Source organism: Serratia marcescens (assembly GCF_006715005.1).
Taxonomy (GTDB): domain Bacteria; phylum Pseudomonadota; class Gammaproteobacteria; order Enterobacterales; family Enterobacteriaceae; genus Serratia; species Serratia montpellierensis.
In genome coordinates this window covers 169,896-227,246 of record NZ_VFMJ01000001.1, presented here as the reverse complement: position 1 = coordinate 227,246, position 57,351 = coordinate 169,896, and the positions used below count along the sequence as shown (strand labels likewise).

The following is a 57,351-nucleotide window of genomic DNA, read 5'->3' as shown; positions in this document are numbered from 1 at the left end:
ACCGAGCAGCAACAGATCGTCGATAACCCCGATCAGCGTATCGCGGAAGATCTCAACGTGCTGACCCAATATACCCTGTCGCTGTCGCTCGGGCTGCTCTCCAGCCTGGTGACGCTGTTTTCCTTTATCGACATTTTATGGCACGTCAGCGGGCCGATGACCTTCGCGCTCGGTCAGCACGCCATCACGCTGCCCGGCTATATGGTGTGGTTCGCGCTGCTGTATGCGGTGCTGGGATCGCTGCTGATCTGGTGGGTCGGCAAACCGCTGGTCATGCTGGGCTTCAACCAGGAACGATACGAGGCGAACTTCCGTTTCGGCCTGATCCGCATCCGCGAAAACAACGACGCCATCGCGCTGTACCACGGCGAACCGCGCGAGGCACAGCAGCTGGGCGACCGTTTTGACACCATTCGCAGCAACTGGTGGGCAATTATGCGCATCACCCGGCGGCTGAACATCGCCACCAACTTCTACAGCCAGTTCGCCATCGTGTTTCCCATGTTGGTGGCCGCGCCGCGCTATTTCTCCGGCGCCATTCAGATGGGTGGCCTGATGCAAATCTCCTCGGCCTTCGGTCAGGTGCAGGGGGCGCTGTCGTGGTTTATCGACGCCTTCAGCGATCTGGCGACCTGGAAAGCCTGCGTCAACCGTTTGGCCGGCTTCAACGCCGCCGTCGATCAGGTGCATCATCAGCCGCGCGGCATTCAGCTGCGGGAAGAGCCCGTCCATCCGTTAACGCTGGATAACCTCAGCCTGCACTTGCCCGACGGCCAACCGCTGCTGGCCGGCGCCGAGATGACGCTGCAACGCGGCGATCGCCTGCTGATCGTCGGCCCTTCCGGCTGCGGCAAGTCGACGCTGCTGCGGGCCATCGCCGGCATTTGGCCTTACGGCGCGGGCGCCATCGGGCTGCCGGCCAACGCCAATACCCTGTTCCTGCCGCAGCGCAGCTACATTCCGATCGGCACGCTGCGCGAGGCGTTGAGCTACCCGAGCCAGGCGACACAATACAGCGACGAGCAGCTGATGCGGGTGCTGGAAAACTGCCGGCTGAAACACCTGCAGCGCTGGCTGGATACCGCCGCCAACTGGAGCCACCGCCTGTCGCCGGGCGAGCAACAGCGGCTGGCGTTCGCCCGCGCCCTGTTGATTCGCCCGAGCATCCTGTTCCTCGACGAAGCCACCAGCGCGCTGGACGACGAAACCGAGCAACTGATGTACTGCCTGCTGGTGGATGAACTGCCGGACGTGACGCTGATCAGCGTGGCGCACCGCAACAGCGTGGCGAAGTACCACCAGACCTGCTGGCGCTTCAGCCGCAGCGAAGATCAACCGGCGCGCCTGGCACTGAGCCCGCTGCCGGTATAACCCGCAGAGCCGGGCGCTACCGCGCCCGGCGTTCGTTCAAATGCCGTCGGTCTGCACGTCTTCGCACTTCACTCGGCGGCGCTCATGCCACAGGCTGGTCAGGCCGCGTTTGCCGCACGCCAGCGCCACCTCGCGAAACTCATCCAGGCTCAACCCGTCGCGCTCCAGCATCATTTCCGCCGCCAGCTGCATATTGACGCCGGTGAGCACTTCGCAATCGCCCTGCTCATCCGCCAGTTCGCAGGCGCTGCGAAACGGCGAACCGCCGAGCATATCGGTCAGGAACACCACGCCGTCCGGCTGCATCACCGCCGCCAGCGCCGAGCGTAGGGCGTCCCTGAGCTGCGCGGTACTCATCTGTTCGGGGAAATCAACCGCCGTGCAGTACCGCTGCGGCCCCACCACCTGTTCCACCGCCTGCAACAGCCCGGTGGCAAAACCGCCGTGGCCGGTAATCACAATGCCTGGCATAGCTCGCTCCTCACAAAATGCCGATAAATTTGCCCACTACGCCAATCGCTACGGTGACGCCTATCAGCTTCACCGGTGAGAATCCGCGCTTCATCAGGAAGAAAATAAGCAGCGTGAAACACAGCGGCAATAAATTGGGCATCAACTTGTCCAGCACGTCGGTCTGCAGCGCCACGCTGGCCTTGCCGGCATGCATCACCAACGGCGTGGACAGGTGCACATACGAGGCCACCAGCGCGCCAATCACCGTCATGCCGACGATCGACGCGGCGTGAGAAATGCGCCGGGTGTGGGTCTTCAACAGCGCCAGCGCGCTGGTGCCGGCCTGATAGCCGTAGTGCGCCAGCCCAAAACGCAGGCCGAAGTGGAACAGGTTGAACAGCAGCAGGAAGACGATCGGCCCGAACAGGCTCCCTTCCAGCGCCAACGAAGCGCCTATCCCGGCGCAAATCGGCAGCAGCGTCAGCCAAAACAGCGCGTCGCCGATGCCGCCGAGCGGCCCCATCAGCGCCACTTTCACCGCGCGAATGGTGGAGATTTTCTCCTTGTTCTGCTCCATCGCCAGCACCAGACCGGACAGGAAGGTGACGTCGAACGGGTGCACGTTGATAAATTCCATATGCATCTTCATCGAGTTGGCCAGATCCTGCGGGTTGCGGTGGATCTTGCGCAGCCCGGGGATCAGCTGATACAGCCAGCCGCCGGCCTGCATGCGTTCATAGTTGAACGACGCCTGCAACAGCAGCGAACGCCAGGCCATGCGGTTGATGTCGCCGCGCGTCAGCGCTTCGGCGGGCTGGCTGTCCAGATAGTCGTCCTGCTCCACCTGGCTGGTGGCCAGCGCCTGCGCCATGCGTTGCTCGGCCTTTTGCGCCAGCAGATCGTCAGAATCGTTAAATGCCATCTTCGGCGTCCTCCTGCGGAACGGGCCGGGCCGTCGCCTCTGCCGCGCCGCGTTGCGTGTTGAAGAAGTCGATCAGGGCGATCGCCAGGGCACCCAGCGCCACCGCCAGGATCGGCAGCTTGAGGAACGTGACCGAGATGAAGCCAAGGATAAAATAGGCCACGTAGGTTTTTTTCATCATCACCTTCATCAGCAGCGAGAAGCCGATCGCCGGCATCATGCCGCCCGCCACCGCCAGCCCGTCCAGCAGCCAACCTGGCGCCTTTTGCACCATGGCGCTGGCCGCATCGGCGCCGAAGTAAATCGGCAGGAACGCCACCACGAAATAGAAGATGAACAGGATGCTGATGCCGAGGTAATTCACCCGTTCGATGCCGCGCCAGTTCAGCTCTTTCACCATGCGATCGCAGCGGTGCATCATCGGCGAGAACAGCGTAAACAGCAGCGTGATGCAACCCTGTACCGCAATCGAGAACGGTACCGCCACGCCGATCGCCACTTTAGGATCGGCCTTGGTCAGAATGGCGAAGGCGGTGCCGATCACCCCGCCAATCACCACGTTAGGCGGTTGGGCGCCCGCCAGCGGCACCATCCCCATCCACACCAGCTCCAGCGTGCCGCCCACCAGCAACCCGGTGTAAACGTCGCCCAAAATCAGCCCCACCAGCGGCCCCATCACCACCGGCCGGTGGAAGTGGGTCAGACCGTCGAACAGGTCAACCCCCGCCAGCCCGGCCAACAGCGCAATCAATAACGCATCCGTAAACATGCTTTCCCCCAGGCTCAAAAGAGCAGTTTGCCGATCGCCTCACCCGCTTCATCCGGCACCCGGCGCACTTCGCACTCCACGCCCAGCGCCGCCAGCGCGCGAAACGCGGCCACGTCGCCGTCGTCCAGCGACACCGTTTTGTGCACCTGCCGCTTCCCCTCGGCGAAGTGCATATTGCCGACGTTGACGAAACGGATCGGCACCCCGCCGCGCACCAGCGTCAACACGTCCTGCGGTGTTTTGCACACCAGAAAAATCTTCTGCCGATCCGCCGCCTTGTGGATCACGTCGATGGTTTTCTGCAGCGTGAAGTAGCGGGTCTGCACCCCTTCCGCCACCACCATGTCCATCAGGTTCTGCTGCACCGGATCGGCGGCGGCCTCATCGTTGGCCACCACCACCAGGTTGGCACCGAGGGTATTGGTCCAGGTCACCCCCACCTGGCCGTGCACCAGGCGATTGTCGATGCGGGTCATTAAAATGTTCGGCATGTCAGCGGCCCTCCGGGTAACAGGCGGCGTGGTAATCGTCGAGCACCTGCGTCACTTTATGCAGCACCCACTCCTGCGGATCGGCGCTCAATTCGCCGGCGTTCAGCGCCCGCGCCTGATCCGGCAGGTACTGGCTGAGCAGCGCCAGCGGCACCGGGCTGCGGCGCAGGTTGTCCAGCAAACCGTCGACCGCCTGCTGCACCTGCGGCTGCGGCCAGTAGTAACGCACCCGATCGCTCAGGCTGTAGTGGCGATCGAGATACTGCTGGTGCGGCGTGCCGTGGTAATAGCGGCTCCACTGCTGTGGCTGCTCGCGCATCACCTGCTCCAGCGTGGCGCACAGCTGCGCCGACTGGCGTTCCCCCAGCCATTCGCGTTCGATGCGATCGAGGGCGAACAGCGCTTCGCGCAGCGCGAAGGTCAGCGCCGGCCCCACCTTCAGGATGGCGAAATGATCGCGCACCAGCTGACGATAGGCCTGCGGCGGTTGGTAATCCGTAGAGTGCGCTTCATAGATCATGCCCGGCTGCCGTTCGATGAAATGGCTCAATGCGTCGGCACGCTGCGGCTGGTAATGCTCAACGCTGTGGTGATCGAACTCGACGCCCGGCTGCACCACCAGCGCAATGGTTCGCTGCCAGGCATCGTTCAGCTCGGCTTTTTGCCAAGCGATACGATGCGTTTCCAGCGTTTGCGCCACCGCCTGCGGCGTGGTGACCTGCAGACCCGCCAGCGCCTCCTGCGCGCCGCCCGGCACCGGCACTTCGGTGCCGATCACATAGACCGGCGCTTCGCCGCCGCTCTGCGCCCAGGCCCGCTCCGCCACCGCGCACAGGCGCGCCGCACGCTCGGCGACCGTGGCATCCCCCAGGGGCGAGGGATCGCCGGCGCACGACATGGAACAATCGAGGTGAATTTTGCGAAATCCGGCGCGAACGTAATCGTCGATCAAGGTTTCCGCCAGCGCCATCGCCTCCTGAGCCGGGCGATCTTGCCAGGCGTTGGGCCCCAGATGATCGCCGCCCAGCCACACGCGCTCGCGCGCCAGGCCAGCCTCATCCGCCAAGCGCCACAGCGCATCGCGGAACTGGGCCGCCGTTTGGCCGGTATAGCCGCCGAACTGATTGACCTGGTTGGACGTCGCCTCTACCAATACCGGCGTGCCGCGCGCTTTGGCCTGCCGCAGCGCGGCCTTCAGAACCCAGGGATGGGCGGAACAGACGGAAAAGATCCCGACCGGCATACCGGCCTTGTGCTGCTCGACAAGCTGTAACAACTGCTGCATGAAGCCCCCATGCAGGCGCCCTGCTACCGATCGGCGATGATGACCTCCACGCCCAGCTCAGTTAACGCCCGCTCGTAATCGTCCGGAAGACGGCTGTCGGTGATCAGCCGATGGATTTGTCCGGCTTCGCGAATCATGCAAAAGCTCTTGCGACCAAATTTGCTGGCATCTGCCACCGCGATAATCTCGCGCGCCACCTCGCACATCACGCGATTGAGGTGCGCCTCACCGGGGTGAGGCGTGGTGATGCCGGCGCTCAGATCGAACCCGTCGACACCCAAAAACAGCTTGTCGAAGCGGTACTGACGCAATTGCTGCTCGGCAGCCGGACCGTAGAGCGAGTAAGAGTTGCGGCGCACGCTGCCCCCCAGCACCATGACCTCCACCCCGTCGTTTCCCGAAAGCTCGTAGGCAATGTTCAGCGCATTGGTCATCACTACCAGATCGCGCCGCCCCTTCAGGAACGGCACAATCTGCGCGGTGGTGGAGCCGGAATCGAGGATCAGCGCATCGCCGTCGCGCACATAGCCGGCCGCCGCATTGGCGATCAGCGTTTTGACGTCGCGATTCAACCGCCCTTTGTCCCGCAGCGGCCGATCGAAAGCGAATTGCTGATTGAGCATTGCGCCGCCGTAAGCGCGCAGCGCACACCCTTTTCGTTCCAGAAAGCGCAGATCGTTGCGGATCGTCACCGTGGATACCGCAAACTGCTTACTGAGCTGTTCCACGCGCACGCTACCGTGCTCGCATAACAGATCGATAATGTGTTCACGTCGCTTTGCGGTATTCACTGGCATGAGCTGCGGTCCTCAGGTTTCCGGCAACGCCGGGGAGAAGATGGCTTTCGCTCTACTGCGCTGGCATTACAGCAAAGCGAAAGCAATGAAATTGTGATCGGGCTTACAGCCCCGTTTTAGCAAAAAAATCGCCAAAAAACCTTTCGAATCGAAACAAACCGAAAATCAAAAAAGCGGAAAGGGGGAAAAGTGAAACGCCATGACGGGCACGAGCGCCGGAGGGCAACTGCGCGGGCAGCGGGAGAAGTGAAAGTGGAGTGGGCCCCACCCTGTGCCATGACTTTTAGTTCGCTCAGTGACCAGGATCACATAATGGGAATTATCCGGCGGTCGGCGGGGGGGCCCCCCCCGCCAGCCTATCGGGCAATCCCCTTGTCAGCACGAGCCATCTTCCCTACACTTGCGATCAGATATCGACCACTTGTCGGTACGTAAGCGTTAACGTCAATCAACGCATCACGCCATGCAGCGCTGATTGACTGCATGCCCTGGTGCGAGGAACTCATGCCGCAACCCGCTTCATCCCCAACGTCCACCGCGACCCCGCGTCGCCGTTTACATCGCCCTGTCCTGCTGATCGTCGGCATTATGCTGATCGCGGCCAACCTGCGCGCCGCCCTGACCAGCGTCGGCCCACTGTTGGAACAAATCCAGCAACAGCTGGCGTTGTCCGCCACCGCCGCCGGCCTGATCAACTCGCTGCCGCTGATCTTGTTCGCCGTTCTCTCGCCATTGACTCCGGCGCTGGCGAAACGCATCGGCATCGAACGCACCCTGGGCCTCGCCCTCGCGCTGCTGGTCTGCGGTATCGTGCTACGTTCCCTGCCGCAAGACGCCATGCTCTGGCCGGGCAGCGTCCTGATCGGCGCCGCTATTGCCTTCGCCAACGTGGTGCTGCCAACGCTGGTGAAAAGAGATTTTCCGCATCGCGCCGCCGCGATGATCGCCGCCTATGCGGCGGTGATGTCACTGGTTGCCGCCATCGCCTCCGGCCTGGCGGTGCCGCTGGCTGCCCTGGCCGGCCTCGGCTGGCGGTTCTCTTTGCTGTGTTGGGGTTTGCCCGCCTTGCTGGCGCTGCTGGTGTGGCTGCCGCAGCTGCGGCGCTCAGCCACCCCCGCCACCAAAGAACCGCAGCCGACGGAGCAACAGCGCTACCGTTCTCCCTGGGGCAGCGCGCTGGGTTGGCAAGTGGCGATGTTCATGGGGCTACAATCGATCGCCTTCTACACCATCATCGGCTGGTTCAGCGCCTTTGCCGCCAGCCACGGCACTTCCGCCCAGCAGGCCGGATTCGAGCTGTTTGTTTATCAGGTGGTCGCGATCGTCGCCAACTTTGTCATGGTGGTGATTTTGCCGCGGGCGCGCGATCAGCGGGCAATAGCGCTGGGCAGTTCCCTGCTGATCTTCATCGGCGTCGGAGGATTATTGGTGCAACCCGCCAGTTCCCTGGTGTGGCTGACATTTGCCGGGTTGGGGGCGGGGAGTTCACTGGTGCTGGCACTGTCGTTCTTTGGTTTACGCAGTCAGCATCATCACCAGGCGACGCTGCTGTCGGGTATGGCGCAATCCGTCGGCTATTTGCTGGCAGCGCTGGGGCCCACGTTGTTCGGCCTGCTGCACGATCTGACGGATGGCTGGCGTTTGCCGCTTATCGTCCTGCTTTGCCTGACCATTCTGCAAATGCTGTTCGGCGCACTGGCCGGCCGCAGCCGCGTGATTCGCTAGCGCCGTTGGGCGATGGGCCGCACCGGCTCAGGCGCGCTATCCTGCCACAAGTCTTCAATAAAGGCGCGTTGCTCATCGCTCAACACCCACGAAGGCGGAATTTTGGACTGCGCACGACGCTGTGCGCCCTCACGGTTTTTAGCCTGCTTTTTGTTCACAAGTCGCCTTCCTGCTTAACCTACTTAATTCAGTAACCAATAAATCACGGCGGCGATGAGTAGCCAGAACAGCCCACTCCCGATAAATACGCACAGCCATGCTTTACGTTTGATATTTGATCCATCCTTGCTCACCACAGCGCCCTCAACCAATAGATTAAACCATTCAAATTGAGATTATCGATCTATTTTAACGATCGATAAAGTCGTTTTTTCCTATGGCATTTTAAAAAACTGCTGCTACCCATAGACCTGCACTGCGGCCTCAGTAAGGACGGTACCGTGGATACCCTTGTTATCGGCAGCCGACAACGTGTATTGATAGGCGAACGAATGTGCAGTGTGCCACACCTTGCATGGTCAAAATTAAACCACTGGTAAATAATTCAACAGTCAATTATTTGACTGGTCATAAGGCAAATCGGCAACAGACCGCGCTGAAGGGAGGAGAGAAAATGAAGCGACGTACTGAAATCCTGCGGAGGAGCACCGGCCCGTTTTGGTTTCGCCCGGGCCGGCGTGAGTTAACCGATTCTGCTGACGGAATCCCGGCTGGCGTGTTCACGCTCAATGCCGGTCAACTCGCGTAAATGGCCTGAGCGCATCTCAAGCAGCCGATCGGCATGTTCGAAATAGTGATCGTCATGGCTGATCGCAAACACCGTTTTGCCCAGCGCGCGCAATTCAGGCAACAGCTCGCGATAGAAAATCCGCCGGAATTGCGGATCCTGATCTGCGGCCCATTCATCCAACAGCAGGATATCGCGCTGCTCTGCCACCGCCAACAGCAGAGCCAGGCGTTTACGCTGCCCTTGCGACAGCTGCGGGTTAGTCACCCTGGTGCCGTCGAACTGCAGTTTGCTTTTCATATTCAACCGTTCGAGCCAGCCGGCGACCAATTCCGCATCAGGTTCACCGCCTTCCGGCCCTTGCAAGCGATCGAACTGATGAAAATCGGTAAAAATCGCCGAAAACAGCCGACGGTAGTCCGGCATATCCGCCGCGGTTTGTGCGACGCCATCCAGAACGATGTGACCGCTCACCGGTTGGTACAACCCGGTCAACAACATCGCCAGCGTTGACTTGCCACTGCCGTTGCCGCCGATCAGAAAGACCAACTCACCACGCCGCAGCGTCAGATTGAGCGGCCCGACGGCAAAACCGGGTTGCTGTTCCGTATCCGCATAGTGAAAAACCACGTCGCGAAGCTCCAGCGTCTGCCAGGAACGGGCGACGGCGGCAGGAAACGCCGCTTGATACTCGGCCAGGCGCAGCGTCTTCAGCTTGTTAAAGGCCACTTCGGCGCTAACCAGCGTCGGAAACGCCCCAACCGCCTGCAGTAATGGCGTGCGTAAGAACAGCAGCGTCAGTGAATAGGTGGCGGCCACCACCGAGTCCGCCCATCCCAGACTGTTAGCCATAAAGAACACCAGCCCAATCGCGCCTAACATCATGATATTTGACCAGTTGAGCGCACTCAAATGGAAGGTATCGGCGCGAATGATATGGTAGCGATAAGCTTGCGCATCGGGCTGATAGGTTTGTTCGTACAGCGCCTGCGCCCGCTTGCGGTTCAACATCAGTTCCTTACGACCGTCAATTACCGACTCATAACGGTGATAGAGACGCTCTTCCGATTCGCGCAAACTGGCCATATGACGATAAACCCGTGACACCAGGCAGCCACTGCCCACGACGGTCACCGCCACCCAGACCGCCGTCACCGCCAGCATTTTCGGCGATAGCCACCCCAGATAGGCTGCCGCCCCCAGGGTCAAAATCACCCCTTGTACCAGTTCAGGCAAGCGAACGAAGGCGACGGTGATATTGCGGATATCGCTGGACAGGCTCGCCAGCAATGAGGCGCTGCCTACCTGCTCGAGACGTTCAATATCGGTATCCAGGATGCGTTTCACCAACTGCCCACGCAGGCGATAGACGAAGTAATGGCCCAATGTCGTCAACGCCAATTGCGAGCCCAGCGTGACCGCCATCAGCAATGCCAGCAGGGCGAGAAACATTGGCAGCACGGCCAATGCATCGCCGCCGGCCTCCATCAGGTATTGATTGATAAATGCAATGATACCGATGCCTAAACCGGCGCTGGCCATGGTCAGCGCCATGACAGCCAGAAATGGCCAACGGTACTGGTGATAAACCACCCGTAGCAGTTCCATGAAAAAACCTCTGAAGTCGCGATCTGGCAGGCATTGTAAGCGGCGTGAGAATGAGATCAAGACGAATTCTCATCACAGTTTATCAAGCACCGCCCTGAGAGAGACGGTATCTCATGGCTGCCTGACGGATACAAACTCTCCACAGGGTTCTTACAGGACGCTAAATATTCGCTAATTAAATAACCCAACGAAACAAATTAAATAACCATATAAAATAAAAAATGCATTCACTTTAAAAATGAAAAAAGAGAAAAGAGAAAAAATCCATCTATTCACAAATGAAATTACTTATTTCCTTTGCCGCCCATTATGCTCCAATGCTTTAATAAAACTTCATGATAGAAATCGCCAACATCAAAGACGCAGGAAAGAAAAATGAAAAAAAGGAAGTTTCTCAGTCAGGTTGAAATTGAGCAACTGATTGCTGCCGTGCATGAGGGGAAAAATAGCATTCGAGATCGTTGCCTACTATTAATGTGCTTTATTCACGGTTTACGGGTTAGCGAACTGCGTGCTTTACGCCTTGAGGATATTGATCTGACCTCCAATCGGATTCATATATCCCGCCTGAAAAACGGGTTTTCCGTTCAGCATCCGATCCAACCGCGAGAAAGACTGGCGTTGTTAAATTGGCTGGCCCAGCGGGCGAGCTATTCTGACGCAGAAGCGCCATGGCTATTCCTGTCGCGCCACGGCGGAAAAATATCACGTCAGCAGCTGTATCGATTAATGAGAATGTATGGCGAAATGGCCGGTATTAGCGTTCAGGTCCATCCTCACATGTTGCGGCACTCCTGCGGCTACGCCCTTGCGGATAAGGGAATCGATACGCGTTTGATTCAAGATTATTTAGGACACAAAAATATCCAGAATACGGTGATCTACACCGCGACCAACGTAGAACGATTCCGCGCAATCAGCATTTAATCTCACAATGAGAATAACTACGCGGGATCTCGTCCTCTGTTAAACAGCGCATCGAGTACGGTAAAAAACTCAGATGGGAAGATGCAGCCCGGCACGTCATCAACGGCCAACTCCAGCACGACTTTCAACGCCGAGCTGCTTTTCATGCCTCAGCGCCCGTGGCGCACGCCGCACTGGTTAAGCTAGCGGTAAACCTGCCGATAAAACATAACGCCATACCGTTTCATTAAAGCTAGGTACCCTTTGACCATTTCCCCCCCAATTGCCGCGTAATATTGCCGTGCAAAGAAAACAATTCGCTGTCATTCTTCACCTGCAGTTTACGCATGGCGCTGCATTTATGCGCGCTGATCGTCTTGATGCTGCGACGTTGCAACTCGGCGATTTGCCGCAGGCTCATACCGTTAAACAAAAAAGCCAAAACGTCGCTCTCACAGCGGGTCAATTTTCGCGTGGTAGCCGTCTCACCACTAACGGAAGGTGCCAGAACCCCCCCAATCTTCGGGCTCAACACACGTTCCCCCAGCAACACGCGATTAAAAAACTCCGCCACCAGCGGTAAAACGTCATCTCTGGCAACGATGCTGACATTGTGCTGGTTCAATAAGTGCCCCAACTCTTCTGCATTCTGGCAACGGGTATAGACAATTACCCGCAATTCGGGCTGTTGCGCGCTCAGGGCAAGCAACGTTTCTCTGCCTTGAGCCACCGTCTCATCTTCACCGTCCATCTCGGTAATCAGCACGTCGGCCTGCTGATAGACCACGCTATCCGCCACCGCGCGGACGCTGGTTTCCTTTACGACGACTTTTGCCTGGGTTGGCAGCGTTTTTAAAAAACTCGCCAACCCTTCCAACGTTAATGGACATCTGTCCATTAACGCTATGTTCAGCGGTTGCTGACGCCATAAATGCATAATCTGCTCCTATGCTTGCTTACCCGAGAGGGCGTTCGCGCATGCCTAGCGAACAAAGGATGAACCTTGCGCAGCCATCCATTTCCCCTGAAGGTACAATTCCCCATCGCTGTGAAATCCCAACTTCAACATCGCATTGCGTTTATGGGTGCTGACGGTGCGTATATCACGGCACATCGTTAACGCCACGTTGGTTACGCTTTTACCGGAAAACAGCTGGGTCAACACATCCAACTCCTTCGCCGTCAGAGGCTTGTCGGCCGTCGCTTCATGCAACTGACGTTGACGCACTCGATGGCTGAAACTGCTGCAGCCCGTCAAAACCTGTTGGACGCAGTGAGTCAACGCAATAGCCGGTTCCTGCTTCAACATCAGGCCGCTGATGCCGGAGGCGATCAGTTGCCGTAGCAGCTTCGGTTCATCCAGTGCCGTGCAAATGACTATCGCAGTGTCCGGTGAGCTTTCGCGCACTTCAGCGATCAACCGGAAACCGTCCAATACCGATTCTGATTTACCGCACAGCTCCATTACCAATAAGCGATGCGCATGCTGAGTGAATAAGGTTCTCAACGCCACCAGGTTGGTCACCTGCCGAACGTTGTCGGGCTGCAGGCCGCAGGACTCAATCAAGCGATTTCTCATCCCCAACGCCGTGATGAGACAGGGCTCCATGATGGCTACAGCCCCCGTCGTTGCATTACCGGCCGCCAAGGTCGTTTCAGAGGGATAATTACTATTCATATCATCACCTTAAATCTGTCGTTAGCATTCCATTGAAGACGGTCTTTTTGTCTACTGATAGACAAAAGTGACCTGCAGGACACCCTCTATCGAGCCAGGTGTAGAACCGCCATTGGTGCTGTATGCCCGCGCCCGCAAATTGAATTTGGCTTCATGCGTCGCCTGATTAACTGATTGGGTCATGTTCTTGCCATTACCCAGGTTTGCCCCCTGGTTGTTTTGCAATTCAATTTGTACCCGACGAGAGCTGCCGGTGCTTTTGTATAAGCTGGTGCTTTCCTCAGCGGCCGTCCCGCTGAAGGTCGCGACGACAGAGGTGGTGGTGCTCGGGCAATTTTTTAGCGTCAAAGGGAACTCCACCCAAGGGCTAAAGGCCCCGGAGGTCGCCAGAACAGCGGCGGAAATGTCATCCCCCAGATTGACCGAAACCGTGCCGTTCGCACCGTCGATTTCACAGGGCGCGGCTTTGATATTGCCGGTAATCACTATTTTAGATACCGCATGCGCCGCCGGGATCGTCAAAAGCAACATGCTGGCCAGCGCCAGGTTGCAGCCAAAACGATTAAACATTTTCACCATCGTCTGTTCCTTCTCGTAAAACGCAGGGGCCCGTCAGCCCGCTGCCGTTGAAATATCCGTTTATTGGATTTCGGCCTGAATGGTCGCCGTTGCATTGAACTGCCCCACTGAAGGAGCTTGCCCAGTGGTGTTGATCGGATAGATGCTGATCCGTGAACTGCCACTTTGGTTGGGATATTGGAAGTTATCGATTGGCAAGCGCCCGCTCTGAGGCCGAATCACATTGCCCTGCATATCCTTAATCATCACGCCAATGTCGCGATTGCTGGTCTTCAGCGCCTCTGGCATGCTGCCGTCAGCCTCGCCGCGGAATGACAGACTGACCTTGACGCCGGCGGAAATATTGCGACAGGCCAGCGTCAGCGTTCTCTCTTCTGGAGTAAAACGGGGCGGCATCGCGCCCTTGGTTTGGATATTCGAGGTCAAGATGTCGCCAAAATCGACCGTGACCGTTTGCGGGCTGATTTCACAACTCTGCGGCACAGTAACGGTGCCGCTCATTGATATCGTGGAGACCGGCACATCGCTTTTCACACCACTCGCCACGGAGACGTAGGTGTCTACCAGGCGGGTGCTGGGGATGGTGGTCACGCCAACGAAAGGGCGGCGGAAATACAGATGAATTCGCCCGCGAGCGCCGCTGTTGTAGGGCGTGCTGGCACAGGATTCATCATCACCATCCATATCGGTCTTAAAATTAGACTCATTGGTGAACGGCGCGGCAATAAACTCATTGCGATATCCCGCCACGAAAACCTCGCTGGCAACGCCCAGGTATTCATTCAACGCGTAATACGTTAATCCCCCGCTGCTGAATACCGGCTCACTCAGCAGCATTTTGGCGGTGACATAAGACGCCGTACGCGTCTGACATTCGCACTTCACCCGATAAGAACCGGGCAAATTCCAGTTACCGCCATCAGCATTCTTAATAATCCGCCCCACCACGTTTTGCGACGGGTCAGTTAAGACCGGGGAAAAAAGGAATGAAAACCCGTGGGTCCCCGAAATAGGGACACACTGCCCGAAAGCCGCCTGTACCTGTGGTGCGCCCAACGTTGCGCAGGCCAATAGCCCACCGACGATGATCCCTCGTTGAATCGATATTCCTGTCGCCATCATATGCACCTTATAAACACTGCCCGTTAACGAGACGAATCCCACCGCTCTCGGGCTGATTAGCCAATTGATAGTTGGCCTGACATTGCTGAGCCGCGTCATGGCCCCACTTCACCTGCAACCGCCCACTCTCCGCCAGGCCGGCCAGATAAACCTGGCCACCGTCGCCGACGATGGCTGCATTGTCAGAAGGGCTGTTGAGCGTGCTGACGGTGGCGCCGAATGGCACCGGATCGCCGCTGCGCGTCAGCAAGGTCAGCAACACGCGGGCACCGACGTCCGGATTGAAGCGGGCGCGTACCACGGCGCCACGGGTTGGGATCACCGTTTGGCTGCTCAGCGTCATGTCGACATCCTCGGCGAAAGATTCACCGTCCAATCCAACGATGTTGCGCCGGTAAGGCGTCAGGTAAGGGACAACCGCATAGCCGCGCCAGTCGGTGCTGACCCCGGTTTGGTTCAGGACATCCACCCCTGAAGCGCCGGGCGCCTGCACCAACGCCACCGTGTCGCCCAGCGGCTGCGACAGCGTGACGCCGTTTTGATGCACCAGAACACCGCCCTGCACGCCGTAGTTCACCTGCTGGCGATGGCGATCGTAGCCATACCCCAGGTTCCACTCGGCGAGAGCGCCTTTATAGTCCGCCTGAATATTGCCGTTCGCCCCCACATCTCTGCCGGTATAGCCCTGACTGATGCTGTAGTTCAGGTTGTTTCCCGGCAGGGCAGTACCGCTCAACCCAAGGTTGTTGCTGGTGGCGCCATTGCGGCTGGCGTTCATGCTGTAAGTGGCGTAGCTGCCCGGTAACCATTTGCTGAGCGGTATGCTGACGTTGAAAGCCACGATATGGTCGCGAATACTGCTGCGATTGCCGTTACTGTCGTAGCCGTTCTGGCTGAACGTGTAATTCAGCCCGTAACTGACGGCTTCCCAGCTGTTGTTGTAGCTGAGGCTGACCGACTGCGAACGGCGATTGTCATTCCAGTAGTCTTCATTAAACAGGCTGAGCGACAGCGTTCCCCCCAAATCCCACAGGCTCTGGCTCATCGTCAGCTCGGCACGGCTCTTCTTGTGATCGTTATAGATAGCACTGTTGCCGCCGTAGCTCTCCAGCGCCTCTTGCAGGTTATAAAAGCCGCGCGTGGAGTAGCGATAACTGGCCAAGCTAAAGTTAGTGCCGGTCTCAATGAAGTTTTTACCGTAGCGCAGTCGCCATGATTGGCCCTGTTCCTTCGGCCGGGTTTCCTGTTTGGTCCAGGCTTGAGTGACATCGGCAGACAAGGCGCCCACCGCCCCCAGGTTCTGCCCCCACCCCAGCGCCAGAGACTGATATTTACTGGCTGCCTGCACGCCCCCATACAGCGTGGCCCCCCACGGCAGACCGTAGATCGCGGTCGCTTGGCTAAACGGACGTTCATCAACACCGCCGCCGTATGAACGGTATTTCCCGCTGGTCAGGCTGTATTTCAGACGCCCTTCGCGCTGCAATACCGGCACCACGGCATAAGGCACCACAAAATGCTGCTCCTGGCCGTCGGCCTCACGCACGTTCACATTCAGATCGCCGCTGCCGCCCGTGGGGTACAGATCGGTAATTTCAAACGCCCCCGGCGGCACATAGCTTTGATAAATCACATAGCCGTTTTGCCGGATCACGATTTGCGCATTAGTACGCGCGATCCCGCGCACCACCGGCGAATAACCTTTCATGCTATCCGGCAGGATGTCGTCCTCAGAGGCCAACTGCCCGCCGCGGAACTGCACGCTGTCGAATACATCGCTGGACGTTGTGCTGTCGCCCAGCGTCAGGCGGCTTTGCAACGCAACGATATCGCGCTGCAGATAGGTGTTGATTGAACGCCAGGAAGAAGAACCGCCGGTGTAATGGTTCCAGATCGAATAGTTACGCAGGCGCCAGGCACCCCAGTTGATGCCCGACCGCAGATTGAGGTAATAGTTATTGTTGTTTTGCCGTTCGCTGTCGCGCATCTGGCTATTGGCACCGCTGAAGTTGTAATTGACCAACAGCGCCGGTATGCCGGAGTCCCATTTATCCGGGGAAACGTAGTCGCGCGCATTCAGGCGCAGTGCCGCCTGCGGGATGCTCAAATTCAGCCTCAGCTGATTAAACAGAAATACCGCAGAGGCCTGCGGAATGGCCTGTGCCAGGTTGACGCAGCTATCCCCAGGCACCATCGCCGGAAACATGGCAACCCTCACGCCCAGCTCCGCCAATTTTTCCGTGCTGAAACAAGGCTGCAGCGTTTGCTTCCTGTCGGTCCCCGGCATAAGCCGAAACTCGACGTCCAGGCTGTCGATCTGTTCGCCGTTAAGGTAAAGATCGACCCGGTAGTTCCCGGGCGCCTGGCTGCTGTTCTCCTCAAACACCGAGAGATCGGCGCCGCGCAGCGCCGGATTATCAATTTCCAGCAGCGCCGGGTTGAAATAATCGCGAGCATAAGCCGTGCCGAGCGAGCTCAGCAGCGCCATTTGGCAAGATATCAGGCCGGCAAGAACCGATCGCGCTCCTGGTAAACCAATGCAATTCGGGTTATTCATCCTTTTAACTCCCTGTCCCGATTGGCTCGGCCCGACTAAAACCCGGTAAGCCGAACGCCTGCTCCAGCGTTATCACGGAGCAAAAAAATACGCACCGCGGCCCGGTTATAACGTGCTGGTGAAGGTCTGGCCGGTGCCGCCATAGTCGTTGATGATTTGCCAGCTCAGGCTGCCACCTGTGCCACTCGCCGTCGGCAACGGGAAACTGGCGCTCGCCTGCGGCGCTACCATGGTGTTGCCGGTAATGGCGCGGCCATTCAGCTTCAAATTGAAAAAGGTGAGGTAGTAGGGAGAAGGGTTGGTCACCTGCAAACGATCGCCATTGCGCCGCCATGTCACTTTACCGGCCGCCTCTTCCAGATTGCCGACGAGCCCCTGCGGGCGATAAATCAGCTTGATGCGGGTCTTGATCGCAATTTGCAGCGTGTTTTCTTTCTTTTCCACCGAAGGAATAGCCTTCACATTCAGCCAATACAGCGACTCTCTGTCCGTCGGTAAATTGCCGCCCGCACGTACCACGCGCAGCAGGTTATTTTGGCCTCCGTCTAAACGAAAGAGCGGCGGCGTGATAATAAAAGGCGCTTTCGCGCTATCGCCCTCTTGCGCATCGACCCAGGATTGGATCAGATAAGGCACCGCATCCGGATTGTTGATATTCAGAGCAGACTCTTTTTTACCGCCGTCATAGATGAGGCGCGTTCCACCCACTACCACGCCGGCCTGTACCGGAGCCCAAAGCGTCATCAACAACGCCGCCGTCAGCGCAAAGTATCCAGCTTTCATCTCTTTCTTCCCGTTCCCATCACCGATGAACAAGAGCCAGAGAACACGCCCTCTGGCTCATTTTTCTAACTGTTTCGCCGCCGTGACGGCATAGCCTTACTGATAAACGATGGTGAAGTTGGCCGTAGCGTTGGCGCTACCGACGGAAACGTCGTCATAAGCGAAATAGCGCGCGACAAAGCCCAGGGTGTTTTCTTTGTTCTCTTCCAGCGCATACACGCGGGAATCGTTGCCGATATTGAGCACGTTGCTGCCGTCGTCCAGCAGCTGTACGCCAATACCGCCCGCGACCCCAGCAGTGCCGGCGCCGGTCAGTTGCAACAGCCCGGACTGCCCCTGCACCTGAGTGCCGTCAAAACGCACGGTAGCGCCGGTGACGGTAGCCGGGCAGTTTTTCAGCACCAGGTTGAAGGCTTTGGCACCGGCGGTTTTAGACAGGGTGAATGCATCTTTGGCAATCTTACCCAGAGCGACCTGCTTGTTCTGGGAGTCTGGATCGACGGTGCAAGACTGATCGGTGATGGTGCCAGTGATATTCAGCGCGCCGTCAGCAGCAAATGCAGAGGGGATAAATGCGGACGCGGTCAATACAGCTACAGCCAACAGATTCTTTTTCATCCTACTTTCCTTAAAATTATGCATGGGTTTATTTCCGACATATCCTTAATGTCATTCCTTTTATTTAGCTCCATGAATGTGATGGGCCTTAACCAGACTGATTAATGGCTTCGGGTTTATTCACCCAAACGATTCATTTTGAACTAAAGTGACTCCTTTGGTTTTTAAAACCAATAAGAACCAATTTGACAGAATTTAAAACCAACTGATTGGCAAAGGGATAATAAATCAGACTAAAAAACCAAGGTGCAAACTCGATGATTTAAACCTGTGGATCTTTGATTAGGATTTTACTTAGATGAAGAGGGAGGGCGTGACACGAGAAAAAAACGCAATGCGCTGTTTTTAAACAGGATTAAGCTTAAAACAGGAAAGAGAGCATGGGAATATTGACATTGTTTTTACGCGTCCTTACAGTATGTTTCAGTTTAGTTCAAAGTGACTCCTTATCGTTATTAACTTAAATCACACTTACCAAATTTCCTTAAAGCGCTGTGCATTGCTGGCGGTATAAATCACCGTATTTTGGATATTTCGGTGTCCGAGGTAATCCTGAATTAAACGGGTGTCGATACCGCGGTCCGCCAATGCAAATCCGCAGCCATGCCGCAGCATATGTGGATGAGCGTTGACCTCCAATTTAGCCACCTTGCTGTAATGGCGAATCAATCCGTAAATACGTTGGCGCGACAGACGGCCACCGCGGTTTGAAAGGAACAGCCACTCTTGATCGGCCCAGCGGTGTCGTTGACGCTTATCCAACCAGCGCCGCAAACATTGCCTTTCGCGCAGATAGAGCGGATGGACGGTGGAAAAGCCATTTTTCAACCGATGTACATAGATATTACCGCCTTCCAGATCGATATCCGATAAGCGCCATCCCCCTATTTCGCTGGCGCGGCACCCATGAATAAAACACATATATATCAAACAATAATCGCGTTCTGGATTCTTTCCCTGCAGCGTGACCTCAAGCAGTCTCTCCACTTCGGAAGGCGTCAGATGTTTACGATTAGACATACAACCTCATTACTTTGATCGGAAAAATGTGGCTGTCATTTTCCTTTTACATCACCACAATGGACACTCAGGGCAGCCCCTGGCTTATGGATAGGTTCCTGCATCCAGCGCGGAGTATAGCGGATTTGCCCAATGCGAACAGCGCGACAGCCGTTATTATCACGGGTGTCAACCGCTCCTGTGAGGCGCTATTGTGAATGGGCTCCGCAGATGCCCGGTATTATCACCGCACAGCTCCCTGTTTGCTTTAGCTTGCGTTATCACTACCGGGCACGATGTAGAGTCAGGTTGATAAATTAACCGGCAAAACAAAGAATACTCCTAAAAAAACATCGCCATGTCATTAACACTCGCCATTAATCACACCGCCAAAAAACGAATAAAAAACCACCGCCACGGATGCATATTCATCTGACGGATAAGCATTAATAATTATGGATATCGATAACAGAGTGAAACAGGAAGGATGAGGGATGAAATGGCAGTAACAACAGACGAAAAACCCAGGCTTGGCCTCGACATGCGAGCGCCTGGGGGGATGAAATTATTGGCCGACTATTACGTGGCACAATTCGCCGAGGGTCAATTCAGGGTGATCGATAAACATTTCCGCAGTGAGCGTAATGCCGAATTCTCGCCGAACCACCAGCATCAACTCCATATAATCCAGACTGTCCAGACCAAGCTGTTGCAGCGGCATATCTGCCGACAGCCGCGTTCTCTCCACCCCTCTGGCTTCATGCAACATGCCGCAAATCGTTTCATATAACCGATGATACTTTTCCATACGCCCTACCGTTATTCATTGTGATAACCAAATACCAGCGCCGCATTGGCACCGCCAAAACCGAAGCTGAGGCTCATGACATGACGCAAACGACCGTGCCGATGCCCTTCGCGAATATAATCGAGATCACATTCGGGATCGGCGGCGTGCAAATGGCAGGTTGCCGGCATCACTTGCTGCTGTAATGCTTGCAGACAGACGATGGCCTCAAAGCTACCGGATGCGCCAAGCAGGTGCCCGGTATAGGATTTCGTGCTGGAAATCGGCGTGCGATAAGCATCGCGCCCCAGTGCCGCCTTGATCGCCTCGGTTTCGCTCACATCGTTTTGCAGCGTAGAGGTGCCATGCGCATTGATATAGTCGATTTCATGGCTGCCGAGCCCCGCCTGCTCCAAGGCCCGTTGCAGCGTTTTCACCTTGGCCTGAGGATCCTTCGATGGCGCGGTAAGATCGAAAGCGTCTGAAAAATTGCCGTACCCTTTGATCTCCCCCAGGATCGTCGCACCACGCGCTAAAGCCGCCTCCCGTTCCTCAAGGCATAACACGGCGGCCCCTTCCGCCAGGACGAAACCGTTGCGATCCCTGCTGAACGGGCAACTGGCTTTGGTAATATCCTTCTGCTCCCGGCTCAACAAACGCAACGCATCCATATTCCAGATCGCACCGTTGCCGCTCAGCGACTCCGACGCGCCGGCCAGCATCATTGCGGCGCGGCCGCTGCGAATCGCCTCAAACGCATCGCCAATCGCGATGCCGCCGGTCGCACAGGCCGCCGCCGGTGAGCCTTGATAACCCCGTAGCAACCAATGCTGGCCACAGATGGCGGTCGCGATATTGGGCATCGCGTGAAAACAGCCAAACAGCTGGCCCAATCCGGATTGCAGATAGTCCGCATTGTTTTGCATGATCTCATCCTGCCCTCCCCAGCCGCTGCCGATAATCGCCCCGCACTCCAACGACGAATAAAAGTGCGCAGGCCCCCTGTAAGAGGATGAAAACGCCATTTCGATCGCCTCCGCGGCGGCGGCAAGCGCCAACCTGGCGAATCTGGGCAGCCGGCGGCTTACCCGCGCGGCAACGCCCTCCAGCAGCGGTTCGGACTCCAGCAAAGCAAAAAAGCGCGCGTGGATCCCCGCCGCCGATTTATCGTGATAACGATAGGCCAAGCGGCTGGCCATGATAGCCTGCCAGTTTTGCTGCGCGTTGCCTCCCAGCGCGGTGACGGCACCGTAACCGGTGACCACCACTCGTCTTTTTTTCTCCATGCTTATTCTCCTTGCCCCGATGCGAAAGCCTCGTTGCCGCCCAGCGCCAGCCACAGCTGCATCGTGGCGTTCAGGTAGCGGTATTGCAGCGCCGACAGCGAATTTTCGCTGATCAACACCGTCTCTTGCGCATCCAGCAGCGTTTGCAGCGCGACGGAACCGGCCTGATATTGATGTCGCGCCAACGCCACGGCTTGCCGGCTCATCGCCAGATGCCGCCGCTGGTTGCCGATTTGCCGCTGTGCTTCCAGGCGTTGTCGCATGGCGTTGTCCACATCGGCCAGCGCGCGATAAACCGCATCGCGAAATTGAATCTCCGCCCGCTGCGCCTGCAACGCCGCTTTGTCGCTGGACAAGCGCATCTTGCGCCATTCGATAAACGGCAGCGTCAGCGTGGCACCCAGCGAACGCGAAGGTTCACTGAACCACCGGCGGAAAAGCCCGCTGCCGGCATCCAACCCGGCGTCCAGGGTCAGCGCCGGATAAAAACTCAACCTGGCCGCCTCCGCACCGGCCAGCGCCGCTCTCAGGCGGCGCTCTGCCGCCTGAACATCCGGCCGGCGTGCAATCACCGCCGCCGGCAGGCGCTGCGCGATAGCTACCTCTTCAAGCGGCAACGAACGCCGTTCGCTATAGCGCAGCAGCGGCGATCGCCCAAACAATAACGCCAGCGAGTTGCGCGCGTCTTCCCGCTGCCGCTCCAGCTCATGCAGCTGATTCTCTCTCGCCAACAGGTTTTGTTCCGCCTGCAACAGCTCGAATCGGCCAACGTCGCCCGCGGTGTGACGTGCCGCCACCAGCCGCAAAGTTTCACGCGCGATCGTCACCATCCGTTGCTGATGGACGACTTGCTGATTCAAATCGGCAATCTGCCAATACCCGCGCGCGGTAGCGCCTATCAAGGTCAACGCGGTATTGCGCCGATCCAACGCCGAGGCGACGGCCAGCCATTCGGCCTGTTCACGAATGCGCGCCAGCTTGCCCCATAAATCCAGTTCATAGCTCAGAGAAAGCCCTGCACGGTAGCTTTCCTGCGGCGTAGTCGTGCCCCGTAGCGCTCGGGTATTGCGGCCACTCAGGCTGGCAGCCAGATCCGGCGTCAAATTGCCCTGCGCCAACCCGGCCTCCAACATGGCCTCACGCCACTGCAATCCGGCCAGCGCCAGATCCTGATTCGCGATCAGCACGCCGTCGATCAGCGCGGACAGTTGCGGATCATTGAAGTTTTCCCACCAGGCGATGCCCGCGCGCAGTGAACCGGAGCGCTCATCGACCACGCGCCACTGCGGCGGTAACGACGGTGGCGCCGTAGCGTCGATCGGCCGCCATCCGCAGGCGCTCAGCGACAGCATCACCAGCCCGCAAACCCAAAGTCGGCTCATTCTCGCGCCAGCGCCTCCACCGGCTGCAGGCGCGCGGCGGTGCGAGCGGGAAAGAACCCGAACCCGACACCGATCAACGCCGAGAATCCGCAGGCCAGCAGCAACGGCGGCCAGGTAAAGATCATCGTCACCTGCGGCGCCAATCCGCTCAGAGCCCCTTTAACCAGCGCGGCGCAGGCGATCCCCAACACGCCCCCCAGGCTGCAGATCACCACCGCCTCGATCAGAAACTGCCGCATAATGTCCTTCTCAGCGGCGCCCACCGCCAATCGAATACCGATCTCATGGGTCCGTTCCGTCACCGAGACCAGCATGATGTTCATTACCCCCACACCGCCCACCAGCAGCGAGATGGCGGCAATCGCGGTAATCAGCAGCTGCATGGAGTCTGAGGCGCGTTGAATGGATTGCGTCAGCTGATCGTCGGTCAGGGTGAAGAAATCCCGCCGCCCGTGTTCTAGGATCAAACGCCGGGTCGCATCCCGCCCCGCCTCTCCCAGCGTCAGTTTCTCATTCACTCGCATCACAATGGATTCCAGCGGCATATCGCCGGCGATGCGGCCGGTCAGGGAGGTATAGGGCAGCCAGGCAAGCGGTTGAGAGCCGGCGTATTGGGCGCCGCGGCGCTGCGCGACGCCAATCACCCGATAAGGCACGCCCGCTATCAGCAATACCGCACCTAACGGATCTTGCCGAGAGGAAAACAGCGCCTGCTTTAACAAGGGATCAATCACCGCTACCGGTGCGCGCTCACTCAGATCCTGCGCGGTCAACAGGCCGCCGGAAAGCAGGCGAATGCCCTGCGTGCGGAAATACCCTTCGCCGACGCCCATCACGGCGAGTGGCACCTGTTTGCCTTCGCGAACGGCCAGCAGTTGGGTGCCGATCACCGGCGAAACGCTGTCGACGTAAGGCAGCGCCGCCAACAATGCAGCATCCCGCGCGCTCAGCGAACGCGCGAAATCAGGGCGCGATTTTTCCCACCCCAGACCTGGGCGAATCTCCAACGTACTGGTGCCAAGCTGGCTGATTTCATTGAGAATATTACGCCGCGTGCCCTCCCCGATAGCGATGGCGGAGACCACCGCCGCAATGCCGATAATGATGCCGAGCATCGACAACACGGCCCGGACCCGATGCCCCAGCAATGCCCGCCAGGCCATGCCGACAGCCTCTTTCAGCGCCATACCCGGCGCCATGCGCTTCAGGGGGGCCGCCAGCGGTAGCGGCCGTTCGAACGTAGCAGGCTGTCGGGAGGCCTCATGGCGACGATCCGCGACGATCTCGCCGTCGCCGATCTCAATGATCCGCCGCGCCTGCTCGGCGATCCGCCGATCGTGTGTCACGATGACGACGGTATGCCCGACCGCGTTCAGCTCGTGCAAAATAGCCATCAACGCCTGACCGCTGGCGCTATCCAGTGCGCCGGTCGGTTCATCGGCCAAAATGATTTCCGCACCGTTCATCAGGGCGCGGGCAATACTGACCCGCTGCTGTTGTCCACCTGAAAGCTGCGCCGGACGATGACCGCCGCGCTGCGCCAACCCGAGCCGAGTCAACAAATGCGCTGCCCGCTGGCGGCGCTCTGCGGCCGGCATGGCGGTATACAACGCCGGGATCGCCACATTCTCGCCGGCGGTCAGATAGGGCATCAGATGATAGCGCTGGAAGATAAAGCCGATGTGCCGGCTGCGAAGATGCGCCAGGCGATCGCCGTCGGCTTGCCCAATTGCCACCCCGTTGATGTACACATCGCCCTGAGAAGGCTTGTCCAGACAGCCGATGATGTTCATCAGCGTCGATTTTCCAGAACCGGAGGCACCGACGATAGCGACCATTTCCCCCCGCTGAATGCGCAGGGAAACGCGCTTAAGGACCGCAATTTTTTGCTCCCCGGCCTGAAACTCACGCGAGACGTTATCCAACGCGATAATGGGCTCGGCGTTAGCTGACATGGCCTTCCTCCGCATCAGGCTGCTGCTCCAGCAGCACCCGTTCCCCTGGGTTCAGCCCTTCCAGCACTTCGGCATAGCGACGATCGCGGGTACCGATACGCACTCGGCGTACCACGGTCTGCTCCCCTTCCAACACCTTGACCTGATAGCTCCCTTCATCCAATGCCGCGCCCAGCGCAGCCATCGGCACCCGCACCACCCCCTGCGCACGTTCGGTAATGATAAATACCTGCGCCGTCATCGAGGTGCGCAGTCGACGTTCGCCGTTGGCGACGGCAAACACGCCGTTGTAATACACCGCCGCCGTTTGCTGGCTTGAATTCCTGCCCAGCGGGTCGGTTTCCAGCGCCTCCGCCGGCGCCTGCTGTATCGCGCCCATGGCCCCCTCATATCGGCGGTTGGGATCGGCGGCGACGTAAAACCAGAGCGGCTGCCCCATCTTCACCTGCAAGATGTCATTTTCCGATATACGGGTATGCACCATCATGGTATCCACGTCTGCCATCACCAAAATGGTCGGCGCGCTTTGCGACGAGACGATGGTTTGCCCTTCCTGAGTGACAATGCCCAACACCTCGCCGTCAATAGGGGCGGTTATACGGGTAAAGGCCAGATTGGCCCTGGCGGTTTCCTGCGCCACTTCGGCCTGGACGATCTGCGACTCGTTCACTTTCAACTGCGCCAGTTGCGCGTCGCGCTGCGCCTGCGCTTTTTCCAAATCGCTGGCCACGCCGGCGTGGTCGCGCGCCAGCGCCCTTTGACGCGTCAATTCCAGCTGGTACTGCTTCAGCTGCGCCTGACTCGCCAGTTTCTGCGCCTGCGCGCTGCGTAATTCGGCCTGTGACTTGCGCAACTCGTTAAGCTGCAGCGTCGGATCTATCTCGGCCAACAGCTGCCCCTGGGTCACCCTGTCCCCCTGTTTGACATACAGCTTTTTCAACTGCCCGTTGACCTGTGCGCCAACGTTCACCTGCCGGATCGGTTTTAGAATACCGGTTGCCAACACGCTTTTTTCGATGTCACCGCGCTCGACGCGCGCCGTTTGCGGTGGTTGCGTGTCAGGAGGCCGATTCAGCAACGGCAGTCCGCCAGCCAACGCCACCAAAACGATCATCGCCAACGCCACTCGCCGCCAGCGTCTCTTTCCGGACACGTCACTCCACCGCAGCACAATCATTCATCCTGACGTCGTCGGAAAGCTCGGCCAGCAGCCGCCCCTGCGACATGCGCAAGACCCGATCGAACAACGGCAACAGCCGCGGATTATGGGTGACCGTCACCAGGGTTTTACGATTTTCACGACAATGTGCCACCAGAGCCGACATCACCGCCGCCGCGGTCTTTTCATCCAGATTCGCCGTCGGCTCGTCCAGCACCAACACCGAGCAATGGCTGTACATGGCGCGTGCCAGCAACAGACGCTGCCGCTGCCCCAGCGACAGTCCGGCATGGCTCTCCCGCACCAGGGCATTCACACCCCCCGGCAGCTGCGCCACCGCGTCCGCCAGCCCCAAGCTGCGCAGCGCCTGTTCCACTTGCCGTTGCTGGCCCGGCGACGACGGCGCGAACAGCGTGATGTTCTGCAACACCGAGGCATTGAACAGAATGTCCTCCTGGCTTTGCAGGAAGAACAACCGCTGCGCGGCGGCATTTGTCAGTACGCGCCCATCCAGCGCCAGCTCCCCCTGCTGCGGCGTCAGCAGGCAGGCGAGCACCTTCAGCAACGTGCTTTTGCCCGCGCCGGAACCGCCGCAAATGGCAATACACTCCCCCCGTTCCAGCGTCAGCGACAAATCACGCAACACCGGTTGGCCGGCGTCATAAGCAAAGGTCACTCCCCGATACGCCAGCCGCGCGTCAAAATGACTCACGCTTTCGTCCTCAGACAGGGCGCGAACGGATACCGCAGGAAACAGATCCCGCGCACGTTCATCAATGACGTGCAGCTGGTTTTTCTGCAAAACGGCAAAAAAGATCTTGCTGCTGTACGAGGTAAAGATTTCACGCAAAAAGCTGTAGGCGAAGAATGCCCCCAGGCTGAGCTCGCCCTCCTTGAGCAGCGGCAGCGCCAGCAGCATGAACAACACCATCTCCAGGCTGCCAATCAACTGGTAAATGCTGCCCTTTATCTGCTCATAGATCTTTTGCTGCTGCAGGCAATTGAACAGCGAGCGGGCATGTTCGGCGAACCCTTCCTGCCGCTGACCGGCCAGGCCGGCGGATTTGATGGTCGAAAACCCCTGGATGGTTTCCAGGATGAAATCATTTTGCACCGCGCCTCGCACCTGCAACTGCTGGGTGTAATGCCGATCGCGGTAGATGGCCCACACGCTGACCGCCCCCATCAGCAGCACGCCGACAACCGGCACCAGCGCCAGCATCGGACTCAGGTAGCACATCACTGCCAGCGCGATGGCGCCGATAATCCAGTCGGTGCGCAGGCCGTTGTCCAGTTCGATCTTCTGGCCGGCGGCCATCTGCCAACTGGTGAAGCGGCTGAAAATCTCGCCGGGCGCGCGCTTACTGAAGAAGTTCAGCGAATTCTCCAGCAGGCGAGAGAACCCGGCGGCGCCGTGCAACAACACGAAATTTTTGATGAAACGTTCGGTGATAGTTCGCGCGATCAGCGCCAACGCCGTGGACGCCACGAACGCCAATAGATAGTAGGCATAGGGGAACGCGACCTCGCCGGCCATGGCGAACACCTGATTGATCGCGCTGGCGACCATCATCGGCATGATGAATAGCGTCAGTGAGATAAAAAACGTCATCGCTGCCAGGCGATAAATGCCGGCGATGCCGGCGGTATCCTTCAGGCTTAAACTGGCGAAAGTGCTCCGGCGGTCGCTACGCTGGGCCGGTGCGCCAGCCGGTATCTCATCGCGATCCAGCACCAGCGCATAACCGCTGATTTCCGCTTTCAGGGCAGCGTACGGCAGCAGTTGCTGCCCCAATGCGGGATTCATTACGCATACGTACCCTCCCTGGCGATACGCCAACAATACATAGTGGCCTGCGCCGTAATGCAAAATGGCCGGTAAAGGCAGCGCCGCCAGATCCCGGTGTTCAAATGCCACCGGATAAGCCGGTAGCGCCAGTTCTCCCAAAATGGTGCACAGCGCCGCCAGCGACGTGCCGTGCTGCGAGGCGGGATAACGCTCCCGCAGCTCCGTCAACGGCGCGCGAATGCCCTGAGTTTCCGCCAGCATGGCGATGCAGGCCAGCCCGCACTCATTGATTTCGCTCTGCAAGACCGGCGTAGGAAGGGTATTTTCCATACGTAGTGATATCCCTGACTTATTCGTTGATGAAAAATAAAGAGTGCGAATGCCATAACAGCCAATCATCCGCATGCCGCCGGAGGGTTCGCTCGACGAACGCCGGCATGGCGCGGCCGACCTTATCTGCAGCGACCGGTTCTTCGATGTGAATGCGGATACCGCGATCGAAATAAAGCGAATAGCACACCACCTGAGCCCGTAACGCTCGGGACAGCCGAACGATGCCGCTGTGCAAATGCGCCGGCCGGCCGAACAGATGACAGGCCAATTTGGCCGAAGCATTCTGCTTGCTGTTCAGGGTGTAATCCGGCGTGATGTCCGGGAAGAGGATGATGTTGCGCCGATGTTCCGCCGCTTCCAGCATCGCCTGCGACAAGGTGCCGGCGATGTGCCGCGGATCGTCGTGAATCGAGCAATAGTCGAGCCGCTGCCGCCATTCGCCTTCCGGCGCCCGCCGCACAAATGTCTGTACATCGCCGGAAACGATAACCGTCGCACGCCCGGGATAAACATCCGCGCCGACCAGCGTCGCCAATACGTCGGAGACCGTATGCATCGGCGCCAACAGCACCGGCACGCCCGCGCGATGCAGCGGTTCCACGACCTGATTAAGCTGCGCGGAACAGCGCGCCAAATGATTCATCAACGATGCATTGCGGGCATGGACCGCCGCGATATCCAGCCACTGCCGCCGCTGCATCTGCCAGGCGAAGTCCAGATTGCCGTCGCCCAACAGGCTTTGGCGATTCGCCGCAGCGACGGCTTGCCGGTGGCGAAAGCGACGCTGCGGTCTGCTTCCCCTCAACCGCCGACGCACTTCCAGCCACAGGCGATAATCCACGCGCCGCAGCAGAGCACACGTCAGGCGGTTGCCCATCCCGGCCCCCGTTGCCGATAAGCGAGCCATCGCGTCCAGGCCGTTGCGCCAGGCCAAGTACCCCCGAACCGCGAGCAGGCGCATCAGGGGGCCAGCGGCTTATCGTGCTGCAACAGCGACAACAGCTGCTGACTGAAAGCGGAAAAGTCGCGATCTTGCAATGCCAGCCATTTACGGTTGACGATAAAGCTGGGGGTCGCGTTGACCTGGTAATAACGGCTCACTGCCGTCATATACGCCAACAGCTCTTTGACCCGCTCTGACTCTCTGGCCTGCTGATAGGCGGCCTCATCGATACCGTTGGCCGTCAGCCAGGCGCTGAGCTGTTTGTCATCCGCCAGGTTGAGGTTTTCTTTGATAATGGCGCGATAAGCGGCGGGACGATGCTGTACTTCGATCCCCATGACCGTCAGCGTGGCGAACAGGGGCGCAAAGGCCGCCATGCCAGCCTGACTGTCGTCGCTAAGGTGCAAGCGCACCAATTTGGCTCCCGCCGGTAAACTTTTTTCCAGTTCGGCCACGCCGCTTTCGTTGACTTCACAATAGTGGCAGGCGTAAGAGAAGACTTCGACAATGGTATTATCGTCTTGCAACGGGCTTTGTTCTATTTTTTCCGGGGAGATAAAAGTCAGGCTTTCTGCCTCCGGCGATTGCATGACGTAATGTTTAAAATAAAACGCAGTCAAAAAAGAAGAGGAAAAAATAATAACAATCGTGTAGCTGATAAAAAGCAAGGGACGTTTATACATAATGGACGCATCCTGCGCATATATTAATACTCACCCAGCAGAGTGAATACATGAAAAAGAGTTGATACCGTAAATAATGAGAACGTGAAGACGCCTTTTTCGCCCGGTATCAGGCGGGACAGCGTGAACGCTGCCCGCCTGCCCACCGCTAATCTAAATGCAGGGGGTTAATCCGCATCAGCTTGGCGTGGTTGGGTTAGACGGGCAGCTCGCCACTGGCGCAGGATGATAAGTCTTTCTTACACCGCCAAACTTATCGGCGCAGGTGGTGACCAGTTGGCAGGTACGGTTATTGCCGCTGCCCACCCAGGCAAACTCCTTGGTACAAACAAAAGTACCGCCGACGATGTTTTCCGCTTCGGACAGATTGATCTTTTTCATTACAATATCCTTATATATATTAAAATATAAACACACTACCCATTACTCTGTCGGCAGACAGAGCAATTCTTCAATACATTTAAAAACCATTTATTAATAACAATGAGAGCGCTTCGTGAAAAAGCATAGCCATCTCAAACGAGCAGATCAATACAATTATTTACACTGCAAGGTAAAGTTAATCGAATAAGTAAGCCGTGAATGCGGGACTTTTCCAATTTAAATTAGGTTAAAAACCAGAAAAATAGATCAAAGCCTATTAAATCAAGAAAAACAAAAAAGGATAATTCTCAATAAAATGAAAGAAAAAATAAGAAAAATTCAGCTCTGACCAGTTGGAGGCGACGTGCGACACGCTGAAAAGATTGCTTCCTGCCGCGCCGGATTTACACTGGGGCAACAGGACTCTCACTCTCCAGGATGCCCATGCTCGCGACTCACGAATACGCCAACGACCTGATTCTGTTCGCCCTGATTGTCGACTGCGGCTCGTTCAGCAAGGCCGCGGAAAGCGCCGGCATCACCAGTTCGGTGGTCAGTAAACGCATCGGGCGGCTGGAGAAATCGCTGGGCGCCCGCCTGCTGTACCGCACCACGCGCAGCCTGACGCTGACTGAAAACGGCCAGGCGCTCTACCAACAGGCCAAAGAGATCGGCGCCAAAGTGCAGGAGGCCCTGTACGCCGTCAGCGAAAAGAGCGAAGAATTAACCGGCACCATCCGCATGTCGGTACCGACCATTTCGGGCGAGTTGCTGCTGAGCGAAAGCGTGGCGGAATTTTGCGCCCTGCACCCCAGCCTGAAGGTCGAGATGCGGCTGGAAAACCGCTTTGTCGATCTGGTAGAAGAAGGCATCGATCTGGCGATCCGTACCGGCACCATGCCGGATTCGAGCCTGATTGCGCGGCCGATCTTCGATTCCCGCTGGGTGATCGTCTGCTCGCCGGGGTACCTGGAAAGCCACCCGGAACCGCGCTGCGCCGAAGACCTGCTCGGCCACAACTGCCTGACCTACACCTATCAGGAGAGCGGCACCGCCAACTGGCTGATGAAACGGCCGGGGCGCAACGAAATCTACGAGTTGCAGGTTAACGGCAACCTGTCGGCCAACAATGCGCGGGCGATCCGCAAAGCGGTGATCGGCGGCCACGGCATCGCCATGGTGCCGCGCTGCATGGTGTATGAGGATTTGCAGGACGGCAAACTGACGGAGATCCTGGCCGGCCACTGCGGCAAAGTTTTGGGCATTTACGCCGTCTATCCTTACACCCGCAATCTGCCGTTAAAAACCCGTCTGCTGATCGAACATATCATCGGTTCCTACCAAAATATCGGCCATTACTTTTGAGTTTTCTTCTCTGATTATTTCCCCTCGGCCGCAAAAGACCGCGGGGATTACGGCATTTTTGGACATAATCTATTGAACATTACCGCTTAATTAATGTGATATCGCGCATTCATCACACATAAAAACCTTCTATCAAACTGATTTTAAAGCAGTTAATCTACCCCCTCCCGTCGGCCAATTTCCCACCGCCGGCACCATTCTCCGGTGTTAAAAAATTACCGCATGGCATCGTCACCATCGTTGTGATTAGAATGAAAATGTTGCGGTAATTAACCTTTCAGCTACATATCTCTGCCCATAAAAATAATAACCCTGAGGATCTTATGCCCCTGCTTTTTAGTATTGCGCCCATCGTCCTACTGATTTGGATGATGACCAAAAGGAATGGCGTGCCCTCTTACCTCGCCCTGCCGCTGACGGCCGCCGTGGTGTATGCCGTCCAGCTCCTGTGGTTCGATGCCTCGCTGCGGCTGCTGCATGCCAATATCATCACCGCGCTGGTGTCGACGCTGACGCCGATCACCATCATCGCCGGCGCCATCCTGCTCAATAAACTGATGCAGGTAAGCGGCGCGGAAAACGTGGTGCGCCGCTGGCTGGAAACCATCAGCCCCAATCCCGTGGCCCAGCTGATGATTATCGGCTGGGCGTTCGCCTTTATGATTGAGGGCGCCAGCGGCTTCGGCACACCGGCCGCCATCGCCGCGCCGATTCTGGTCGGGCTCGGCTTCAACCCGCTGCGCGTCGCCCTGCTGACGCTGGTGATGAACTCGGTACCGGTCTCCTTCGGCGCCGTGGGCACCCCCACCTGGTTCGGCTTTGCCAATCTCGGCCTGTCGGACGCCAGCCTGCTGGAGATCGGCCGGCAAACCGCGCTGATCCACTTTATCGCCGGCTTCGTCATTCCTCTGCTGGCGCTGCGCTTTATCGTTTCCTGGCAGGATATCCGCCGCAACCTGCCCTTTATCCTGCTCAGCGTGCTGAGCTGCACCGTGCCTTATCTGCTGCTGGCCCAGGTGAACTATGAGTTCCCGGCGCTGGTCGGCGGCGCCATCGGCCTGGCGCTCTCGGTGCTGCTGGCGCGCGGCGGCCTCGGCCTCGCCCACAGCGACAAACCGCAGAACGCCGGGCAGGCGGTGCCGTTCTTGCAAGTGGTCAAGGCCATGACCCCGACCCTGCTGCTGATTGCTATTCTGATAGTAACGCGCGTCCACCAGCTGGGCCTGAAGGCGCTGCTCAACAACACCGCGCTGCTGTGGCAGGAAAACCTCGGCTGGCTCGGGGAGCTGCGCATCAGCCGGGCGCTGATCGTCGAACTGCAGCAGGTGCTGGGTACCACCGCCGCCGCCGGCTACAAAACGCTGTATGTCCCGGCGCTGATCCCGTTCCTGTTGGTGGTACTGCTGTGTATTCCGCTGTTCCGTCTGAATGGCAGCCAGGTGCGGCAAATGTTCAGCGAAACCGGCGGGCGCATCGCGCGGCCCTTTATCGCCCTGTTCGGCGCGCTGGTGATGGTTAACCTGATGATGCAAGGCGGCGACAACGCACCGGTGATCCTGATCGGTAAAGCGCTGGCGGCGCTGACCGGTGAGAGCTGGCTGCTGTTCTCGTCGTTCCTCGGTGCGCTGGGCTCGTTCTTCTCCGGTTCCAATACCGTGTCGAACCTGACGTTCGGCGGCATTCAGCAATCGATCGCCCAGAGCAGCGGTCTCGACGTCAATCTGACGCTGGCCCTGCAGTCCGTCGGCGGCGCCATGGGCAACATGGTCTGCCTGAACAACATTATCGCGGTCTGTTCGATCCTCGGGATCGGCAACGCCGAAGGCAAAATCATCAGAAAGACCGTACTGCCGATGCTGGCGTACGGCGGGATTGCGGCCGGTATGGCAGCGATCCTCACGCTCTGACTGAACACTCGTTATCGCAAGCAAGACAAGAAGGTAAACACTATGATCATCTCCGCGTCAACCGACTACCGGGCCGCCGCCCAGGCCAAGCTGCCGCCGTTTCTGTTTCACTACATCGATGGCGGGGCCTACGCGGAGCATACGCTGAAGCGCAATACCGCAGATCTGGCCGATATTGCCTTGCGCCAGCGCGTGCTGCGCAATATGTCCGAACTCAGCCTGGAGACCACGCTGTTCGGCGAGCAGCTGGCGATGCCGGTGGCGCTGGGGCCGGTGGGGCTGACCGGCATGTACGCCCGCCGCGGCGAAGTGCAGGCCGCGCGCGCCGCGGCCAAAAAAGGCATTCCGTTCACGCTGTCCACCGTGTCGGTCTGCCCGATCGAAGAGGTGGCGCCGGCGATCGATCGGCCGATGTGGTTCCAGCTCTACGTGCTGAAAGATCGCGGCTTTATGCGCAACGCACTGGAGCGCGCCAAGGCCGCCGGCGTGAAAACACTGGTGTTTACCGTCGACATGCCGGTGCCCGGCGCCCGTTACCGCGACGCCCACTCGGGGATGAGCGGCCCTAACGCCGCCCTGCGCCGCGTGCTGCAGGCGTTTACCCATCCGCAGTGGGCCTGGGATGTCGGCCTGTTCGGCAAGCCGCACGATCTGGGCAACGTCTCGGCCTACCGCGGCAAACCGACCAGCCTGGAAGACTACATCGGCTGGCTGGGCGCCAACTTCGATCCGTCGATTTCCTGGAAAGATCTGGAGTGGATCCGCGAATTCTGGGACGGCCCGATGATCATCAAAGGCATTCTGGATCCAGAAGACGCCAAAGACGCGGTGCGTTTCGGCGCCGACGGCATCATCGTCTCCAACCACGGCGGCCGCCAGCTGGACGGCGTGCTGTCGACCGCGCGCGCCATGCCGGCGATCGCCGACGCGGTGAAAGGCGACATTACCCTGTTGGCCGACTCCGGCATCCGCAGCGGCCTGGACGTGGTGCGCATGATCGCACTGGGCGCCGACAGCGTGCTGCTGGGGCGCGCCTTCGTCTATGCGCTGGCGGCAGCGGGCGAAGCCGGGGTGGCCAACTTGCTGGATCTGATCGACAAGGAAATGCGCGTCGCCATGACGCTCACCGGCGCGAAATCCATCGCGGAGATCAACGCCGGATCGCTGGTCAGAAACGCCTGACTCACAGCGGCTGCACGCCCTCCGGGTAGGCGTTGTAGCTCATCTTGCTGATGAATGCCCCGGCCGGGGACACCAACACCCGGCCGGCGGCGTCCAGCCCGAGGAAGGTGCCGGTGCAGCGCCCGGAGATAAAATCGAAGAAGAACACCGAGCACACCGGGATAATCTTTTCCCGGAAGGTGAAGAGGAACATCTCATCCTCAAACTTGTAGTAGGTGGCGTAGTCCATGTCGCCATGGCCGAACTGTTCGCCGCGCAGGTTTTGCCAGGCGTAGCGCTCGGTGTTGACGTAGAAGTGCTCGTAGTAATGGTTGGGGCTGTAGACGTTCAGCGTGCGATAGCCGATCAGCTCGCGGGTCAGATGCGGCGCGATGCCGCCCGGCGTGACGCCTGCAATCAGCCCAACGTGGAAGCTTTGCTTGAGGCGAGACCCCTTTTCTACCGCATGTTCGGGCAGCAGCGTGCTGCGCACCAGCAGCGCCCGGCCGCTGTCGCGGTTGAGCACCAGCGTCAGGCATTCGTTGCCCGGCGACTGCAGCGGAATATTGAAGAAATAGCGTGCGGCGGAGGTTTGCACCTCTTCGTAAGCGTCCTCGCCGCTCTCCCCGCCCCAGGCCCACAGCACCCGCTGCCGATCGGCGCTGAAACGCAGCGTGATTTCTCCGCCGTCTTCAAAGGCGATCTGCAGCGTTTTGCCGCGCCAGTCCTGAGTGCCCGGCAGCCGGTTGGTGTCGATACCGCGTGCAAAATCGTCGTAATTCTTCCAGTCCGGCTCGGCATTTTGATTCAGTACGGATGGTTCTGCTGACATCTTCGCTCTCCTTGATTGAATGGGATAAAACCGTCTTAAACGTCGGCGACGCCCGCCGGTTTCACCGCTCTGCGGCTCACCACCGCGGGTGCAGTTTCATCGAGAAAACAGCTCAGTACGCCGGCGCAGACCGCGCCGGCAGCCGCCAGCCACATCACGCTGACCAGGCCATAGCGATCGGCGATCAGCCCGGCGATAAACGGCGCCAGACAGCCGCCAATCACCTCGCCGATCCCCATCACCAGCCCCAACGCGGTGGCGATACGGGCCGGCGACACCGTTTCAGACGGGATGGTGGCCATAAACAGCGTGAAGCAGCCGAGGCCGGTATAAGACAGGAACACCAGCACGCCCAGCAGCCACGGGTTATCGACGTAGCTCAGGAACAGCGGGCAGCACACTGCCAGCAATGAAAAGAAGATCAGCGTCGGCTTGCGGCCGAGGCGATCGGAAATCGCCGGCACCGCTACGCCCCAGAACACCCAGGCGGCGCCGATGGCGCTCATGATGCCGCCCATCGTGCCTTCGCCGAAGCCGCGGTCGGTCACCAAAAAGTTGGGGGTGAAGGTAATGATGATCATGAACCAGGTGACGAACACGCAGGAAATCAGAATGCACAGCGCCACGTTCTTGATTTTGAACAGCTCGCCGTAAGCGGCTTTGTTCGCCGCCTTACCGGCCGCCGGCGCGGCGATAAAGGCGGGATCTTTTTTGCCGTTCACATAGCGATAGATCAGCCACGCCAGAATGATGCCCGGCACGGCGGTCAGGTGAAACGCCATGCTCCATCCCCACTTCTGCGCCAGATAGATGATCAGCGGCGGCGCGATAATGCCGCCCAGCAGCCCCGGCGCCGCGCCCTGGATCAATCCCATGTTGAAACCGCGGCGCTGCGGCTGCGATTTTTCCACCATCAACGACTGTGCGATCGGCAAAACCGGCCCTTCGGCGATCCCCATCAGCGCACGGAAGATCAATAGCATGGCAAACCCGCTGACCAGCCACGACAGTGCGGAGAACAGTGAAAACACCAGGATCGACAGGATCAACATCGGTTTACGGATATTAAAGCGATCGGCTATCGCCCCCAGCCCCGCGCCGGATAGCGCCCAAGTCAATGCCAGCACCGCCGACAGCGTGCCGAGATGCACGTTGCTGAGCTTGAGATCGGCGGCAATCATCGGAAACAGAAACGAGATGGTCAGACGATCGACGAACACGCAGCCGAAGACAAAAAATAAAATAATCAGCAACCGGTTCTCTTCACTTAATGCGCGGCGAGGCCCTGGCGATGTATTCATAGCGTCATTTGTCCATAAGTTAACTTATGAATGGCAAGCCGCCATGGCATAAGTATGTTAAGCGCTCGGCCAAGAGAGAAATTGGCCCTCCGTCACGACAACAACTCATTAACATGTTAATGACATAAAATTATCGTAAGCCGACGGTCTGTCAACCGGCGCGTTCTTAGAGACGAATGAAGTTTTTATCCGGTACTATTTTAAAATCGCATTATCACAATCAGATATTTTATTCCTTTGTTTTTACAGGCAATAAAATAATAACGGGTATTTTCCCGCGGTTAAAAACGCCCATTTTCACGCCAGCGGCGAATAATCTCATCATTCACTCTTTAGGTTTATTAATTGGTTACCCGCTTTCAGTGAGCTATAGGCAACATTCGGATTCGTTTTTATCTATTGAATCATTTCGTTTTGTTTCATGGCCGCACAACAAAATAACTCTTACGAGGGAAAGGCTATTGGCAGGGTTACATCATTTCATCTGGACAATAACAAAAGCGCAGAGCGTGACGTAAATCACGGCAATCATGCCGTATCCTGCAAAGTCATTGTGCTCGCAACAGCAATTATCTATTGCGATTAGGGCTGTTTATCTCAATTAATCGCCATGCAACACTTCGTGCCATCGTTCGACACCGCGCCGCAAGGCCTGAGACGGAGTGACACATGAGCATCGAAAAACTAACCCGGGAGCCGCTTTCCATCGGTATTGAGCTGCCGTTGGACAATGATTGGTCCACCAGCGGGCAGCTGAAACGCCAGCAGGACGGGCGACCGTTCGGCGTGCCGGACATGAGCGAACACGCTGCGCGCATCAAGCTGGCCGATGAGCTCGGCTTTCGCGCCGCCTGGGTTCGCGACGTGCCGCTGTACGATCCGGACTTCGGCGACGCCGCACAGGTGTTTGAAACCTTTACCTACCTCGGTTATCTGTCCAGCCTGACACGCAATATTCTGCTGGGCACCGCGGCCGTGGTGCTGCCGCTGCGGCAGCCGTGGCTGGTGCGCAAAGCGGCTTCTACGCTGCAAACGCTGAGCGGCGATCGTCTGCTGCTCGGCGTCGCCAGCGGCGATCGCCCCGTGGAGTACCCGCTGTTCGGCGCCGATTACGCTGCGCGCGGTGAAAGCTTCCGCACCAGCGTCGGCATTCTCAAAGGTGAAGCCGACAGCGCGCTCCAGCCTGGATTGCGCCTGCTGCCGGCCACGCCGCCACCGCCGCTGCTGGTCGCCGGGCTGGCGCAACAAACGCCCGAGTGGGTGGGGAAAAATATGGATGGCTGGCTGTCGTATCCCGGCACGCCAGCGGACCATGTTTCGCGGGTCAAACTCTGGCGTAACGTGGCCGGTGACAAACCCTACGTCAGCTTTATTCATCTCGACCTCACCGATAACGCCGACGCGCCGATTCAGCGCCATCGCTTCGGCATCAAGAGCGGCCGCAATGGGTTGATTCAGGAACTGAGCGCCATGCGTGACGCCGGGGTCAACCACATCGGCCTGCACTTCCGCCGCAACCAGCGGCCGCTGGAAGAGACAATGCAGGAGATAGGTCAGCTGGTGTTGCCGGAATTCCATCGCGCTTGACGCCCGCTTTAACCCGCTATTCCAACCTGAGCGCGCCTTTGCCCCGTTACCGGGGCTTTATTTCCGCCACTGCTATTTCATAGCAACTCAGTCTAATCCCTGCTGCCAAACGGCGGCATGATGATGGGGAAACGAGCCACCATGAGGAATGTGCAATGACGGCAAAACTGACAGAAGCGGGCTTTTGGCGCAAAACCGCCGACTCTTCATCGCTGCGCGAACCGCGCGTATTGATCCGGGTCTACGTCGACGAAGGCGAGATTGACCGCGCCATCGCGTTTTACGCGCAGCTGCACGGCGTGGAAGCGGATATGCGTTTCGACTTTCCCGAGCATCGGCTGGTGCTGGCGGCGGTGGGGCCGTTTCTTATCCTGGAAGGCGCGGAAGAAAACCTGCGCCCTTTTCGCAGCACCGTCGGCACGCTGCTGGTCGATGATATTTATCCCTACCACCAGCGGCTGCTGGCGGCCGGAGCCGAGATCTTCTTCGGCCCGGTGGAAGTGCCCACCGGCGCCTGTTTCAATGCTCGCCTGCCGGACGGCACGATTGTCGAGTACGTGCATCACCGACCGCGCGCGGACGAATAAACCGCCTCAGGGGATCGCCGGCGTCATGGCGTAACCGCGCAGATCCTTGCGCAGGCTGACCATGTACAGCACGATCACCGCCGAGAACGGCAGGCCGCACAGCACCACCGCGGTCTGCATCGCGCTGAAGCTGCCGGCGTACAGCAACCCGGCGCACACCAGCGTGGTGACCGCCGCCCAGAACACCCGCAGCCAGGCCGGCGCGTCATCGTGCGCGGAACCGCCCTGGCAGGAGAGGTTAGCTATCATCAGCGTGCCGGAATCGACCGGCGTCAGGAACAGCACGAAGCTTATCACCACCACGAAACCGGCAGTCAGCTGGGTATAGGGCAGGTATTCAAACAGCTTGAACACCGCCATCGGCGGATCGCTTTGCGCCACCTGGCCCAGGATCGCCTGCCCGCCCTCCAGCACCAGGCTGATGGCGGTATTGCCGAAGATCGACAGCCACGCCAGCGTGAACCCGAGCGGGATCAGCAACACGCCGAAGATCAGCTCACGGATGGTACGGCCTTTGGAAATGCGGGCGATAAACAGCCCGACGAACGGCGCCCACGCCACCCACCAGGCCCAATAGAACAGCGTCCAGGCGCCCTGCCACTGGCGCGCCTTGCCATACAGATACATATCGAAGCTGCGGCTGACGAGCGAGGTCAGATAATCCCCGAGGTTCTGCAACATGCCGTTGAGCAGGTTCAGCGTCGGCCCGGCCAGAAACACGAACAGCAGCAGCAGGCACAGGAAGCCGACGTTGATGTTCGACAGCATGGCAATGCCCTTCTCGACGCCGGTGACCGCCGCCAGCGTGGCCACCACCATCATCACCACGATCAGCGCCAGCAGTACGCCGGTGCTTTGCGGGATGTCGAACAGGTAAAACAGCCCCGAGTTCACCAGCAACGCGCCGATCCCCAGGTTGGTCACCATCGAGATAACCGTCACCAGAATACCGAAGCTGTCCACCAGATGACCGACGCCGCCGTGGATGCGCTCGCCGAAGATCGGGTACAGCGCCGAACGCAGCGCCAGCGGCAAACCGCGACAATAGGCGAAATAGGCGAGCGCGGTGGCGATCAGCGCGTACAGCGCCCAACCGTGCAGCCCCCAGTGCAAAAAGGTGAGCGCCATCGCCTGTCGCGCCGCCTGCACGCTGCCGCCGCTGCCTTCCGGTGGCGACAGGAAGTGATCCAGCGGCTCATAGGCGCCGTAATACACCAGCGCAATACCGATGCCCGACGAGAACAGCATCGCCACCCACGAGGGGTAGCTGAACTGCGGCGGCTCGTCATCCTGGCTCAGGCGAATATGGCCAAAGCGCGACAGCGCCAGCCAGAACACGAACGCCATGCAGGCGACCATCAGCAGCATGTAATACCAGCCGAACACATCGGCCACCCAGCTTTGCGCAACATTCAGCCACTGTTTGCTGGCGGCGGGAAACAGCACGACCAGCGATCCCAGCAGCAGGATCACCGCCGCCGAGCCGAAAAATACCGGGACATTTAATCTGACAGGTTCTTCGTCAAGCGATGGGGGAGTTTTCATTGTCATTGGCAGGCTTCCATGATGCGAAAGACAGACGATTTAAATGCAACTTTTGGTTAATATCTTATCGTCATTTATTTGACATTTTCGCAGCATATAGAGTATTGATTGACCGTTCAATCAATCAAATTCAAAGTGTGATTTGCCTATCAGTTGAGGAAAATATGTACCGCAGAGACATTCCTGAGCAGCGCAAGGAGCAGCTGATTAACGCCGCCTTCGAGACCATCAACGTTGTGGGGCTGGCTGGCGTCACCCTGTCGCAGGTGGCGAAAGAGGCCGGGCTGTCGACCGGCATCGTCAGCCACTATTTCGGCGATAAAGAAGGTTTGTTGAGCGCGACCATGCGCAAGATCCTGCGCGATCTGCGCGACGCGGTGGCCGAGTGCCGCGCTCAGGCGGCAAGCGACAGCCAGTCGCAGCTGTGCGCCATCATTCAGGGCAACTTCCACCCCAGCCAAACCAACGCCATTTCCATGCGCGCCTGGCTCGACTTCTGGGCCGCCAGCATGCATCAGCCGGTGCTGCGCCGCCTGCAGCGCGCCAACGATCGGCGACTCTATTCCAATATTTGCAGCCAGTTCCGCCGCGAGCTGCCGCTGCAGCAGGCGCGCGACGCGGCGCGCGGGCTGGCGGCGATGATCGATGGGCTCTGGCTGCGCGGCAGCCTGGCCGGGGATGATACCGATCTGCAGCAGGATTACCGCATCGCCTGCGACTACGTGATACAACGGCTCAAGGCCGCGCCATCGGCGGGGTGAACGGCAGCGTCATTGCGGTTCCTGCTCTTCGCTGTACTGGGTTTGCCACATGGCGGCGTAGCGGCCGTTCGCCGCCAGCAGCGTCTCATGCCCCCCGCGTTCGACGATCTCCCCCGCCTCCAGCACGATGATCTCATCGGCGTCCACCACGGTGGAGAGCCGGTGGGCGATCACCAGCGTGGTGTGGTTGCGACTCACCTCGCGCAGGTGCCCCTGGATTTCGCGCTCGGTCTGGGTATCCAGCGCGCTGGTCGCCTCGTCGAACACCAGGATGGCCGGATTTTTCAGGATGGTGCGCGCGATCGCCACCCGCTGCTTTTCACCGCCCGACAGCTTCAGCCCGCGCTCACCCACCCGGGTGTCGTAACCGTCAGGCAGGCCGACGATAAAATCATGGATATGCGCCAGCCGCGCCGCCCGCTCGATTTCTTCATCGCTGGAGCCGGTTTTGCCGTAACCGATGTTGTAGCGCAGCGTATCGTTGAACAGCACCGTATCCTGCGGCACGATGCCGATCGCCTGCCGCAGGCTGGCCTGGGTCAGCTGGCGAATGTCCTGGCCGTCGAGGGTAATGGCGCCGCCCTGCACATCGTAGAAGCGGAACAGCAGGCGCGACAGCGTGGACTTGCCCGCGCCGGAGGCGCCGACCACCGCCACCGTGTGGCCCGCCGGAATGGTAAAACTCACCTGCTTGAGGATTGGTCGGCGCGTGTCGTAACCAAAGCTGACCGCGTCGAATCGCACTTCGCCGCGATCGAGGCGCAGCGGCTGCGCATCCGGGCTATCGACGATCTCACGCTTTTCCTGCAGCAGATCGAACATATTCTCCATGTCGATCAGCGCCTGGCGCACCTCGGAATAAATAAAGCCGAAGAAGTTCAGCGGCTGATACAGCTGCAGCAGGTAGGCGTTGACCAGCACGAAGTCGCCGACCGTCATCGTCCCCTGGGTAATGCCCTGTGCCGCCATGGCCATCATCACGATCAGCCCGATCGAGATAATGGCGGTTTGCCCCAGGTTGATCGCGGTAAAACTGAATTGGTTCTTGATGGCGGCGTATTCGTACAGCCGCCGCGACAGATCGAAACGCTCGGCCTCGAACTCTTCATTGCCGAAGTACTTCACGGTCTCATAGTTCAGCAGGCTGTCGATGGATTTGCTGTTGGCGTCGGCGTTGGCCTTGTTGAGCTCGCGGCGAAAACGGGTGCGCCAGCTCACCGCCAGCACGGTGAACAGAATGTAGCAGCCGACCGTCGTCAGGATCGCCAGCGCAAACCAGCCGTTCAGCATATGCCACATGATTGCCGTGACCAGCGTCAGTTCGAACAGGATCGGCACGATGGAGAACAGCAGCCGCGACAGCACCGTGGACACCGCCTGGGTGCCGCGCTCGATGGATAGCGACAGCCCGCCGGTCTGACGCTCCAGATGGAAGCGCAGGCTCAGCGCATGCAGCTGGCGAAATACCCGCACGCCCAGCAGGCGCGTGGCATTCTGGCTGACGTGGATAAACATCACGTTGCGCAGCTCCTCAAACAGCGCGCCGCCCACCCGCGCCACGCCGTAGGCGATAATCAGCCCCAGCGGCACCGCCAGCATTTTCGCCGTCTCGCCGCTCAGCGCATCGACCATTGCTTTGTAGGCCAGCGGCACCAGCGTGGTGCTGACCTTGGCCGCCACCATAAACACGAAGGCCACCACCAGATACCCCCGCAGGCGCGGGTTGTCTTTCGGCCACAGGTAGGGCAGCAGGAATTTCAGCAAACGGGAACGATCCATCATGTAATATTCATCTTCTCGGTCGTGCTCGCGGCGCACGGCCGCGTGGGGGGTTATGAGTTTGGCCTGGCCGACAGCGAATGCCGCAGCCATCCCGTTTTCCTGCGGTGACAACTCAGCATCATCCGTCAGGAGAAGCGGCGGCGACTCGGGCAAAGTTCAGGCATGGAGGAGACAATCACATGACCCACACGTATGCAAAGCGCTTTGCGCAGGTCTTTGACTATATCGACCGCCACCTGGACGAGGCGCTCACCGTCGAAAAACTGAGCGAAGTGGCCCATTTTTCGCGCTTTCATTTTCAACGCCAGTTTAGCGCGTATTGCGGCATCTCGGTGTGGCGTTATATCCAGTGGATGAGGCTTAAACGCGCCTCTTACCGCCTGGCGTATAACCCGCTGGAGCCGGTGATTGACATCGCGCTGGACGCCGGTTTTCAAAACCCGGAGTCCTTCAGCCGCGCCTTCAAACAGGCGTTCAGCCAAACGCCGAGCCAGTTTCGCAAACAGCCGGCCTGGATCGATTGGCAGCAGCGCTTTCCCGAGCCGAAACACAAAAGGAAACAACCCATGAAGGTAGACATTGTCGATTTCCCTGCCACGCCGGTGGCGATGATCGAACATAGCGGCCCGCCCGCGCTGGTCAACGAAACCGCCGCACGCTTTATCGAGTGGCGCAAAACCAGCGGCCTGTCGCCGGTCAGAAGCAGCCGCACTTACGGCATCGCCCCGCACGATCCGGCCATCACCGAAGCGCAGGACTTCCACTTCTTCATTTGCGGCGAGGTCACGGCGCCGATCCCGGAGGACAACGCCTTTGGCGTGGTGAACGGCACGCTGCCGGCCGGGCGCTGCGCGGTGCTGCGCCATCATGGCTCGCTGGATGGGCTCTCGGAAAGTGCCCACTATCTGTACCGCGAGTGGTTGCCGGCCAGCGGCGAGGAGCTGCGCGATTTTCCGCTCTATTTCCACTACCACAACTTCGTGCACGAGGTGGCGGAATATGAACTGGTGACCGATCTTTACCTGCCGCTGAAATAGCTGACATCTGGCTCCGCAAGGAGCCAGATTGACGTTAACAGGACGGCGACGAACCTTGTGGCGGCAGATAACGCTGCGGATCGAGTGCGGTAGCGTGATAGCGGATCTGGAAGTGCAGGAACACCGAATCGGTGCCGGTGCTGCCCATGGTGCCGATCTTCTGCCCCGTTTTCACATCCTGACCGTTGCGCACCAGCGTAGTGTCGTTGTGCGCATAAGCGGTAATAAAATCTTCGCCGTGCTTAATCATGATCAGGTTGCCGTAGCCGCGCAGCTGGTTGCCGACGTACACCACTTTGCCCTTGGCGGAAGCGTAAATCGGCTGGCCGCGTTTGCCGGCGATGTCGATGCCCTTGTTGCCGCCATCTGAATTGGAGTAGGCCTGCACGATCCGGCCGCTGGTCGGCCAGCGCCAACAGCGGGCGGCGCCCGGCGGCGGCGTCTGCTTGGCGATCGCAGCGGAAGACGAAGAGGTTTTACGACGCGTGGCGGCGGTTTTGGTCGGCGCGCTGCCGCTCAGCCGCAGTTTCTGCCCCACTTCCAGGCTATAGGGCGGGCGTATCTTGTTGATTCTGGCCAGATCGCTGACTTCGCTGTCGGTGATCCAGGCGATGTAGTACAGCGTATCGCCCCGTTTGACGGTGTAGGACTTGCCGGTGTAGGTGCCCTTCGGCAGTTTGTCGTAGTCGCGGTTGTAGGCATTTTTACCCGAACACCCGGCCAACAACAGCCCCAATGTCAGACACGCCGCGATGCGGCGCCACCCAGCCCATTTGCTTCCTGTGCTCAAATCCAGTCCTCGGTCGTCTTTTCGGTTCTGATACCCGTCAGCCGCACAGTGTAACATTTGCGCCGGATCAGTCAAAAACCCCCAGAGGGTCTATGCTAAACAGGTAAGGATGACTGATTAATTACCCAACGACGAAATGGAGTACTGTCATGTTGAACCTCGACCGCAATAATCTGCCCCTCCTGAGCGAAGAACTGCTCAAAAAGCAACGCACCACCCTGCTGATCATCGCTTTCCTGCTGCTGGCGGGCGGCATACTGTGCCTGGTCAATCCTTTCGCCTCCGGTGCGGCGCTGAGCATCGTGGTCGGCATCCTGCTGCTGTTGAGCGGCGCCGGGCTGATTATCGCCATGATCGCCAACCGGGCGCAGAATACCTGGCCGATGATCGGCGGCATTCTGCTGGGCGTGGCCTACCTGATTATCGGCTATGTGTTCATCACCAGCCCGCTGGCGGGCATTCTGGCGTTGGCAGTCTACCTCGCCGTGCTGTTCGCGCTCGGCGGCATCGCGCGCCTGGCGGCGGGCTACATGCGCCGCGGGCTGCCGGGCAACTGGCTGCAGTTCGTTATCGGCGTGCTCGATTTGATCATCGCCTGGATGCTGATCGGCTCAGGCCCGGCGGCGTCGGTCACGCTGGTGACGGCGATCGTCGGCATCGAGATGCTGGTCAGCTCCTTTGCGCTGTTCCAGGCGGCGAATCTGTTTAAACGCGCCTGATCGTAGCGGCCCGCCGCCGGCGGGCCCTCATCCTCTCCCCCGTTTGCAAACACAACGAGGCGATACCCCCTCGGCTTGTCCGTGGTTATCTTCATCGGTAAGTGCCAATATAGGCGCAGACAAGGGAGCTGAAACCGATGACAACCCATTCCAACCCGTTGAACTCGCGGGAAGTCTGCCTGCAATTACGCCACTTCAATCAGGTAATCGGGCAACAATGCCGCAATATGGCGCGCCAAAAAACCACCTGCCCGTGCTGCCTGACGGACATCGCCACCGGCTGCGATGCCGGTATCAAACTGTGTGGGCAGCAGCTAGCCAAACCCAATCCGCAAACCCCGTTATTCCGGCAGATTCGCAACTTGCTGCTCGACCTGCGCGCAGAAGCGATAGGGGTTCACAGAATCGACGCCCTGAACCGCACCAATAACGAAATATCCTGGCTGTTGCGCGAGCTGTATTTCGAGACGTTCTGAACATAAGGGCCGCGCGCCCATCGCTTAACGTCAATCGGCGCGGCTATCATCCGCGCCGAATCATGGCGACACCATTCTCATCTCCCCCTTATTCTCCCCCTTTTAGCGCGGGCGTTCATCCAGCTTTACGACCGCCGTCACACCTCGCCACCGCCAAATTGCGTTGGTTATAGAGTCGTCTACAATTCAATCGAATTACCCCCTACAACATCAGAAATTATTATTATTAGAGGTGATTATGTTACAGAAACACGAAAACGTAATAAGTATGACTGTACTAAGCCCGCAAGCCACCCAACAACTGATGCCTTCGTTTTCTTCCTTGCCCCACACGCAACACGCCGACGGCAAATATCGCCTGCGCCGTTATTCGGTCGTCAAATACCTCAACCCCAACGTCGCCGAAGTGGGTCCTCGTACCTTTATGCAATCCGATCAGATAAACCATTTCCAGGGCAACGTGGTGCGCCGCTTCGAGCCTATCGACAGCGCCGTGCTGCAGAGCGCCGGCATGGCGGAGATGTGCAACCTGTTTGCCGAAAATAACGAACTGCCGGAAGGCGCCGAGATAGAGATCCACCAAATGCGCGTGGTCGCCATCCAAAAAGATACGCTGGTGGCGCCGGAAGGCATTCACCAGGACGGTTTCGACCATATCGCCATGATCGCCATTCACCGGCACAACATCGTCGGCGGTGAAATCATGCTGTACGACGACAGCCACCACGATCCCTTCTTTAAAAAAGCGCTGGCGGACGGTGAAGCCGTGCTGCTGGCGGACAGCAAACTGTGGCACAACGCCACGCCGATCAACGCCGTAAGCCCGAACGAAGAAGGCTATCTGGATCTCTTCGTCCTCACCGCGCGGGGAGAGAAAGCATGACCTTTACGCCCGAGCTCGCCCGACGCCAGTTCAGCGCCCTGTCTCAGCACATCGACGGCAAACCGGCGATCTTTTTCGACGGCCCCGGCGGCGCACAGGTTTCACGGGGCGTGCTGGAGAAAATGACGGACTACCTGGGGACATACAACGCCAACCTGGGCGGCCACTACTTCTCCAGCCGGGTCACCGGCGAGGTGATGGGCCAGGCGCGGGAATCGGTGCGCGCCTTGTTAAATGCGCCTTCGCCCGACAACATCGTCTTCGGCATGAACATGACCACGCTGACCTTTCATCTCAGCCGTATCATCAGCCGCGACTGGCAGGCCGGCGATGAGGTCATCGTCACCGCGCTCGATCACTACGCCAACGTCTCCAGCTGGCAGCAGGCCGCCGCAGACAAGGGTGCCGTGGTGCATCAGATACCGCTGGAGAGCGCCGACTGCGCATTGGATGCCGCGAAAGTGTGTGAGCGCATCAATGCCAACACCCGCCTGGTGGCGGTCAGCTACGCTTCCAACGTCACCGGCAGCATCGTCGATATCAGCGCCATCGTCGAAGCCGCGCATCGGGTCGGTGCGCAGGTGTATGTCGACGCCGTGCACTATGCGCCGCACAACCTGATTGACGTACAGGCGCTGGGCTGTGATTTCCTGGTGTGCTCCGCCTACAAGTTCTTCGGCCCGCACGTCGGCATGGCCTACATCGCGCCGCAGTGGCTGCAGCGCCTGCGTCCGTACAAAGTCGAGCCGGCCACCGACGTCGGCCCCGGCCGTTTCGAGACCGGTACTCAGAGCTTCGAAGCGCTGGCCGGCGTCGCGGCCGCTATCGAGTATCTGGCGCAGTGGGGGACGCCGGGCGCGCCGTTAAGGCAGCGTTTGCAGGAGAGCTTCGCCGCCTACCACCGGCATGAAGAGGCGCTGTGCCGCCACTTTTTGCAACGGCTGCAACAGCTCGACGGCGTGCGGCTCTACGGCCATTCACAGGCGGACAGCGCGCGCCGCACGCCGACCTTCGCCCTGACCTTCAGCGGCCATACGCCTGACGCAATCGCCCGTCACCTCGGGCAGCACAACATCTGCGCCGGCAGCGGGCATTTCTATGCGCTGGGCCTGATCCAGCAGTTGGGGTTACAGGACGGCGGCGTGCTGCGCATCGGCATGATGCACTACAACACCCAAGGCGAAATAGACACGCTGTTTAAGGTGATCGCCGAAGATATCCTCAGTTAACTCGCCACATCGGCCCGCTCACCTTATTGAGCGGGCCATCGCGGCACGCTGGGGGTAGAATCAAGGGAATTTTATTTTAGAAATGGATTTTTACTTTGCGAAAATATGCAGTTATCGCCGCCGCATTGATGATGTCTTCCTGTGCCACGCCGGAGAAATGGGAAGCGCAAACGGCAACCCCAACGCCCCTTGAAGCGGCCAGAACCCACTGCCGGCAAGAGGCCGAACAGCGCTATCCCGTGAACCTGTCTTTGCACGCCAGCTCGCCGACCTTCTCCTCCATGACGATCAACGGCACGGAGATCCCCAACGCCGGTGGCGGCGCTTTCCCCTCGGACAGCAATGAAATGCGCAGAACAGAATTCGTTAATGCCTGCATGAAATTGGAAGGATGGGAAAATAAAAATAAGGTGACGGGATTATTGGCATTTTTATTTAACTAACGGCAACACGGAATAACTCGGAATTACCGCGCTCAGGCAGCGGTAATTCCGCCCTATTGACCGGCACCGACAGCCTGACTATTTTGCTACGATATAACAGGTTACACCTCTCCTCCATTCAGGGCGATAATCAAACAAATGGAATAAATCAATTTATGAGTGAGAAAGACACCCCCCTAAAAAAGCCGCAGAGCCATATCAACAAAGCGGTATTCTTCACCTCTGCAGTCCTCATTTTTCTTCTGGTCGCGTTCGCCGCCTTTTTCCCCGACATCGCTGACAAGAACTTCAAGCTTCTGCAGCAACAAATTTTCACCAACGCCAGCTGGTTTTATATTTTGGCCGTGGCGCTGATTTTGCTCAGCGTGACGTTTCTGGGGCTTTCCCGCTACGGCGACATCAAACTTGGCCCCGATCATGCGCAACCCGATTTTCGCTACCACTCATGGTTTGCCATGCTGTTTTCAGCGGGGATGGGCATCGGCCTGATGTTCTTCGGCGTGGCAGAACCGGTTATGCACTATCTCTCGCCACCGGTCGGCACGCCCGAGAGCGTCGAGGCGGCCAAACAGGCCATGCGCCTGACCTTTTTCCACTGGGGGCTGCACGCTTGGGCGATCTACGCCATCGTGGCGTTGATTCTGGCCTTCTTCAGCTATCGGCATGGCCTGCCGTTGACTCTGCGCTCTGCGCTTTATCCGATCATCGGCGACCGCATTTATGGCCCTATCGGCCACGCCGTCGATATCTTCGCCGTCATCGGCACCGTATTCGGGGTCGCGACCTCGCTGGGTTATGGCGTGTTGCAGGTCAACGCCGGGCTTAACCACCTGTTTGGCGTGCCGATCAACGAAACCGTTCAGGTGATCTTGATCGTGGTGATTACCGGGCTGGCCACCCTTTCCGTGGTTTCAGGGCTGGAGAAAGGCATACGCTTTCTGTCAGAGCTGAACCTTGGCCTGGCGCTGTTGCTCCTGGCCTTGGTCCTGCTGTTGGGGCCAACCGTCCTGCTGTTGAAATCCTTTGTGGAAAATACCGGCGGCTATCTGTCCGAGCTGGTCAGCAAGACGTTCAACCTGTATGCCTACGAGCCAAAATCCAGCAACTGGTTAGGCGGATGGACGCTGCTCTACTGGGGGTGGTGGCTCTCCTGGTCGCCTTTTGTCGGTATGTTCATCGCTCGGGTTTCCCGCGGCCGAACCATCCGCGAATTTGTCACGGGCGTGTTGTTCGTCCCGGCAGGCTTCACCCTCATGTGGATGACGGTGTTCGGCAACAGCGCCATTTACCTCATCATGGAACAGGGCGCGACAGACCTCGCCACTACGGTACAGCAAGATGTGGCGTTGGCGTTGTTTAACTTCCTGGAACATTTCCCGTTCTCCAGCGTGCTTTCGTTTATCGCCATGGCGATGGTGATCGTCTTTTTTGTCACGTCCGCCGATTCCGGCGCCATGGTCGTAGATACGCTGGCTTCGGGCGGCTCCAGCAACACGCCGGTTTGGCAACGCATTTTCTGGGCGTCGCTGATGGGCATCGTCGCCATCGCCTTGCTGATCGCCGGGGGGCTCAGCGCGCTGCAAACCGTCACCATCGCCAGCGCATTGCCGTTCTCGGCCATCTTGCTGATATCCATTTACGGTTTGCTTAAGGCGCTGCGCCGCGACCTGACCAAGCGCGACAGCCAAAATATGGCCACCATCGCCCCCACCGCCGCCCGCAACCCCATTCCCTGGCAGCGCAGGCTGCGCAATATCGCCTATCTGCCAAAACGCTCGCTGGTTAAGCGCTTTATGGATGAGGTTATCCAACCGGCCATGACGCTGGTGCAGGAAGAACTGAGTAAACAAAACACGCTCAGCAGCATCAACGCCACTGCGGAAGACCGCATTCGTTTCGAGGTCGATTTGGGCGATGAGCTTAACTTTATCTATGAAGTCAGACTGCGCGGCTACAGTTCGCCGACGTTCGCTCTGGCCGGGCTGGATAACGATGAACAGCAAGCCGAGCAGCACAAGTATTATCGCGCGGAGATCTACCTGAAAGAAGGCGGCCAGAACTACGATGTCATGGGCTGGAATCAGGAGCAGTTGATCAACGATATTCTCGACCAGTACGAGAAACACCTGCATTTCTTGCATCTGGTGCGCTAAAGAGCGACATGCCGTCCCCAGGGGCGGCATTTTTTTGCCCTGCTTTCCTCACCACGGCGCTGATGATGCTGGTGGGATGGCGGACAACCAGTGATAACGCTTACAGGGGCAAAGGATTGGGTTGGGGTAATCTTTCGGAGAATCAGGATGTTTTCAGGAGGGAATGCTGGAGCGGGTGAAGGGAATCGAACCCTCGTATGCAGCTTGGGAAGCTGCCGTTCTACCATTGAACTACACCCGCATCGGTGTGCGACAGGCATTATAACCGGTTATCGGCGGCGGGCAAGCGGAGATGGCGCGTAACTGTCGATGTTTTAAGCGGTTAGGTCCGGCGGGCGAAAAAAAACCGGCGCAGTTGCCTGCACCGGTGGTTTCACGCTAAACGGAATTATTTCTGTGGGCGCATCGCCGGGAACAGAATTACGTCGCGGATGGTGTGGCTGTTGGTGAACAGCATCACCATACGATCGATACCGATGCCCAGACCGGCGGTCGGCGGCAGGCCGTGCTCCAGCGCGGTGACGTAGTCTTCGTCGTAGAACATCGCTTCGTCGTCGCCGGCATCTTTAGCGTTCACCTGATCGGCAAAGCGCTGCGCCTGGTCTTCGGCGTCGTTCAGCTCGGAGAAGCCGTTGCCGATTTCACGGCCGCCGATGAAGAACTCGAAGCGGTCGGTGATTTCCGGGTTCACGTCGTTGCGGCGCGCCAGCGGCGACACTTCAGCCGGGTACTCGGTGATGAAGGTCGGCTGAATCAGATGGCTTTCTGCCACTTCTTCGAAGATCTCGGTCACGACGCGGCCCAGACCCCAGCTCTTCTCAACCTTGATGCCGATAGATTCGGCGATGGCTACCGCTTTGCCCATGTCGGCCAGGTCAGCCAGATCGGTTTCCGGACGGTATTTCTTGATCGCCTCGGTCATGGTCAGCTTCTCGAACGGCTTGCCGAAGTCGAACACTTCGTCGCCGTACTGCACCTGAGAGGTGCCCAACACTTTCTCGGTCAGGGTGCGGAACAGGGTCTCGGTCAGCTCGATCAGGTCTTTGTAATCCGCGTAAGCCATGTAGAGTTCCATCATGGTGAACTCTGGGTTGTGACGCGGAGAAACGCCTTCGTTACGGAAGTTGCGGTTGATTTCGAACACGCGCTCGAAGCCACCGACCACCAGACGCTTCAGATACAGTTCCGGCGCGATGCGCAGGTACATGTCGATATCCAGCGCATTGTGGTGCGTGATGAACGGACGCGCGGATGCGCCGCCCGGGATCACCTGCATCATCGGGGTTTCGACTTCCATGAAGCCGCGTTCCACCATGAAGTTACGGATAGCCGACATCACCTGCGAACGCACCTTGAAGGTGTTGCGCGATTCTTCGTTGGCGATCAGATCCAGATAACGCTGGCGGTACCGGGTTTCCTGATCCGCCAGGCCGTGGAATTTATCCGGCAGTGGGCGCAGCGCTTTGGTCAACAGACGCAGTTCGGTGCAGTGGATCGACAGTTCGCCGGTCTTGGTTTTGAACAGCTTGCCGCGCGCGCCGAGGATATCGCCCAGGTCCCACTTCTTGAACTGCTCGTTGTACACGCCTTCAGCCAGATCGTCGCGCGCGACGTACAGCTGAATGCGGCCGCCCACGTCCTGCAGCGTGACGAAGGATGCCTTGCCCATAATGCGGCGGGTCATCATGCGGCCGGCGACGGTCACTTCTACGCCCAGCGCTTCCAGCTCTTCGTTGTCTTTATCGCCGTACGCGGCGTGCAGTTTGTCGGAGGTGGAATCGCGACGGAAGTCATTCGGGAACGCAATGCCGTTCTCACGCAGGCCGGCCAGTTTCTCGCGGCGGGACTGCAGTTCGTTATTGAGATCCAGCGCCTGATCGGCGCCCTGTACTTGTTGTTCAGACATTTCTATTCCTCATAACCCGGCTTTCAAACTTGCCTCAATGAATTTATCCAGGTCGCCATCCAGTACGGCCTGCGTGTTACGCGTTTCGACGTTGGTGCGCAAATCCTTGATGCGGGAGTCATCCAGCACGTAAGAACGGATTTGGCTGCCCCAGCCGATGTCGGACTTGTTGTCTTCCATCGTCTGCTTATCAGCATTTTTCTTTTGCATCTCAAACTCGTACAGCTTGGCTCGCAGCTGTTTAAACGCTTGATCCTTGTTCTTATGCTGAGAACGGTCGTTCTGGCACTGCACCACGATGTTGGTTGGCAGGTGAGTAATACGTACGGCGGATTCGGTTTTGTTGACGTGCTGACCGCCCGCACCGGAGGCGCGGTACACGTCGATACGCAGATCCGCCGGGTTGATTTCGATATCGATATCGTCGTCTACTTCCGGGTAGATGAACACCGAGCTGAACGAGGTGTGGCGACGGCCGCCGGAGTCGAACGGGCTCTTGCGCACCAGGCGATGCACGCCGGTTTCAGTGCGCAACCAGCCGAACGCGTAGTCGCCGATGATCTTGATGGTGGCCGATTTCAGGCCCGCGACGTCGCCGTCGGATTCTTCGATCACTTCGGTCTTGAAGCCCTTGGCTTCGGCCCAGCGCAGGTACATGCGCAGCAGCATGCTGGCCCAGTCTTGCGCTTCGGTGCCGCCGGAACCGGCCTGGATATCCAGGTAGCAGTCGGCGCTGTCGTATTCGCCGGAGAACATGCGGCGGAATTCCAACTGATCCAGCTTGCTCATCAGTTGATCCAGCTCGGCGACCGCTTCGTTGAAGGTCTCTTCATCGTCGGCTTCCACCGCCAGTTCCAGCAGCCCGCCGACGTCTTCGCCGCCCTGCTCCAGCTGATCGATGGTTTCAACGATGGCTTCCAGCGCGGCGCGCTCTTTACCGAGCGCCTGTGCGCGCTCCGGCTCGTTCCAAACGTCCGGCTGCTCCAGCTCGGCGTTGACTTCTTCTAGGCGTTCCTTCTTGGCATCATAGTCAAAGATACCCCCTAAGAACCGCAGTCCGCTCGGACAGGTCCTGAATTCGGTTTTTTACCGGGTTAATTTCAAACATGGTTTCGTTCTTTTACGTTGATGTCGTCGATGGCGGAATGCCATTGGAACCGCTAATTCTAACGGATCCGGGCGGCAGTTTATAGCGAGTTGGTCAGTTTTTGTGGCGATCGGGAAGGATGCAGGGGATTGGAGAGCCCAATCCCCGAATTGTGTTCAATTTCGCCTCAGCGCGGCCAAAGATGTTGGATCAGCAGCTGCACGTTGCGGTTGCCGCGAAACTCGTTGACGTCGAGCTTGTAGGCCAGTTCCACCTCGCGCACGCTGCTGTCAGGCCACAGCGTGGTGTCCACGTTGAACGCGATGCCGTCGAGCAACGGGCCGCCGCCGAGCGGCTCCACCATCAGCTTCAGGTGTTTCTCGCCCACCAGCCGCTGCTGCAGGATGCGGAACTTGCCGTCGAAGGTCGGTTCCGGGAACGCCTGGCCCCACGGGCCGCCCTCGCGCAGCAGCTCCGCCGTCGTCAGCGACAGCTCCTGCATCGCCAGTTCGCCGTCGGACCAGATCACCCCTTCCAGCATCGCCGGATCGAGCCATTCGCCCACCAGCTCGCCGAAACGCTGGCGGAACTCGTCGAATTTGGCCTCTTCCAGCGACAGCCCGGCCGCCATCGCGTGGCCGCCGAACTTCATCATCAGCCCGGGGTTCAGCATATCCAGCCGCTCCAGCGCATCGCGCATGTGCAGGCCGGGCACCGAACGGCCGGAGCCTTTCAGGATGCCGTCACCCGCCGGCGCGAACGCGATCACCGGGCGGTGGAAACGCTCTTTGATACGCGAAGCGAGGATGCCTACCACGCCCTGGTGCCATTCCGGGTGATACATCGCCAGCCCGTAAGGCAGCTCGGTGCTGGTGCGCTCCAGCTGATCGCACAGCTGCAGGGCTTCCACCTGCATGCCCTGCTCTATCTCGCGTCGCGTCTGGTTCAAGGCGTCGAGATCGTTGGCCAGCATACGCGCCTGCGCAATGTCGTCGCTCAGCAGCAGCGCCACGCCGATAGACATGTCGTCCAGCCGGCCGGCGGCGTTGAGGCGCGGGCCGAGGGCGAAACCGAGATCGTTGGCCGCCAGTTGGCGGGCGTCGCGGTTGGCCACCTCAAGCAGCGCGCGGATACCCGGTCGGCATTTGCCGGCGCGAATACGGTTTAATCCCTGATACACCAGAATACGGTTGTTGGCGTCCAGCGGTACCACGTCAGCCACGGTGCCGAGCGCCACCAGATCTAGCAGTTCCGCCAGATTGGGCATCGCCAGCGCGCGCTGTTCGAACCAGCCGCTGTCCCGCAGCCGGGCGCGCAGCGCCAGCATCAGGTAGAACGCGACGCCTACCCCCGCCAGCGATTTGGACGGGAAGCCGCAGCCACGCAGGTTGGGGTTAACGATCGCTTCGGCCGCCGGCAGGGTCTCGCCCGGCAGGTGGTGATCGGTCACCAGCACCTGCATGCCTTTGGCGTGCGCCACATCGACGCCGGCGTGGGAGGAGATGCCGTTATCGACGGTGACGATCAGCTCCGCGCCGCGCGCCGCCGCCTGCTCCACCACTTCGGGGCTCAGGCCGTAACCGTCTTCGAAACGGTTAGGCACCAGATAATCGACGGCTGCGCCGCCCATGCTGCGCAACGCCAGCACCGTCAGCGCGGTGCTGGTGGCGCCGTCGGCGTCGAAATCGCCCACCACCATGATGCGGCGGCCGTCGGCCAGCGCCTGTTGCAGCAGGCTGACGGCGTCGTCGATGCCGTCCAGCTGTTGCCAGGGCAGCATGCCTTTGACGCCGCGTTCCAGCTCTTGCTCAGCCTGCACGCCGCGCAGGGCGTAAAGCCGACGCAGCAGCGGCGGCAAACTGGCGGGCAGATGCGTGTCGTCCGCCGCCGGGCGGCGGCGTAGTTGCGTTTTGATACTCACCGGCGATTAACCACCGGCTTTGGTGGCGGCCTGGTGCGCATCCAGCATGGCGGCCATCTCTTTCGGCCCCTGATAGCCCGGGATCATCATGCCGTTTTCCAGAATGATGGCCGGCGTGCCCTGAATGCCGAACTGCACGCCCAGCTGGTAATGCTTGCTGATGTCGGTTTTGCAGGTCGCCGGAGAAACGGCATCGCCCTTCATGGCGGCGTCGAACGCCTTGGCCTTGTCGGCGGTACACCAGATCGACTGCATGTCTTTTTCAGCCTGGGAAGCCAGCCCCTGACGCGGGAACGCCAGGTAACGCACGGTAATGCCCAGATCGTTGTACTCCTTCATCTGCTGGTGCAGCTTGTGGCAGTAACCGCAGGTGATGTCGGTGAACACGGTGATCACATGTTTCTCTTTCGGCGCCTTGTAGACGATCATCTGATCTTTCAGCGCGTCCATCTTGGTGCTCAGCAGTTGGTTGGTCACGTTGACCGGCTCTTTGCCGCTGACGTCAAACAACGGGCCCTGCAGGATATGCTTGCCGTCTTCGGAGGCGTACAGCACGCCGCTGTCGGTCAGCACGGTTTTCAGGCCAATGACCGGCGAAGGCTGCACGTCCGCCTGCTGGATACCCAGGCTGGCGAGCGCTTTTTTGATCGCCGCGTCATCGGCATGGGCGGCACCGGTCACCGAAGCCACCAGCAGTGAGAGCAGCATTAAACCTTTTTTCATTGTTCCAATCCTTTCGAACCCGCCGCTCAGGCGCGCGGGTGATGCTGTTGATGTAGCTGTTTCAGTCGTTCGGTCGCTACATGAGTATAAATTTGCGTGGTCGAGAGATCGCTGTGCCCTAACAACATCTGTACGACACGGAGATCGGCCCCATGGTTCAGCAAATGGGTGGCGAACGCGTGCCGCAACACGTGCGGCGACAGACGTTCGCTGTCGATGCCCGCAAGGATGGCATAGTGTTTGATGCGATGCCAGAACGTCTGTCGGGTCATTTGCTGGCAACGGGTGCTGGGGAACAACACATCCAGCGTCTGGCCGTTGACCAGCCACGGGCGGCCGTGTTCCAGATAGTTTTCTATCCAGTAGACCGCCTCTTCACCCAGCGGCACCAGCCGCTCCTTGTTGCCCTTGCCGATCACCCGCACCACGCCCTGGCGCAGGCTGACGTCGCTGATGCTCAGCCCCACCAGTTCGGAAACCCGCAGCCCGGTGGCGTACAACACTTCGAGCATCGCCTTGTCGCGCAGCTCCAGCGGTTGATCGACGCAGGGCGCCTGCAGCAGCGCATCGACCTGCGCCTCGCTCAGATCCTTAGGCAAACGCTGCGGCAGTTTGGGAGACGCCAGTTGCGCGGTGGGATCGTCGGCGCGCAGCTTCTCGCGGTACAGGTACTGAAACAGGCGGCGCATCGCGCTCAGCAAGCGCGCGGAGCTGGTAGCCTTGTAGCCGCCGTCCACCCGCTCGGCGAGAAACGCCTGCAGATCCAACGCCTGCGCCTGCAGCAAGGCGGTATTTTGCTGGCCAAGCCAGGTGCCCAGGGCCTGCAAATCCAGCCGGTAGGAGGCCAGCGTATTTTCCGCCAGATTGCGCTCAAGCCACAGCGCATCCAGGAATTGTTCAATCAGCGCATTGTCTTGCTGTTGCACGCGGTCCTCTCTTTGTTGCATTTCCACCCGCGCCATTATGCCTTAAGCCGACGCAAATCAGGTATACTCGCTGCAATTCTCTAAACAGCAACGTAACGGTTTACACATGAAGATTGGTCTGTTTTACGGCTCCAGCACCTGCTACACCGAGATGGCGGCA

The 57,351-nt window shown here is 58.8% G+C and carries 54 protein-coding genes and 1 tRNA gene (2 of these 55 running past the window's edge); 17 read left to right on the top strand and 38 right to left on the bottom strand.

What is annotated here, in order from left to right; translation table 11 throughout:
• Positions 1-1,371 carry the 3' portion of an ABC transporter ATP-binding protein/permease gene (locus FHU12_RS01080; RefSeq protein ID WP_141966881.1) on the top strand. It extends 357 nt beyond the left edge of the window, so 1,371 of the gene's 1,728 nt are visible here — the last part of the coding sequence; the start codon falls outside the window, past its left edge; the stop codon is at positions 1,369-1,371.
• A 36-nt stretch (positions 1,372-1,407) separates the two neighbouring features.
• Here FHU12_RS01080 and agaF read toward each other — a convergent pair whose 3' ends face one another.
• From agaF to agaR, 6 genes are read right to left on the bottom strand one after another with little or no spacing between them, the layout of a single operon-like run.
• Positions 1,408-1,842, bottom strand: coding sequence for a PTS galactosamine/N-acetylgalactosamine transporter subunit IIA (gene agaF, locus FHU12_RS01075; RefSeq protein WP_141966879.1), 435 nt, complete (start codon positions 1,840-1,842; stop codon positions 1,408-1,410).
• A 10-nt stretch (positions 1,843-1,852) separates the two neighbouring features.
• A complete protein-coding gene (locus tag FHU12_RS01070; RefSeq protein WP_025304087.1) occupies positions 1,853-2,746 on the bottom strand; it encodes a PTS system mannose/fructose/sorbose family transporter subunit IID in 894 nt (297 codons plus the stop codon).
• Positions 2,736-3,515 (bottom strand): PTS N-acetylgalactosamine transporter subunit IIC, encoded by a 780-nt coding sequence (gene agaW, locus FHU12_RS01065; RefSeq protein ID WP_141966877.1) that lies wholly within the window; start codon positions 3,513-3,515, stop codon positions 2,736-2,738. The genes FHU12_RS01070 and agaW overlap by 11 nt, the downstream gene beginning before the upstream one ends.
• A gap of 14 nt (positions 3,516-3,529) precedes the next feature.
• The gene (gene agaV, locus FHU12_RS01060) at positions 3,530-4,006 is read right to left on the bottom strand and encodes a PTS N-acetylgalactosamine transporter subunit IIB (protein WP_019455696.1); all 477 of its coding nucleotides are present in this window, start codon (positions 4,004-4,006) and stop codon (positions 3,530-3,532) included.
• A gap of 1 nt (position 4,007) precedes the next feature.
• The gene (locus FHU12_RS01055; protein WP_141966875.1) at positions 4,008-5,291 is read right to left on the bottom strand and encodes a D-tagatose-bisphosphate aldolase, class II, non-catalytic subunit; all 1,284 of its coding nucleotides are present in this window, start codon (positions 5,289-5,291) and stop codon (positions 4,008-4,010) included.
• Between the two features lie 23 nt (positions 5,292-5,314).
• Positions 5,315-6,088 carry a transcriptional repressor AgaR gene (gene agaR / locus FHU12_RS01050; protein WP_004931804.1) on the bottom strand — a complete coding sequence of 258 codons (774 nt, stop codon included), beginning with the start codon at positions 6,086-6,088 and terminating at the stop codon, positions 5,315-5,317.
• A 504-nt stretch (positions 6,089-6,592) separates the two neighbouring features.
• On the opposite strand from agaR, the gene FHU12_RS01045 reads away from it, so the two are divergent.
• Positions 6,593-7,813 carry a CynX/NimT family MFS transporter gene (locus FHU12_RS01045; protein ID WP_141966873.1) on the top strand — a complete coding sequence of 407 codons (1,221 nt, stop codon included), beginning with the start codon at positions 6,593-6,595 and terminating at the stop codon, positions 7,811-7,813.
• Here FHU12_RS01045 and FHU12_RS27065 read toward each other — a convergent pair.
• The 3 genes from FHU12_RS27065 to FHU12_RS01035 form a co-directional block, all read right to left on the bottom strand.
• On the bottom strand, positions 7,810-7,971 hold the full coding sequence (locus FHU12_RS27065) for a YciX family protein (protein WP_185742262.1): 162 nt from the start codon (positions 7,969-7,971) through the stop codon (positions 7,810-7,812). The two genes, FHU12_RS01045 and FHU12_RS27065, sit on opposite strands and share 4 nt — an antisense overlap.
• A 24-nt stretch (positions 7,972-7,995) precedes the next feature.
• Positions 7,996-8,109, bottom strand: coding sequence for a YmiA family putative membrane protein (locus FHU12_RS01040; RefSeq protein WP_049288145.1), 114 nt, complete (start codon positions 8,107-8,109; stop codon positions 7,996-7,998).
• Positions 8,110-8,495: 386 nt separating this feature from the next.
• The gene (locus FHU12_RS01035; RefSeq protein WP_141966871.1) at positions 8,496-10,148 is read right to left on the bottom strand and encodes a multidrug ABC transporter permease/ATP-binding protein; all 1,653 of its coding nucleotides are present in this window, start codon (positions 10,146-10,148) and stop codon (positions 8,496-8,498) included.
• A gap of 375 nt (positions 10,149-10,523) precedes the next feature.
• Here FHU12_RS01035 and FHU12_RS01030 point away from each other — a divergent pair, with 375 nt between their 5' ends.
• The gene (locus tag FHU12_RS01030; protein ID WP_141966869.1) at positions 10,524-11,075 is read left to right on the top strand and encodes a tyrosine-type DNA invertase; all 552 of its coding nucleotides are present in this window, start codon (positions 10,524-10,526) and stop codon (positions 11,073-11,075) included.
• 17 nt (positions 11,076-11,092) lie between these two features.
• Here FHU12_RS01030 and FHU12_RS27345 read toward each other — a convergent pair whose 3' ends face one another.
• The 18 genes from FHU12_RS27345 to FHU12_RS00945 all read right to left on the bottom strand — a co-directional run bounded on the left by FHU12_RS27345 (position 11,093) and on the right by FHU12_RS00945 (position 30,088).
• A complete protein-coding gene (locus FHU12_RS27345) occupies positions 11,093-11,221 on the bottom strand; it encodes a hypothetical protein (RefSeq protein ID WP_255703205.1) in 129 nt (42 codons plus the stop codon).
• Between the two features lie 86 nt (positions 11,222-11,307).
• Positions 11,308-11,991 carry a LuxR C-terminal-related transcriptional regulator gene (locus tag FHU12_RS01025; protein WP_141966867.1) on the bottom strand — a complete coding sequence of 228 codons (684 nt, stop codon included), beginning with the start codon at positions 11,989-11,991 and terminating at the stop codon, positions 11,308-11,310.
• Positions 11,992-12,036: 45 nt separating this feature from the next.
• On the bottom strand, positions 12,037-12,732 hold the full coding sequence (locus FHU12_RS01020) for a LuxR C-terminal-related transcriptional regulator (protein ID WP_141966865.1): 696 nt from the start codon (positions 12,730-12,732) through the stop codon (positions 12,037-12,039).
• 51 nt (positions 12,733-12,783) lie between these two features.
• Entirely contained in the window at positions 12,784-13,311 is a 528-nt protein-coding gene (locus FHU12_RS01015) for a fimbrial protein (protein WP_141966862.1), read from the bottom strand.
• Positions 13,312-13,371: 60 nt separating this feature from the next.
• Positions 13,372-14,430, bottom strand: coding sequence for a fimbrial protein (locus FHU12_RS01010; protein ID WP_230490986.1), 1,059 nt, complete (start codon positions 14,428-14,430; stop codon positions 13,372-13,374).
• Positions 14,431-14,440: 10 nt separating this feature from the next.
• Entirely contained in the window at positions 14,441-16,990 is a 2,550-nt protein-coding gene (locus FHU12_RS01005; protein ID WP_141966858.1) for a fimbria/pilus outer membrane usher protein, read from the bottom strand.
• A gap of 105 nt (positions 16,991-17,095) precedes the next feature.
• Positions 17,096-17,773, bottom strand: coding sequence for a fimbrial biogenesis chaperone (locus tag FHU12_RS01000; protein ID WP_141972817.1), 678 nt, complete (start codon positions 17,771-17,773; stop codon positions 17,096-17,098).
• Positions 17,774-17,869: 96 nt separating this feature from the next.
• Entirely contained in the window at positions 17,870-18,391 is a 522-nt protein-coding gene (locus tag FHU12_RS00995; protein ID WP_141966856.1) for a fimbrial protein, read from the bottom strand.
• 471 nt (positions 18,392-18,862) lie between these two features.
• Positions 18,863-19,411: a tyrosine-type DNA invertase gene (locus FHU12_RS00990; RefSeq protein WP_044030581.1), complete on the bottom strand. Its 549-nt coding sequence runs from the start codon at positions 19,409-19,411 to the stop codon at positions 18,863-18,865.
• 544 nt (positions 19,412-19,955) lie between these two features.
• Entirely contained in the window at positions 19,956-20,198 is a 243-nt protein-coding gene (locus tag FHU12_RS00985) for an acyl carrier protein (RefSeq protein ID WP_141966854.1), read from the bottom strand.
• Positions 20,199-20,209: 11 nt separating this feature from the next.
• Positions 20,210-21,463, bottom strand: a complete 1,254-nt coding sequence (locus tag FHU12_RS00980) for a beta-ketoacyl-[acyl-carrier-protein] synthase family protein (protein ID WP_141966852.1) — start codon at positions 21,461-21,463, stop codon at positions 20,210-20,212.
• A 2-nt stretch (positions 21,464-21,465) separates the two neighbouring features.
• The gene (locus FHU12_RS00975) at positions 21,466-22,845 is read right to left on the bottom strand and encodes an efflux transporter outer membrane subunit (RefSeq protein WP_260440686.1); all 1,380 of its coding nucleotides are present in this window, start codon (positions 22,843-22,845) and stop codon (positions 21,466-21,468) included.
• On the bottom strand, positions 22,842-24,800 hold the full coding sequence (locus tag FHU12_RS00970) for an ABC transporter permease (protein ID WP_141966850.1): 1,959 nt from the start codon (positions 24,798-24,800) through the stop codon (positions 22,842-22,844). Before FHU12_RS00970 ends, FHU12_RS00975 begins: the two co-directional genes overlap by 4 nt.
• Positions 24,790-25,914 carry an efflux RND transporter periplasmic adaptor subunit gene (locus FHU12_RS00965; protein ID WP_376698862.1) on the bottom strand — a complete coding sequence of 375 codons (1,125 nt, stop codon included), beginning with the start codon at positions 25,912-25,914 and terminating at the stop codon, positions 24,790-24,792. Before FHU12_RS00965 ends, FHU12_RS00970 begins: the two co-directional genes overlap by 11 nt.
• A 40-nt stretch (positions 25,915-25,954) precedes the next feature.
• Positions 25,955-28,078, bottom strand: a complete 2,124-nt coding sequence (locus FHU12_RS00960; RefSeq protein WP_141966848.1) for a peptidase domain-containing ABC transporter — start codon at positions 28,076-28,078, stop codon at positions 25,955-25,957.
• 19 nt (positions 28,079-28,097) lie between these two features.
• Positions 28,098-29,042 (bottom strand): ABC transporter, encoded by a 945-nt coding sequence (locus tag FHU12_RS00955; protein ID WP_141966846.1) that lies wholly within the window; start codon positions 29,040-29,042, stop codon positions 28,098-28,100.
• Entirely contained in the window at positions 29,042-29,707 is a 666-nt protein-coding gene (locus tag FHU12_RS00950) for a DsbA family protein (RefSeq protein ID WP_141966844.1), read from the bottom strand. The genes FHU12_RS00955 and FHU12_RS00950 overlap by 1 nt, the downstream gene beginning before the upstream one ends.
• A gap of 177 nt (positions 29,708-29,884) precedes the next feature.
• Positions 29,885-30,088 carry a DUF4762 family protein gene (locus tag FHU12_RS00945; protein ID WP_141966842.1) on the bottom strand — a complete coding sequence of 68 codons (204 nt, stop codon included), beginning with the start codon at positions 30,086-30,088 and terminating at the stop codon, positions 29,885-29,887.
• Between the two features lie 426 nt (positions 30,089-30,514).
• Here FHU12_RS00945 and FHU12_RS00940 point away from each other — a divergent pair, with 426 nt between their 5' ends.
• From FHU12_RS00940 to lldD, 3 genes are all read left to right on the top strand, one after another.
• A complete protein-coding gene (locus FHU12_RS00940; protein ID WP_141966840.1) occupies positions 30,515-31,435 on the top strand; it encodes a LysR family transcriptional regulator in 921 nt (306 codons plus the stop codon).
• A 323-nt stretch (positions 31,436-31,758) separates the two neighbouring features.
• Positions 31,759-33,342 (top strand): L-lactate permease, encoded by a 1,584-nt coding sequence (locus FHU12_RS00935; protein ID WP_141966838.1) that lies wholly within the window; start codon positions 31,759-31,761, stop codon positions 33,340-33,342.
• A gap of 42 nt (positions 33,343-33,384) precedes the next feature.
• Positions 33,385-34,524, top strand: coding sequence for an FMN-dependent L-lactate dehydrogenase LldD (gene lldD, locus FHU12_RS00930; protein WP_141966836.1), 1,140 nt, complete (start codon positions 33,385-33,387; stop codon positions 34,522-34,524).
• 1 nt (position 34,525) lies between these two features.
• Here the strand turns inward: lldD and FHU12_RS00925 are convergent, their stop codons facing one another.
• Both FHU12_RS00925 and FHU12_RS00920 read right to left on the bottom strand, forming a co-directional pair.
• Positions 34,526-35,335 carry a MoaF C-terminal domain-containing protein gene (locus FHU12_RS00925; protein ID WP_141966834.1) on the bottom strand — a complete coding sequence of 270 codons (810 nt, stop codon included), beginning with the start codon at positions 35,333-35,335 and terminating at the stop codon, positions 34,526-34,528.
• 35 nt (positions 35,336-35,370) lie between these two features.
• Entirely contained in the window at positions 35,371-36,588 is a 1,218-nt protein-coding gene (locus FHU12_RS00920) for an MFS transporter (protein WP_141966832.1), read from the bottom strand.
• A 717-nt stretch (positions 36,589-37,305) separates the two neighbouring features.
• Between FHU12_RS00920 and FHU12_RS00915 the strand changes: the two genes are divergently transcribed.
• Both FHU12_RS00915 and FHU12_RS00910 read left to right on the top strand, forming a co-directional pair.
• A complete protein-coding gene (locus FHU12_RS00915) occupies positions 37,306-38,223 on the top strand; it encodes a TIGR03571 family LLM class oxidoreductase (RefSeq protein WP_141966830.1) in 918 nt (305 codons plus the stop codon).
• Positions 38,224-38,378: 155 nt separating this feature from the next.
• Positions 38,379-38,810 (top strand): VOC family protein, encoded by a 432-nt coding sequence (locus tag FHU12_RS00910; protein ID WP_141966828.1) that lies wholly within the window; start codon positions 38,379-38,381, stop codon positions 38,808-38,810.
• Positions 38,811-38,816: 6 nt separating this feature from the next.
• Here the strand turns inward: FHU12_RS00910 and FHU12_RS00905 are convergent, their stop codons facing one another.
• On the bottom strand, positions 38,817-40,361 hold the full coding sequence (locus FHU12_RS00905) for a BCCT family transporter (protein ID WP_141966826.1): 1,545 nt from the start codon (positions 40,359-40,361) through the stop codon (positions 38,817-38,819).
• Between the two features lie 158 nt (positions 40,362-40,519).
• Between FHU12_RS00905 and betI the strand changes: the two genes are divergently transcribed.
• A complete protein-coding gene (gene betI / locus FHU12_RS00900) occupies positions 40,520-41,116 on the top strand; it encodes a transcriptional regulator BetI (protein WP_141966824.1) in 597 nt (198 codons plus the stop codon).
• Positions 41,117-41,125: 9 nt separating this feature from the next.
• Here betI and FHU12_RS00895 read toward each other — a convergent pair whose 3' ends face one another.
• Complete coding sequence (locus FHU12_RS00895; RefSeq protein WP_141972811.1) at positions 41,126-42,895, bottom strand: ABCB family ABC transporter ATP-binding protein/permease; 1,770 nt, start codon at positions 42,893-42,895, stop codon at positions 41,126-41,128.
• A gap of 182 nt (positions 42,896-43,077) precedes the next feature.
• Between FHU12_RS00895 and FHU12_RS00890 the strand changes: the two genes are divergently transcribed.
• A complete protein-coding gene (locus FHU12_RS00890) occupies positions 43,078-43,935 on the top strand; it encodes an AraC family transcriptional regulator (RefSeq protein ID WP_060435024.1) in 858 nt (285 codons plus the stop codon).
• 34 nt (positions 43,936-43,969) lie between these two features.
• Here FHU12_RS00890 and actS read toward each other — a convergent pair whose 3' ends face one another.
• A complete protein-coding gene (actS, locus tag FHU12_RS00885) occupies positions 43,970-44,725 on the bottom strand; it encodes an amidase activator ActS (RefSeq protein ID WP_141966822.1) in 756 nt (251 codons plus the stop codon).
• Positions 44,726-44,874: 149 nt separating this feature from the next.
• Here actS and FHU12_RS00880 point away from each other — a divergent pair, with 149 nt between their 5' ends.
• The 6 genes from FHU12_RS00880 to FHU12_RS00855 all read left to right on the top strand — a co-directional run bounded on the left by FHU12_RS00880 (position 44,875) and on the right by FHU12_RS00855 (position 50,628).
• Entirely contained in the window at positions 44,875-45,444 is a 570-nt protein-coding gene (locus FHU12_RS00880; protein WP_033644791.1) for an HdeD family acid-resistance protein, read from the top strand.
• Between the two features lie 137 nt (positions 45,445-45,581).
• Positions 45,582-45,920 (top strand): hypothetical protein, encoded by a 339-nt coding sequence (locus FHU12_RS00875; RefSeq protein ID WP_141966820.1) that lies wholly within the window; start codon positions 45,582-45,584, stop codon positions 45,918-45,920.
• A gap of 268 nt (positions 45,921-46,188) precedes the next feature.
• Positions 46,189-46,803: a 2OG-Fe dioxygenase family protein gene (locus tag FHU12_RS00870; protein WP_230490971.1), complete on the top strand. Its 615-nt coding sequence runs from the start codon at positions 46,189-46,191 to the stop codon at positions 46,801-46,803.
• Positions 46,800-48,032 carry a cysteine desulfurase-like protein gene (locus tag FHU12_RS00865; protein ID WP_141966818.1) on the top strand — a complete coding sequence of 411 codons (1,233 nt, stop codon included), beginning with the start codon at positions 46,800-46,802 and terminating at the stop codon, positions 48,030-48,032. Before FHU12_RS00870 ends, FHU12_RS00865 begins: the two co-directional genes overlap by 4 nt.
• Positions 48,033-48,127: 95 nt before the next feature.
• A complete protein-coding gene (locus FHU12_RS00860; RefSeq protein WP_225529547.1) occupies positions 48,128-48,475 on the top strand; it encodes a hypothetical protein in 348 nt (115 codons plus the stop codon).
• Between the two features lie 155 nt (positions 48,476-48,630).
• Positions 48,631-50,628, top strand: a complete 1,998-nt coding sequence (locus FHU12_RS00855) for a BCCT family transporter (protein ID WP_141966816.1) — start codon at positions 48,631-48,633, stop codon at positions 50,626-50,628.
• A 167-nt stretch (positions 50,629-50,795) separates the two neighbouring features.
• Here FHU12_RS00855 and FHU12_RS00850 read toward each other — a convergent pair.
• The 6 genes from FHU12_RS00850 to xerD form a co-directional block, all read right to left on the bottom strand.
• A tRNA-Gly gene (locus tag FHU12_RS00850) sits at positions 50,796-50,869 on the bottom strand.
• Between the two features lie 147 nt (positions 50,870-51,016).
• Positions 51,017-52,534, bottom strand: a complete 1,518-nt coding sequence (gene lysS, locus FHU12_RS00845) for a lysine--tRNA ligase (protein ID WP_004931697.1) — start codon at positions 52,532-52,534, stop codon at positions 51,017-51,019.
• Between the two features lie 9 nt (positions 52,535-52,543).
• Positions 52,544-53,642 (bottom strand): peptide chain release factor 2 gene (prfB, locus tag FHU12_RS00840; protein ID WP_096242572.1). Its coding sequence is split into 2 segments (ribosomal slippage): positions 52,544-53,566 and positions 53,568-53,642, totalling 1,098 coding nucleotides; the frame shifts between segments, so codons are not numbered across the junction.
• Between the two features lie 166 nt (positions 53,643-53,808).
• Positions 53,809-55,542, bottom strand: a complete 1,734-nt coding sequence (gene recJ / locus FHU12_RS00835) for a single-stranded-DNA-specific exonuclease RecJ (RefSeq protein WP_141966814.1) — start codon at positions 55,540-55,542, stop codon at positions 53,809-53,811.
• A gap of 6 nt (positions 55,543-55,548) precedes the next feature.
• The gene (gene dsbC / locus FHU12_RS00830; RefSeq protein WP_141966812.1) at positions 55,549-56,265 is read right to left on the bottom strand and encodes a bifunctional protein-disulfide isomerase/oxidoreductase DsbC; all 717 of its coding nucleotides are present in this window, start codon (positions 56,263-56,265) and stop codon (positions 55,549-55,551) included.
• A gap of 26 nt (positions 56,266-56,291) precedes the next feature.
• On the bottom strand, positions 56,292-57,191 hold the full coding sequence (xerD, locus tag FHU12_RS00825; protein WP_033654130.1) for a site-specific tyrosine recombinase XerD: 900 nt from the start codon (positions 57,189-57,191) through the stop codon (positions 56,292-56,294).
• Between the two features lie 106 nt (positions 57,192-57,297).
• Between xerD and fldB the strand changes: the two genes are divergently transcribed.
• Positions 57,298-57,351, top strand: the start of a protein-coding gene (gene fldB / locus FHU12_RS00820; protein WP_141966810.1) for a flavodoxin FldB. Its footprint extends 465 nt past the window's final position; 54 of the gene's 519 nt are visible here — the first part of the coding sequence; its start codon is at positions 57,298-57,300; the stop codon falls past the right edge of the window.

Excerpts from the sequence above, each read along its gene's own strand:
- FHU12_RS00865 (WP_141966818.1), top strand. The coding sequence starts at position 46,800 with ATGACCTTTACGCCCGAGCTCGCCCGACGCCAGTTCAGCGCCCTGTCT.
- FHU12_RS00880 (WP_033644791.1), top strand. The coding sequence starts at position 44,875 with ATGTTGAACCTCGACCGCAATAATCTGCCCCTCCTGAGCGAAGAACTG.
- agaR (WP_004931804.1), bottom strand. The coding sequence starts at position 6,088 with ATGCCAGTGAATACCGCAAAGCGACGTGAACACATTATCGATCTGTTA.
- FHU12_RS00970 (WP_141966850.1), bottom strand. The coding sequence starts at position 24,800 with ATGTCAGCTAACGCCGAGCCCATTATCGCGTTGGATAACGTCTCGCGT.
- FHU12_RS00985 (WP_141966854.1), bottom strand. The coding sequence starts at position 20,198 with ATGGAAAAGTATCATCGGTTATATGAAACGATTTGCGGCATGTTGCAT.
- FHU12_RS01030 (WP_141966869.1), top strand. The coding sequence starts at position 10,524 with ATGAAAAAAAGGAAGTTTCTCAGTCAGGTTGAAATTGAGCAACTGATT.
- FHU12_RS00955 (WP_141966846.1), bottom strand. The coding sequence starts at position 29,042 with ATGCGCCTGCTCGCGGTTCGGGGGTACTTGGCCTGGCGCAACGGCCTG.
- lysS (WP_004931697.1), bottom strand. The coding sequence starts at position 52,534 with ATGTCTGAACAACAAGTACAGGGCGCCGATCAGGCGCTGGATCTCAAT.
- FHU12_RS00905 (WP_141966826.1), bottom strand. The coding sequence starts at position 40,361 with ATGACAATGAAAACTCCCCCATCGCTTGACGAAGAACCTGTCAGATTA.
- FHU12_RS00895 (WP_141972811.1), bottom strand. The coding sequence starts at position 42,895 with ATGGATCGTTCCCGTTTGCTGAAATTCCTGCTGCCCTACCTGTGGCCG.
- FHU12_RS00870 (WP_230490971.1), top strand. The coding sequence starts at position 46,189 with ATGACTGTACTAAGCCCGCAAGCCACCCAACAACTGATGCCTTCGTTT.
- betI (WP_141966824.1), top strand. The coding sequence starts at position 40,520 with ATGTACCGCAGAGACATTCCTGAGCAGCGCAAGGAGCAGCTGATTAAC.
- FHU12_RS01015 (WP_141966862.1), bottom strand. The coding sequence starts at position 13,311 with ATGGTGAAAATGTTTAATCGTTTTGGCTGCAACCTGGCGCTGGCCAGC.
- FHU12_RS00935 (WP_141966838.1), top strand. The coding sequence starts at position 31,759 with ATGCCCCTGCTTTTTAGTATTGCGCCCATCGTCCTACTGATTTGGATG.
- FHU12_RS27345 (WP_255703205.1), bottom strand. The coding sequence starts at position 11,221 with ATGAAAAGCAGCTCGGCGTTGAAAGTCGTGCTGGAGTTGGCCGTTGAT.
- FHU12_RS00875 (WP_141966820.1), top strand. The coding sequence starts at position 45,582 with ATGACAACCCATTCCAACCCGTTGAACTCGCGGGAAGTCTGCCTGCAA.
- FHU12_RS01035 (WP_141966871.1), bottom strand. The coding sequence starts at position 10,148 with ATGGAACTGCTACGGGTGGTTTATCACCAGTACCGTTGGCCATTTCTG.
- FHU12_RS00995 (WP_141966856.1), bottom strand. The coding sequence starts at position 18,391 with ATGAAAAAGAATCTGTTGGCTGTAGCTGTATTGACCGCGTCCGCATTT.
- FHU12_RS00950 (WP_141966844.1), bottom strand. The coding sequence starts at position 29,707 with ATGTATAAACGTCCCTTGCTTTTTATCAGCTACACGATTGTTATTATT.
- FHU12_RS01020 (WP_141966865.1), bottom strand. The coding sequence starts at position 12,732 with ATGAATAGTAATTATCCCTCTGAAACGACCTTGGCGGCCGGTAATGCA.
- FHU12_RS00925 (WP_141966834.1), bottom strand. The coding sequence starts at position 35,335 with ATGTCAGCAGAACCATCCGTACTGAATCAAAATGCCGAGCCGGACTGG.
- FHU12_RS00910 (WP_141966828.1), top strand. The coding sequence starts at position 38,379 with ATGACGGCAAAACTGACAGAAGCGGGCTTTTGGCGCAAAACCGCCGAC.
- FHU12_RS01010 (WP_230490986.1), bottom strand. The coding sequence starts at position 14,430 with ATGGCGACAGGAATATCGATTCAACGAGGGATCATCGTCGGTGGGCTA.
- FHU12_RS00975 (WP_260440686.1), bottom strand. The coding sequence starts at position 22,845 with ATGAGCCGACTTTGGGTTTGCGGGCTGGTGATGCTGTCGCTGAGCGCC.
- FHU12_RS00990 (WP_044030581.1), bottom strand. The coding sequence starts at position 19,411 with ATGTCTAATCGTAAACATCTGACGCCTTCCGAAGTGGAGAGACTGCTT.
- FHU12_RS00965 (WP_376698862.1), bottom strand. The coding sequence starts at position 25,914 with ATGATCGTTTTGGTGGCGTTGGCTGGCGGACTGCCGTTGCTGAATCGG.
- FHU12_RS00980 (WP_141966852.1), bottom strand. The coding sequence starts at position 21,463 with ATGGAGAAAAAAAGACGAGTGGTGGTCACCGGTTACGGTGCCGTCACC.
- dsbC (WP_141966812.1), bottom strand. The coding sequence starts at position 56,265 with ATGAAAAAAGGTTTAATGCTGCTCTCACTGCTGGTGGCTTCGGTGACC.
- FHU12_RS01005 (WP_141966858.1), bottom strand. The coding sequence starts at position 16,990 with ATGAATAACCCGAATTGCATTGGTTTACCAGGAGCGCGATCGGTTCTT.
- FHU12_RS00890 (WP_060435024.1), top strand. The coding sequence starts at position 43,078 with ATGACCCACACGTATGCAAAGCGCTTTGCGCAGGTCTTTGACTATATC.
- FHU12_RS00945 (WP_141966842.1), bottom strand. The coding sequence starts at position 30,088 with ATGAAAAAGATCAATCTGTCCGAAGCGGAAAACATCGTCGGCGGTACT.
- FHU12_RS01055 (WP_141966875.1), bottom strand. The coding sequence starts at position 5,291 with ATGCAGCAGTTGTTACAGCTTGTCGAGCAGCACAAGGCCGGTATGCCG.
- agaV (WP_019455696.1), bottom strand. The coding sequence starts at position 4,006 with ATGCCGAACATTTTAATGACCCGCATCGACAATCGCCTGGTGCACGGC.
- FHU12_RS01000 (WP_141972817.1), bottom strand. The coding sequence starts at position 17,773 with ATGAAAGCTGGATACTTTGCGCTGACGGCGGCGTTGTTGATGACGCTT.
- FHU12_RS00940 (WP_141966840.1), top strand. The coding sequence starts at position 30,515 with ATGCTCGCGACTCACGAATACGCCAACGACCTGATTCTGTTCGCCCTG.
- agaF (WP_141966879.1), bottom strand. The coding sequence starts at position 1,842 with ATGCCAGGCATTGTGATTACCGGCCACGGCGGTTTTGCCACCGGGCTG.
- FHU12_RS00915 (WP_141966830.1), top strand. The coding sequence starts at position 37,306 with ATGAGCATCGAAAAACTAACCCGGGAGCCGCTTTCCATCGGTATTGAG.
- agaW (WP_141966877.1), bottom strand. The coding sequence starts at position 3,515 with ATGTTTACGGATGCGTTATTGATTGCGCTGTTGGCCGGGCTGGCGGGG.
- FHU12_RS01025 (WP_141966867.1), bottom strand. The coding sequence starts at position 11,991 with ATGCATTTATGGCGTCAGCAACCGCTGAACATAGCGTTAATGGACAGA.
- FHU12_RS00960 (WP_141966848.1), bottom strand. The coding sequence starts at position 28,078 with ATGGAAAATACCCTTCCTACGCCGGTCTTGCAGAGCGAAATCAATGAG.
- FHU12_RS01070 (WP_025304087.1), bottom strand. The coding sequence starts at position 2,746 with ATGGCATTTAACGATTCTGACGATCTGCTGGCGCAAAAGGCCGAGCAA.
- FHU12_RS01045 (WP_141966873.1), top strand. The coding sequence starts at position 6,593 with ATGCCGCAACCCGCTTCATCCCCAACGTCCACCGCGACCCCGCGTCGC.
- lldD (WP_141966836.1), top strand. The coding sequence starts at position 33,385 with ATGATCATCTCCGCGTCAACCGACTACCGGGCCGCCGCCCAGGCCAAG.
- FHU12_RS00855 (WP_141966816.1), top strand. The coding sequence starts at position 48,631 with ATGAGTGAGAAAGACACCCCCCTAAAAAAGCCGCAGAGCCATATCAAC.